This window comes from Eikenella sp. HMSC061C02, from assembly GCF_001809035.1.
GTDB classification, from domain to species: Bacteria; Pseudomonadota; Gammaproteobacteria; order Burkholderiales; family Neisseriaceae; genus Eikenella; species Eikenella corrodens.
Genome location: NZ_KV795560.1, coordinates 41,222 through 91,301 on the forward strand (window position 1 = coordinate 41,222; position 50,080 = coordinate 91,301).

Here is a 50,080-nt window from a genome sequence, read left to right on the forward strand (position 1 = left end):
GCGCCACACACGGCTGCTGATGGATTTAACCCGTTCGCCTTTGCTATGCGTGAACACATAATCGCTGACACGCGGTCTATCCATTAGCACTTGCATGGCGGTGTGATTGAGCGGTACACCTATCGCTTTCCCGGCTTTGGCTTGGTCGGGATAAATCCAGGCCACCTGCCGCCGTAGGTCTATCTGCTCCCATTTGAGATTGAGCACGTTGGCTTGTCTCAATCCGGTAGCGAGCGAGAATATAACCAGATGCTGCATATAGGGTAGGTGCGCCAAGGCGTTTACCAGCCGCTGTGCTTCCTCGGGATACAGCCACCTGATACGTTTCTTCGGCTCTTTATGGAGTTTGAGCTTGGGGGCTTTGTCTAGCCAGTCCCATTCGTTCACGCATTTGTTCAGGATGGCGCGTATCAGGGCAAAGTATCTATTCTTGGTACTACCAGTCACTGGCCGCTTGTTCACTACACTATGAATGAGATCACGGGTTAGCATCTCAAGCGGCAGACCACGCAACTCGGTTAGCAACCTTATCTTTATCTTGTCGGCTGACAGGCTTTTCTTGCCTTGGTTTTCTTGTATCCAGCGGATGCAGGCTTCGTCCCACAGGTGTTTCGGTTTTTCATCGAGGTGTTCCTGCCTCCACATGTCATGCTTCAGTTTGTCGTGCAATTCCTGGGCAAGCTGTTTGTCTGTGGTCCCAGTAGTGCGTCTAAAGCGCTCACCGCTTGGTGTTCTAAAGGATATTTGATATATCCCGTACTTGTTCCGATAGATTGACATCGTTCTTTACTCCTTCTGCCAATCACCGCTTGCTGTTGGCTATTCTGCTTCGCGGCGATGTAGTTTTCAAGTGCTGCTTCAGTGATTACCCAGGCGCGACCGGCCTTAAACGCGAGTAACTCGCCTGTTTTACACATCTGGCGAATCGAATCCTGATGGCATTTCAAGATACCCGCAGCCTCCTGCACGTTATAGGTCTTCATGGCAAACCTCCAAAGAAAAACCCTGTACCAAACTGGTACAGGGTTTTGTTTATCTAAATTTATTCTGAAAACATCGATCTAATCTTCAGGTAGTTTTGTAAGTCCGTCAGAGTCAATCCGTGCTGGTAAGCCAGTCCCACGAACTCCCGCCACTCCGGCGGCAAACCCGCCACTTTATATAACAGGTCTTCCGGATCGGCGAGTTCCGCGAACTTTAGTCCAAGCGCATCGGCGACTTTCGCCATGACCTCCGGCGGACAAATACGGTTCGCACCCGGATTGCTCCAACTGTAGCCGGTGCTCTGAGATACGCCGAATAATCTCCAAAAAGGGATACCGCCCAAGCCGGTTGCTTCTCTTACGTCCTGAAGGAATCTCGGCCACTTCTTCCGGTCTGCCGGAACCTCCTGGTCAAACCCTTCTCTCTGTAGTTTGCTTTTCAGTTCTGCCAACTTGGCTTTACTTGCTTGGTCCATAATAAACCCCTTTTGGTTAAAAGCCGGCGGCCTTTATAAAGGTCCGCCGGTCATAGATTATACTTAAATCGTAATCAGATTGTCAGTCACGGCCTCCGTCGCATCTTCATGCGTGATGATGACTACCTGGTCGAAGCCGACCGATGAAATAAAACCCAATGCCTGCGCTGTACGTTCCGCGTCCGACGCTGCGAAAGGCTCGTCCAACAACAAGAACCGACAAGTCGGCATAAAGGTTTTGGTTAATGCAATGCGGATGGCGAGACCCAGGATGTCCAAGGTGCTGCCGGACAACGATTCGGTGTCATGCCCGTCCACGGCAAAGCCCGCCGCTTCTTTGCTGACTACCGACGGTTGGTTCCGCATCAAACTGAAGTAGTGCGACACGGTATTACACACGGTCTGCCAGACTTGGTTAGCCAGTTGAGGCTTGACCGTCCGCAATGCTTTCAACAGTGCGTTGGCTTGCCTGGCCGCATTCAGTTCCTCGGTATAGCGGGAAACTTCTGCCGCTGTTTGCTCCACCCGCCTCTGCAACGCGCGGTACGCATCCCGCACAGGTTGGTGTTGCTTATCGAAGTTCTCGATTGCGCTGTTGAGCTCCGCCAACTTCCGTTTCGCGTCCTGCCACTCACGTTGCTTGTCGTGCAACTCGAGACGCACTTCCTGCGACGAGCGTTCCAGAACCGGCAACGTTTGTCTTACTTCCTCCAACTGGGTCAGCAAGCCTTGCACTGCGACCTGCTGATCCTGCGCTGCTTGTCGCTTGTTGAGCAATTCGATATGGAGTTGCTGTTGTAGACGGGCTTCCGCCACTTCTTTTTCAGTAGCGCGGATGTCGGCGTCAGTTACTTTGGTTGGAATATTCTCCGACCATTGAAAAAGCGGCGGCCACATGCCGTCATCCACCACTTCCCACAAACTGTGCATCTTCGGGTACTTTAACGGCTGGTTCAACAACCCATCCACGCTGTTACGTTCGCTGACGATCCGGTTGATCGTATCACATAACTCTTGCTCTTCAATGTAGAGATTGTCGATGGCATCCATCTTCTCTTTGTTGGCAGCGCGTCGAGCATCCGCGTCGTCCCACTCGCGTTTGCAGGTTGGGCAGGTCAAGTCATGGCTGATTTGTGAAGACAGCAACTTCCGGCTGGCTTGGTTGGTGGCAAGTTGCCGTTCGACAGCCTGTCGCTCCTCTTCCAATCTCTCCAGATCAGCACACAACTGTTCTTCACTTCTGGTCGAACGAGCGACAGGTTGGTAATCCTTCATTGACAGCCAGTCTTGGTAGAGCGCCTGCTCTCTTCGAGCGTGCTCCAACCATTCCTCGGTTTGTGCCACGGCACGTTCGTCAAACTCCGGCACAGGGTCGCTCAACGTGCGCTGCACAGCCTCCAACTTGGTCTGTGCAACCAACGTCCTACGTTCTATTTCCTGCGACAGTTTCTCGACCTCCTCGGCTTCAGAGAGTTCGTTTTCCAGTCCGCCACAGATAATCATCAACCCGACGTCCAGTACACCAAACTCAAGTTGTTGCTGCTTCAACCCCTTCAACTTGTCCTGCAACGCTTGTTCCGGGTTCTCGGTTGCAGCCAACTCTTCTTTTGCTTCCGCGTGTTGCTGCTTGAAGGTCTCCAGACTGTGCTCAATCAGGTCGGTCTTGCCGGTGTGCCAGTGGGTTTGCAGTTTGGTGATGATTTCTTCGACTTGCCCGAGGTCAGCCAACTGCTCAATCATCGCTGTGGTTTTGGCACCGCCGTCGGATAAGGTGCCGCGCATTTCGTTCTGCGGTACCAGCATCAACTTGGTACCCATACCAGACTTCAGGTCAAGCAGTTGCTCGCAGAACCGCGCCGTGTCGGTCTGTCCGGTAACGCGCCCACCGTCGTAATTGAGTTCGGCGGATTTGGCGTTACGCTTAATGGTGTATTCAACCCCGTTGATTTCGAAGGTCAGTACCACTTGATGGCTGCCTTCCGGCTGCCCCCAGGTGGTCAGTTCGTTGTTACGGGTGGCACGGGCACCGAACAGCGCGTAGGCGATGGCCTCGAACACCGTGGACTTCCCTGCCTCATTCGCGCCGCGCAGCACCGTTACGCCTTGGTCGAAACTCAGGGCGAGGTCGGTGTGCTGGCGGAAGTTTTTGAGTTGTAGATTTCTAATCATTCGCCCATCCTTCAATGCGGTAGCCACCATACACGTCAGGGTGATGTACGGTAAAGCCGTCTTCTTTTAACAACTCAACCGCTTGCTTCAACAGGCGGTAACACTCCTGGTCGTAGACACGGGTGAGTTGAACGAACAGTCTGCCCTGACCCGCCGCACCCCAAATCTCTTGTACCGCATCGAGATACATCGGATTTGACTCTCTCGGCTTCTCCTTAGCCAACTGGTAATTCGCTTTAGCGATACGCAAAATTTCATTCATGATTTCTTACCTCCTCAGCGAACTCTCGTAGGTTTTCAGGTAGCTTCTCCAGCAACATCTGCCACACGTCGAAGGACGCGGATTGCACGTCCGGCAACGCGGTTTGCGTGTCCAACGTCCCGACTTTCACGGCGTTGGTGATAACGAAGGCGTCCGATGACTTACGCCATTCGGCAATGCGTTGTACCACTTCACTGGCTTGCTCGTAGGTCGCTTCGCCCGTAACGCGGATGAACTGTTTATCCGGCAGCGTGTCGGTTTGCCAATCCACTTCGGCGAAGACGTCTTCCACCGGCATGAAGTCGTGCAGCGTGAGCTCACGGCCTTCGAGCACTGCGTACTGTTTGACCTTATTCGGGTCGAGGCAGTCTGCAATGCTGGACGGGATTTGGTTGCCGATGATTCGAACGTTGCCGAGATGTCGTCCGTGGTGCTCATGCCCCAAGACCAGTTGTACCCCTTTTTCGGCGAATTGTTGTGCCCGTTCCGCCGACAGATTCAGGCTGTGGTCGGTTTGCGCGGCAAAGTGGTTGTCGAAATTGCAATGTAGGAACAAGGTATGAATGGGTAGTTGGAGGGCTTTATCCAATTCCGCTTCAAACAATTCCTGGTTCGGCATGTGAGGGATCACAGCGAAGGTCTCAAATTCGTACAAGCCAGAATCCACGAATGCCAGACCCGCTAAACGTTCGTCACCGTTTCGGGCAATGCTCAGGTATTTGCACAGATTAGTGAAGGACGACCGGCGGGAGGAATCTTTAGACAAGTCGTGGTTGCCTGCGGCGAGGATCAGTTGATTGTCCGCGTTTTCGCGCAACCACTTTAAGAGCATCCCGAAAACCAGGAACTCCACCTGCTTATCTACATCAAAGCGGTCGAAAAGGTCCCCGTTGATTAGGAGGTCTGTACCTTCGGCAGATTCCAGCAGGTCGTTGAAGTCAAACAGCATTGCTCTGGTCAGGCGCTCCTGGCTCTCTTTGGTCGTCCCGGCAGTGCGGGTAACACCCAGGTGGGTGTCATTGATGATGGTCAGTTTTGTCATTTCTCTTTTCCTTGCGAGAACGTCTCCACAAATCTAGCCACTCCCGTGGCACTTCGTAGCAGAGGTCTTTCCACATATATTTGGTATCCGCCCAGATGTAGCGCAGGCACTTTCTTCCACGCTGAAAGGTGTGCACGAGGGGCGTCAGCACGAATAGAAGAGGCCATGCCGGCAAATCGATAAGGAAGATGCGCCAGACAGAGGTGCCATACCAGTGGCTGAACTTTTCCCGAAATGTTTTCTTACGGCCCGGTGCGGCTGGTATCCGGGGAATTTCATACGGACTTCTCGGTTCACTCATACGGCACCTCATAGCGGTCACAATATTGAGATATAAACCCCCGACAAACCCCTAATGTATAACTGGCCGCAGTTATATCGTTAGCCCCAAGGGCCTTGAAGGCCACCTCTAATGCGGAGAAGATTTGTGTCAATAACTTGTCTGCCTCCTGCTGCCGTTGAGCGGGGAGGGGTTTAGGTGCGGGCGTTTTAAGTAGATGTCTGCGTAGAGGGACTCCACCCAGAAGTTCGTCAGTTGAGAAATTCTCTGGCATTGGTGGAATTGAATTATGGTTTGTCATTTAAGATTTCCTAGTCAAAGATTTGAGCCACTGGAATATGGCTACAGGGAGTTCAACATAAGACCTACCCCACAACTCCAGAATGTCATCCCAAGCATCTAACCAGTATTTGCGTAAGTAGCCTATCCCCACGAAAAGAGGGATGATAATTAACCAAAGCGGCCAGAATACGAAGTAGATGGTCAGGGGCCAAGGCGGTTGTAGGTACCAAGGTTCGCGCCTAACCTTCTGTGGCGAGCGAAACGGAATCTCGTAAGGACTTCTCGGCTTACTCATACAGCACCTCATACCGATCGCAGTAGGATGTGAACTTCCCAGCAAAATAGGCGGCTTCCAAGGCCATCTCTTCGGTTTTACCTTGGCCGTGTAAATCCAGCAGTTTTCTGATTAAATTAACAGATTCTTTCAGCAAACCCTCTGCTTCTATCCGTCTGTCCAACTCACCAGGCATTGGGGGTGCTCGGCGCATTTACCACCTCCTTCAATAGTTCTGCCACCACGGAGTATTCATTATCCGTGGTGAAAAATTTATCAGTCACAATACTTGCCTGCCCGTCCACGCTAAAGGCTTGGTGGCAGACACTAAATGGGATTAACTTCCATTGACCAACCGTGTAATGGTGCACAATCACAAACACCTGTCCGCCGGCCTGCATTCTGCGGTACAACTTGGCGCGTTGCAGGTCGCTGAATGCGCGGCGGGCTAACCGGTTTGGGTGCTGTGTACTCTTGACTTCGATTACCCCGTGCACTTTGGGCAGGAAAAATTCAAAGTCGCCAGTCTGGTTCATGAACGCACCGCGAGCCGAAGTAGCGTCATACATACGCTGCCAGTCAAACTGCGGCAGGTCGTCAAACTTCTTCAGCGCATCGTGGATGGCTTTTTCTGTAACCTTGCCGGTGTTAGTCTTGGCCATTCTCTGTCTCCTTGGGTCTCGACCACCATGCCGTGGCCATCGCTGTGCCCAACTTTACTGCCAACTCCTCTCGGACTTCTTCCGGGAAAAGTTCCCAAGGAATAGGTCGGTTGGCGAGTATGCGCGCCTGAAACAACTCCGCTTGCTCTCGGGGCTCCAACTTCAAATGTTCCAAAAATACTCTCAAATATTTAGTTGGAATTTTATTATTCCCAAGTAACATGGCAGAAAGGTACGCGTCTGAGATACCCAACTTATGGGCCAGTTGACGCTGAGTCATGCCAATATTTGGTAGATGACGTTTGATAATTTGTCCTGTAGTTCGCATAATGTTTCCTTTTCTTACTTTCCTGGATTGTCTTTTTGCCACTCGTCCCGGCACTCCGCGTCGCACCAACGTTGTCCTTCCGGTAAGGCTTCGCCGCAGTAGAGACAGTGGCCGGTGGCTTCTACTTTCTTTGCTTTCGCAGCCTTTATCTGTTGTCGAATTAAAGAGCTTGCCAAATCTAATGCCTCCAAATCCGAGGCTTGATCAAATACATCTGCCATCAATGAACCCTTATATCGCCGGCGAAGTAACCGAGTTTCGCCAAGTGGTATTTAATCTCGTCTGCTGCTTCCTGCATCTCACCCTGCCCCATCAATCGGAGTATCCAAGCGAGAAGGTCTTGTTGTTGCAACAGTAAGTCCTTGTAATCGGCGGCCAGTTGGTCATAGTTCGCCTCTAAGGTGTCATAATCCTCTTCCAAGGTTTCATGCTCTTTAACTAATCGGCTTAACCGATCCTCTAGCAGTATCACCTCAAGGTCGATTTCATTTCGCATTTTCTTCTCCTGTTTCCCGCGCCATCGTGGAAAGTGTGAATGGCGCGGGCATGACTAAGCGGCCTGAGCTTCAGGCATCAGTTCACTCTCTTGCGTAGATGCAGCGGAAAATAGCTCCTCCACTCCTAAGAATCGAAGTAACTTAAGTTTCACCTCCCAGGGGATCCCACAAACTTCCTCAAATGACAGCGCATGGTTTGGTTTGGCATCGAATAAGGCATTCTCGGCGTATCTTCTCGCTACCGTTGCTTCGGTTACGTCTCGATAAGTTCCAAGTTGTATCTTGACCCCGTCTCTCTGGATTTGCGCGATCCAGTGATAGTACGGGGAGGGGGATACCCCGAGAACCCCAGTGAATGAATCCTTTCTCGCTCGACGTAGGTTTTGAGTGTTTAGTGCTTGTGTACCGACCCTTAAGTTACACCATCGGTTATCGGTTTTAATTCCGTTGATGTGATCAACCACTTCATTGGACCCCAGTTGCCTATTCAAAACCATGGCAGCAATAACCCGGTGAGCTTTCAAGGTTCTCCCCAGTATCTGGAATTCAATGTACCCATTGGGTGACCTCGAAGTAATTACTTTCCCCGCATTCTCTCGATTCCACTTCTCCTGCAATCCAGTGGTTTTAAAGTACTTCGCATCTCTTGGTTTACGTCTCAACTCCCCGGTAGTTGGGTTATACGCAAGAGTTGCATGGAGAAATTCTAAACTGGGTAACTCTTTAGTATGTCTCATGTGCCTCTCCTATACACTGTTGTACAAACTGTTGTAAGACCTGTTCCACCAATTCTCGACTTCCGAATTCGTGTTGATCCCCTAGCGTTTTACCCATAGAGATACTACTTTCTACCGGTACGGACATATCCGCATATTTTGCGGTCATCGCAGCATGGATACTTGGTACTACCCTTGGTATGTCCTGCATAGAGATACTAAAGATCACCTCGTCATGAACACATGCTACAAACCGCATATCGAACTTCTGACGTATCCCACTCTGCCACATCCGACCCATCGCCAGTTTCGTCATCTCAGCGCCAGAACCCTGAATTTTAAAATTCACGGCCTGCCTTTCGGCTTTTGCGACCTCCCACTTATTACTGCTTTGCAGGTCGGGCAAATGGCGACGCACACCCAACATCGTGCGGACGAAACCTTGTTTGTGCGCGTCAGCGATGACTTCCTGCTTCCACTCTTCCGTGCGGGCGAACGCAGAGGACTTGGCATCCAGATAGCTCTGTGCTTCGTCTTCCGTTACCATCAGGGTTTGCGCCATCTTCGGAGCAGCAGCGCCATACGCACTGGCAAAGTTGGTGGTCTTCCCCTTGGCACGAATGGCTTTTGCCCACTTGTGCTGCGGGTGTTCTTCGTCATCGACTCTCGCCTTGAACTCTTCATATGGCAGTTTGGCAATCTCAGCACCGGTCAGGCTGTGCATATCCCTCCGGTTGTCACCCACATAGCAGGACAACATATTCGGGTCTTGCGACTGCTCGGCAATCAAACGCAGTTCCTGGGCTGAGAAGTCCAGCGACACAATCATGGCATCCTTGTGGTGCGGCACGAAGATGCGGCGGAAGTCGCCTGCACCCTTGCTAAGTTGTTGTAAATTAGGGTTATTTGAGGTAAATCGGCGTGTAACCGTAGCGCACTGGTTCAGCCCAGCATGAATCCGGTTATCCTTCCAGTGCGGCAACTGTGGGTAAGTTGTGTAGTACAACCCAAACCGCGTGTTCATGGTTTTGATACCCAACAGCGCTTTCAGCGGTGCCACCAATTCGCCGTCCGCCGGGACGTCATAGTGCAATGCACTTTGCACAGCCAACTCGTCAGTCTGTGGGTTGCCTTCCGTGATACCCGCCGCCCGCATGGTGTCGGTGGGTTTGTTACGCAAGCGGATGGGCAGACCCATCACTTCATACAGCAACTTCTGCATCTGCTTCGGGCTGCCCACGTTGAACTGCGGGCTACCTGAAAACTTGCTCTGAACAAACTGATTTACTTGTTGCAGGCTGCCGTGTTCGAGAATATCGGCCAGGGTTTCACCACCCTGCTCCCGCATCGCATCCAGCAAGCGTTCGAACTTACGGACACGGGTATCTAACGGCTTGCCATAGACCACCTCGAAAGCGTACTTCAACCAAGTTGGCTCGTAGCGGCTCTCTTCAGTTGCTTCCACCAAACGTGTGCCGTCCCAGCCCTGGGCAATCAGGTACTCGTCCAGTACGGCTTGGTGTTCGGCTTTCGCCTGCTTGTCGCGGGCAATCATGTCACGCAGTGTGACCTGATCGATTTTCACCCCGTCGATAAAGGCTTGGGCGACCCAGTAGGCGGCACCGATTTCCACGTCGCGGTAGGTTCGCCACACGGTTTCCAAGTACATGTGCAACTGATACCACTGATACAGCGCGGCGGTGCAAATCGTGTCGTCCGCACCGTAGGCCAGTACCTCTGCCAAGGTCAGTTCGTGCATCTTGCGCTTGCGCCCGTCGGCATCGGTAACTGTTTCGTCATAGGTCGCCTGCTCATACCCCAACCAGCGTTTGCTGTTCGGTTTCAGACCAAGTGAACTGTTCTCGTCCACATACGAAGCCATCAACTTGGTATCGTCGATGTCGCGCAAGAACCAACCGAAGGTATTATGTAGAACCACCAACTCGAAGTTCACGTTCTGGATCACGAAACGCTTGTCCTGATTCAAGAAACGCAGGACTTGCTCTACTTGTTCCAGACTCACGTTGTCGGTATCGGCGTGTCCGACCGAGAAGTAGAACGTGTGCTGGAAGTTACCGCCTAGGGTAATGCTCAAACCGGTCAGTTCCGAGCCGAACACGTCCACCTGCTTGCTCTCTTCCTGGCGGATTTCGAACAACCATTCGTCTGATTCGTCCGGCGTGGTGGTCTCAATGTCCAAAGACACCAAGGGGTTCTCGGCAGCTAAGTTCTGCACGTCCTGGAATACTTCGGCGAAGTTGGCGGCGGTGACCCCGACGATACGTTGGGCGAACTGTGCCAAATTCGGATGCACATCCGCGACCCCGGCACGGCACACCCCGTGGCGCCATTCCATTTTCTCGGGCTGTACATAGTTGGGGTACAACTTGGCGCACTTGAGCGACATTTCCACATCGGGGGCGTAGTCAATCAGTTTCTGTAACTGCGGCAGTGCGGGTACGTCTTCTTCCAACAATTTCAACTTACGTTCTTGGATTAGCTTACGCAACACAGCCAACCCGTTGTCACCAAAGCGTTGGTACATCGCCTCGAACGCTTTCGGCCCGAAACCTTTGGCGCCCGGAATATTGTCGGAAGGGTCGCCAACTGTAGCTTTGTACACATCGATGAACTGGAACGGGAAATTACCGAACAAGTAAGGGTTGCCCTGTTCCTGAATCCAAACGGTCACATTCGGGTATTTGGCACAAACCAGCATGTCTTTATCGTGAGAGACCACCAGCAGGCGGTCTTCTTTAATGGTTTCGCAGAGGTATCCGATGACGTCATCAGCTTCTACCCCGCGCTGGTAAACTACCTGTGCCCCTAAATTAACCAAGGTATCGCAGCACAGCCGTTCCAGTTTGTTGTACTGGTCGTACATGGCCTGCGATTTATCGCGCCCGGCTTTGTAGGCGGAATGGAACTGAGAACGCAATTGGCGTCCACCCGCTCCATCCAGCACCAAAATCATATCTTTCGGGGCGAATGCTAACCCTTCGCACAAGCGTTTCAGGTAGCCTGAAAGGCTGTCCCAACCATACGCAGCGCTGTTGATGTAGCGCTCTTTACCAGTGACCGGGTCCGTTTCATGGAAACCGTTCTCTTCATCCGTGCCGGACAAGAGGCAGCGCCACGCTAAACTGGAGACATCTAGAATTACTCGCATGAAACCTCCTTCGGTATGTCCATCCATACTGAGTCTTCCAAAGGCTCTTTCGATACCAACAATAGGTACAGTGCGGGTTCACCAGTACATTTTTGGTGCAACCAACTGTACGCATCGAACAGTTGGTTTGCCAGCCAGAACACTCCGGAAAGCCCATAACGGGGCACCACGGTCGGAATCTCGTCGTATGGGTCAGCTACCCATAATGGACAAAATAGGAACCAACCTTTGTGGGTAAACTCTTTCAATTCGAAGTCCATACTCTTTTCCTTACAATAAGGACACAATCTGTCCGTCGATATAATCAATGTCGTCTAACCAAAACCGCGCCTGGGTCAATAATTGTTTCAAGGCTGCCGGTACCGGTTGGTAGTATTCGTAATAGCGGTATAAGGCGTCCGCCCAACCGGTTTTAGTGCGGATAGTTTGTTCTTCCGCCTGTCTCAGTAATTTCAATGGCGACTTCGCGTATTGCGCGGTCGGCATCTCTTGTACTTTGTGTAGCGGTTTTCGCCACTCGCCCCATGCTTCACAACGAAAGCCGAAGGTTGTGTGATCCACTTCCACCAGTAGGGAGTAACGGTCGATAGCGAACTTGAATGCCCGTTCGCTCAACACATCGGTTCCCGGACTGAGGTCAGCAATCAACCACAGCAGATTGCGTAAACCTTTCTGGTCAAAAGTAAGGTGGTCGGATGTCGTGCCCAACCACTCAGCATTTTCACTCGGCAAGTTGTAATCAAAGGTAGGTAAGCGGAAACTTAAATCTGTCATTAGATTCCGTAGTACCTGGATGGGGTACTCCTCCGACACCCGGTTCAGGTGTTGTAACTGCCAGAGGTCAAACCCGCAGATGTTAATCGGTTGGGTAATGACCGCTGGCAGGCTCCATTGGACCGGTTTTTTCAGTTGTGCTGGGGGAACATCCGTCAGACGGTGGCTACACGCCCAATCTCTTAACCGGTCTAACGTATTCATAATCCGGCTTTCTTCCAAAAATCACGTTTGAACTGCTGATGCCGCTGTTCGATATGCTCACGCACGGTGTACACATCGCACAGTTCCTCCGACCGGATCGCCTGTAAGAAGTCGATACAGGACAATACATCTCCCAGCGCGTCGTGGGCATGGCGTTTCGGCAATCGCAGATTGGCTACCACACTCTGCAACTTGTGATTAGGCCACTGCGGATACAACGTGCGGGCCAGGGTCAAAGTGTCCAGGACCTGATGTGCACCGGCACGAATGTGGTCTCGACACATCCGAATATCGAACTGCACGTTATGCCCGCACAGAATATCCACTTCGTTAAACCAGCGGCTGAGATGTTGGTCGAACACCTCTTGCAGCAGTGGTTGCCCTTTGACGGCTTCGTTGGAGATGCCGTGAATGGCGAACGCACCTGCCGGTATCTCGCGTTGCGGGTCCACGAGGCTGGTAAAACTGTCTCGAACTTCGAAGGTATCGACATCCACCAATGCGGCAGCAATCTGACAAACCTTGTCCGCCGGAGTGACTCCGGTGGTTTCAGTATCAAATACGATAAACGATTTCATGTTTCGCTTTCTTAGGGTGCAAGAAACCCTGCACCTTGCGGCGCAGGGTTCTTTCAGATTAGGCCGCTTGACGTTGAGCCGCAGGCTGGCGTTCAAACTTGAAGTGAGTCCAAGTCACCGCTTTGGTGGACTCGGTAACTTTGCTCAGGCGGAGATACCCGAACGCAGGGTTCATCAAGTCGGATTTCACTAGGAACGCATCCAATGCCTTTTTGGAAGAAGGTGACAGGTAGATAGCCAGGATGTCGTCATCGGCTACCTCGTCTTTTACCTTTTCATGACGGTCGCTACCCAGGTATTTCGCATGGATAACGGCGCGTTTCTTCCAACTGGCTTTCGGATACTGTTTGCGGATATGAGCCATGTAGTCGTCGGCAGACATCACTTCTTCTTCAGTCGTCACAGTCTTACCGTCGTAGCAAGCCAGCATCAGTTTCTTCTGGTCCTCGTTCGGAGTGCCTACACCCAAATCCAACTTAACGTAGGGGGTGATATTCACCGGGGCGATGTCCACGAAGTCGCCGAAGTTGTGTTTCAGGTTCTCACCGAAACAAATGTTGCCGCTGTTGATGGTGCACGGAACGGTTGCGTCACGAGGCAGGATGCCGTTGTCACCGATTTCCATAGAAGCAAAGCGGCCAACAAGGCTGCGTAAGGTCTGGATAGCATCGGCAGGGGCAACGGCAGTCGAGCCTTGAGCAACCGCCGGAGCATTCTCAACGGCGGCAGCCGGAGCTTCATTCTCAATGGCGGTAGCAGTATCGATAGTGTCAAGTTTTTGGTCTAACATGATTAAATCTCCAAGTGTTAAGTGTTACAAGGGTAGTTAATTTGTTCACTGGTTACACGTTTAACAGTGAAACTCGTGAACGTTGGGGGAAAACAATTTCCGGCACGAGGCCGGTACTGCATTAAAGTTGATTATATTACACGCATTACTTAATTTAAAGTGTAATGCGTGTAATATTTACTGAATGATTGATTTCGTTATCTAAATTTTTCGACATTCTCCTTCTGCAAAACTTCTGGGTTCAGTTTGATACAGATACCGGTCAGTACCGGGTGGTTCAGGGTATCGACCGCCATCGGTGAGTTACGCAAAGCGAACTGCATTTCCTCCGCACTACCGAACGCCGGGTTCAACCCCATTGCTTTCATGCGTTCGCGATACAGGTAGAAGCAGCGCTCAACCTGGATAATCAGGTACTCTACGCGGCCAGACGAACTGTCCCCTGCTTCGACCGTGTAATGGTAGTCTTTGCGGCACACTGAACGGCTGTCGTCGGTTTCGTGTGATGCGTTCGACAGCAAACTGAGCAGGCGGACAATTTCGGAAGACACACGGGTCAACCAACGATCCGGGTTTCGCAATGCGTGACCCAGCGCTTCGATTTTCTCAGTGAAACGTTGTGGGAAGTACGCCTCGAGTACCTCGCCGAAGAATTTGAGACCCACAAACATCATGGCCGCATTCTCAATCACGCGGTAGTTGTTACCTTCGCTCAACAGTGCCTCGGACTCCGTGATGGCCGCATCGTGCATCTGCACCAATCGGGTCAGGTCGTAGCTCATCAAGTGTTGGACGATACCCCAACCCAGCATCCCGATATGGCGTTCGTGCTGCCCTAAGAATCGGGCGTGTTCCGCACGACCGAATACGGCATCTTTGTGGAAAGATGCCACTACGCTACGTTCCAACAACGATGCCTGGCTGGCTTCCAGTGCTTCAGCCAAGAAGCAAACCGGCGCCAGCATGGCTTCCTGCGAGATCGTTTTGTAGGAAGCGGTCGTTGAACCGTCACCGCCACCACGCTTGGCTTCTGAACCAATGGTGTAAATCGTCTGTAGGAAACCCCGGAAATCCGCCATGTATTGCGAACCCAAGTTCTGCGGCTTCACTTCGTCGATAACCACTGGAACGGTCGTGGACGCGGTGGACAGTGATGCCAGCGAAAAAGCCGTCAGATTCCGACCGGCAATGTTCACCCTGAAATCTCGAGCCCAGGTAAACAAGTGCAACAGGATATTAGCGGTCGTGGTCTTACCGCACCCTGCCTGCCCCACGATCTGAAGAATCGGAAAGTTCTTAATTCGTTTCAGAACGTACAACGGATGCTTCAAGGTGCAGGCTGTAAACCAAGCCAACATCATAGCCAGTGAGTAAGTGTCACCGTTCAAATCCAGCAAGTGTTGCACCAAGGTTTCGTTCTCGGACTGGTAATCCTGGATGGCGAACGCACCAGACAAATCCACCCCGAACTGGCCTTGCGGGTTATTGGTATCCAAGTAAGTCGGCTGAACAGGGTCGGTACTCTTATGTACAGGGCTCCGCACCGTAATATTCGGTTCCACCCAGTACATTTCACAGTGGTAGTCACCATCTTCCGGCACACCTAACGCCTTGACGTATAAGCCTTCGCATTTGGTAGAGGTGATTTCCCGCGCTGCGGAGTCACCACCTACATAGTTCAACAATGCTTTACGAACCGCCGCCAACTGCGGGGCGGAGGACAGCAAATGGGTACCGCCTAAGCCTGCTAAGTACGCGGTGAACTCTTTGGTACTGATCAAAGTAGAGACTGGGATCGTTTTCGGAGGCAACTCCTTCCCTTTTAAAACAGCCACGACTGAGTAGTGTGTAATCATTCCATCTGGACTGCGTATCACCTGCAAGGACTCAGGCTTCCATGAATAGTCCATTACAGCATCGGTACCATCTCTGGTCTGCTTATATACAGCCTTAGTATCCACGGCAAAACCTGCTTGCAAACTCAGTGCAAGCTCCGCCATCTCTGCCTCACCCTGTCCGGGTTTGATGCCTTGCAAATCCAGGTTGTCTCGCACTCCATGCTGCAAGATGCCGGCGAACAATTCCGGTGCGTACACATACGACGGGTTGTGCAGGCAGTAGTGGAAGGATTGGGTCAGGCGTTGTAGGATGCTCTGTCGGGTCGAGTGTGCGACACCGGCTTGACCGATACGCGCCTGAATAAACCCCTCACACATCTTCAAGAAATCGTCCGTTTTCTCAAACGAATCCAAACCCAAAGCAATGGCGGCGGTAGCGAACTGTAGCCCGACATCGTTCAACCCGCAGGACATATCGATGTTGTGACCATCGAAAGCAGCCTGAATGGTTGGCGGTACTTCTCCCTTCCAATCTTTGAAAATCTCGGGATTACTCCGGCGTTTCTTCGTCTCACGACTCGATTCCAGCAACTGAGAATGTAGGACTTGCAATTCGGTGGCCAGTTGTAGGTTGTACGTCGGTTCCGCCGGAGCGGTGACTTGTCGGGGCTGACTACACCATTGTCGGTATCCTTCCGCGTCCAATTCCCTCAGTTGTGCGGCGGTCACTGGAACTTTATAAGCGTCCTGCCCGTTCACTTGCCGTGGCAGGCAGGTGGTGCGCCACATGCGTCCCCGCCGGCCTGAGTACACACGCATATCCATGTAAGTGGTAGCGTGTTCCCAAGCGAACTTGCCGTACAGACGAAACAAATCTTTGATACCGGACTTGCACACTTTGGCGTCGAACAAGCATTCCATCGGGATGGTACAGTGCACTCCTTTCTTACCGCTCAAGTACCACGATGCTTGATTCAGGTCGAAATCCCAACCTTCCAGCATCCCCATAAAGCGGCGAACGTCGTCGAGAACCCCTTCCAGGTCGTCCTCGCCGTCCCAGTCAAAATACATCGGCCCACGATAGAACAAGTTGTCCGGTATTTCGCCATCAGTGCACGGATGATTGACATCCAACACCGTCATGTATTCCGGTTTGTCCTGTTTCAGCATTTCCTGCCGATGATCTGCCAGGCAAGTCTTCCATTTCGACTTGCCCGTCATCGTAAAACAATACCAAGTCATTTGTTATGCTCCGTATATCCAGTCTTGTAGGTCTTGCTTGGTCATCTTGGTTGGGTTCTGAATCCGGTTGGCTTGCACGTCTTTATCCAACAGCGTTCTCTGACGACGAACTTGTACCGTACCCTCTGCGACAGCGAGACGGACATGGCAGCGTTCCTTCTGACCGTTGCGGTCGATGCGGCCCACGGCTTGGATGAAATCTTTAGCCACCATCGGCAGTTCCAGAAATAACACGTCCGAGCACACATTCTTCAAGCCATCCAGGCCAGAGCCCATACTTAAAGGCTGCCCAATCAGCAGGCGGCAGGTAGGGTCAGTCATGAACCGCTCGATGTTGCGCTCGCGCTGTGTGGACGTCATCGCGCCATTCACGGCGACGGCCCCGTACTGCTGACCGTGCTCCGTTAAAGCCAGAATCGCTTTCTGGTAGTAGGCATACACAATCAGTTTGCGCTCACCTAAAGACTCCACCACCGTATCCAATAACTCGAAGGCGGCGACTTTGGCGCGGGCTTTTTTCCGTTCGGCTTCGGTCTCGAAGTATTGCTCGTAACCGATGATGACTTGCTGCAACGCATTGTTGAGCGCGGATTGTGTCAGGAAGTCCACGGACTCGCCGTCTTCAATCTCCAAGAACGCTTCCTGGGCCAACTGTTTGTATTTGGCGTAGTGTTCAGGATGCAGTTTGTAGTACATTGGCTCATAGGTAACTTCCGGCAGGTCTTGGTCGATTTCCCTGCGGAATGCGCGGGCACCGTTGTACAAGAAATTTGCTTGCAGTTTCTCTTCCTCAGCCCAGGCTGTCACGCCATCGAACATATCCCGACCGGCAACATGCACCGCCTCGAAAAACCCCTTGGTCGGATACGCGTCGGGGTTCAGCAAACGGCAATACCCATACGCATCCATCGGCGTGGTAATCGGGGTACCGGTCATCAAAATCAGGTTGCGGTGGCCACTCATTGCATCATCTCCAATATCTTGCGTTTGGCGGCGATAATGTCCTCAATGCCTTTGTTTTGCCCTGTGGACTTGCCTGCCTTCTTCAATTTGGTTTCTGCCTTACGTTTCACAGTGCTGTGGTAACGGGTCAGGTTCTTGTTGTGGAACGCCCAGACACATTTGTGATTCATGGTATCGGTGTTCTTGACTGACACCGCTTCATCCACGATCAGGGTCACGTCGCGTTCCAAGTAGAAGTCATACAGCCGTTCGAAATCATTTTTGAAAATATCCATCGACAACAGGATGACATCGGCATCCAAGTTCATCGCACGGCGCTCTGCCGGGGTTCCGCGATAAACCAGCACCCGATTTATTTCGGGAATGGAGCGGAAGAACCGCGCCCACTGGGTCAGCAGAATCGGCGGCATCACCACCATGATGTGTCCGGGATTGTCGATTCGGTGGTACAGAGCCATGATGGCACTCACCGCCGTCTTGCCTGCTCCGACTTCCAACCACAAACCGGCGGCGTCTTTATCTCCCAACGCATTGATTACAGCGGCTTGGTAGTCGTAGGGTTGGAATGGCAGGGTGTAATACTGATTGACCTTGCCGACGATATTGGCAAAGCAGCCGAGTTCGGCTGCTGGTTTTGGATTCAATTCGGGACGCTGCTGTAATAAGTCGTAAACAGCCGGCGGAACGAATTGTTGCGCCGGACTAAAATGGACTTTAGGTTGCGGCGCGGCCTGCCATTGTTGCAGGATATTGAGCGCCTGCTCCCCGGACATGGGTGTCTGCTGTACTGTCATCGTTATCCTCTTCTTGCTGCTCCGCTCGTGCGGCCAGCATCTTCTGTTCGAGTTCTTGGCGGATACGCTTCCGCTCCATTTCCCAGTGTACTTCCTTGCGCTGCTTGGCCAACTGACGGAACCATTCGGCGTCCTCCGGTTGGAACCACGGACAACGGCGGAACGGAACACGCACCATCTCTGCAATGTGTGTGTCGGCGGCAGCCTGAATCACAACCTGCACTTTCCGGGTGTACAACTCTGGATACTTAACATAGAACACCGGTTCTACGTCCCAACCATTGCGCTTCCAACTTGAGGCCATCTCATGTGCGTTAAACATGTTATGCCCCGTGATACTGCGTTCTTCGATTTCGTCTTCGGTCCCGGGTTTAATGCGTAGCAGTTCGATTGCAAACGCATCTTCGGCAGCGTATTTGATGTATTCCCATTTGGTCAGTCCCATTTGGTTTAGGAACAGACGGAACTTCTCTCGTTTGGTTAAAGGTTTATCGAGATAAATCGGGGTGTTGAACCCAGAGAACGCCAGCGCTTCTTCGTAGCTCATGTATTCAACCTCCACACTCGGTGCCAGCGGTCTAATTTGCTGCTCTAGCTCCTCGCGTTCTTGATCGCGCTTCACTTCTTCCAGAAAATCTTTCATGCAGCGCACCAGAAATTTTTGGAAGTGCTTAATCAATTCCGGTTGTGCATAGTAGTTGGGGTTGAGACCGAGCAACCATTTATCGATACTGTCCGGGGTCAAACACATGGTTGGATTACCTCGTGATTCCGCAAACGCAATCATCTCATGCGGGTAGGCTTGGAGTTTTTTGCGTACACGTTTCAAATTGGCACCAAAGGCAACCAAAATTGGGTTCACAGGGAACCAATCGTCTTGAAAAGGCAGCGTCAGTTCTTGCTGCTGCCCCTGACTTTGGTATTGAAAATAAAATAGTCTGCTCAGTCCCATGATTTATCCTCTCTCTGCGTAACGCTCCTGTAACAAAGCGGTGATGGTTTCGATACTCACCTGCTCGTCGTCGAGCGTTGCCAGAATTTCCGTCAGATGCTCGTTGTCCTCACGTCCGTTCCAGATTTTCTGGTAGCCTGAACCGTAACTATTCGCCCAGCGGAACCGGTTGAGTGCGGCTTTGCCGACGTAGTGTTTGTAGAGCCAGTCGAAGGTGATTCCCAAACTGGCACACAGCAGACCGAACCTCGACATCACAGTCATCAGGTTTCCACCTTGAGTCAGCAACGTGCTCACATGGGATCGAGCCAGAGTTCGTTGTGTAGTAGGTGCGCTGGTCGGTAGCGGTTGAATCACAACGAGTAACTGATCCAACCCAAAACCTGATAACATCCACTCAGACATCAGGAAGTGCCACATATCTACTGCTTCCATCCTGGCTTGGTCGAGGTCAGGCTCTTTTTGCGACCACCATTTGTAACCAAGGTGGTCAGCCAACTCCCCAGCCTCTACCAGAAAAGCCACCCGGAAATCAGTCGCGGTTAGTCGGTAACGCCAATCGGGAAATACTTTGCGGTTGGTTTCATCCTGCAACAGCAGCATTTCAACCAGTTTTTCTCTGACGTACATGTTTAAACTCCTTTATCAACCAGTTGGCGTTGCTGCTCCCAGCCGAAGAAGTTGCCGCTGCGCTCTTCAGGGCTGCGTAACGCTTTCGCCTGATGCTCAAACGGGCTCAAATGCCGTGCCGCCTCCAATTTATTGGCGAACGCCACATCGGTTTGAACATCTGATTTTTGCCCGTCGTGTTTCAAATAACTTACCCTGGCGCAGCGGGCGGCAGACATCGGCGCCAACAAGTCGTACCACTCGTACCCGTGACGAACACGGCGATCCGCCCAGTCTTTGTCATCCTGCGTGATGTACGGTAAGTGATATATCGTTTCCTCAGGTTTGCTCGCATTCATCGCATCGCGCATCGCGCAGGCTAGAACTTGCATTTCCGGTTGGCTGTCGTGGTGGCAGCGTAGCTGGAAGAAGTTGTCCCACTCCGTGGCGGTGACTACAGTCTGTGCGTGAAGGAACGGCTCCAGCAGGCGATTCGCCAACTGCTTGTGTACGCCGTATCTCAGCAGTTCTCGGGCATGGTCAGCGGCATCCTGCGAGGCTTGCTTCCAAATTTGCAAGGCGGCCTCAATTTCAGCCGGATCGATTTCAGATTCAGCTTGCATCCCTGCTTGGTTTTTACCCCAGAACTCAGGCAGCACAGGTTCGAGTTCGACCTGCTCCAATAATTTCAGAGTTGGGATAGCGCGGCTGCTGGCAGTGGAACGACTGAACACGCGATGCGTGTTGAGTTGTGCCAGTAGGAAGCGCGGATACTTCAACTGCATTGTGGTCAGGCGTTTCCCTGCCGGGGAAATACTGTCGGCAATAATTTTGACTTCAATCATTGTCCACCCTCCTCCGGCAGCAGAATGGCGGTCAGCCAAACCAGCAAACTGGAAAACAAATACACCAGGGCATAAAACAAGGCTGGAATCCAAACTGGCGCCAGCACCTTCAACCAAGCCGTATCGGTACGATCGAACAACTTGGCAATAATCCAACAACATTCAAGCAGGCTTAGACCAAACACGGTCGCCACCCCCAAATAATATGAACTGTCTTTTTTCATCATTCAGATGCCTCCATTTTTTGCTTGATTGATTCAGGAACTTTCATGCAGTAGTCCCAGCCGATGTGGAAGTCCGGCTGGAACGTACCGTAGGCAGCGATGCCGTATTTCGATAGCAGGTTGAGTTTGACCCCCTTCGGCGGCGGCTCGACATCCGGATCGCGCCACCAGCCGGTTGAGGCTTTAGTCGGTGGTTTCTTCATCAAACTTCCCACCCCTCATTTGTACTCATACTTCGGCCTCCTCTTCCTGCGCCGCAGCCAGCATCCCCATCAAACCTTGTTGAACGATCTTTGCTATCACTCCGGCAGGTAGAGTGGTAGGTTTCAACTCAGCCTTCGACTTATCTGCCCAGTACATGTCGTTTAGGTCACGACGGTAACGCTGCATCTCGTACAAGAACATCAACCCGCAACTAGCGTGTAGCAGGTGGCTCAAACCGGTTTCATCGTCGTACTCCCAGCCTTTGGCGAACGCATTCAGGTGGCGTTGGATAGCGGCATACAACCGACTCCATTCCATCCCTTTTCGCCAGTTGTGGGCGGCATACTTCTGCGCTCCAAATTGGAGCACCTGCGCCACCCCTTCCATCCACTCGGGGTCCAACAAATCCATCGGTAATTTCCCGTTATCGAACTTCAACGCTTCTTCAGTCATCTGCCACTCCTTTCTTCCAAAATTACATCAATCATACACTTTTTAGTGTAACTTGTGTAATTCATTCACATACAAAAAGCACCAGACAATCAATATTATCTAGTGCAATCAACTATCTAACTGCTATTTCGTCCATGCCAGCAGGTCTTCCACCGCGACAGGGGTACTACAAAGTTTGTCCCACCAGGTCACACCCTGCGCTTCGATCAACTCGCAATGAGCTCGTCGCATACAGGCTACAGCCCGTTTCCCGGTCTGAGCATTCTCGAATATGCGGGTTCGCATTCCGGCTCGGTGTGCCGCCATGAGGAAGGTGTGCAGTTTGAGCTTGTCGTTCTGAGACGTCAGCATCCGCAGCATTTCTACCTGCTCGTCGAACACCTGATTGATGTCGTCCTCCATCGCCGTGCACGAATCCCCTTTCGAGATATTGGCAAAGCAACGAAACGGGATGGGGCACATCTTCACAAAGTTAATCTGTTGCATCCCCTACCTCCAGTTCTGGGAAGAAGATTTTAGCAAAAGATATGGCGTCTGAGAAACTGGGAACGTGGGCGGAAGCAAACGGTTTGACAAGTGAGACTTGATAGAGTCGGTCTAGGATTTCGCGGTCTAGGATTTCGATACAACCGACGGTACGACCGTCGACCTGGATAATGTAGTATTTCATGATTCAGTCCACCTCCACAATGCCGGGTACATCCTGTTGGTGGCGATGACGGACCGACTGGCAGCACAACCAGGACAACAATTCCTGCGTTTGTTGTACCAACATCGTGAACTCGGATGGCAGCATCACGTCCTCCCCATTCAAGGTAGCCACCGGACGGAGAGATTGCAGCACTTCGTCTTGGTAGTCTTCCGGTAAGGCTACACCGAAAGTCAGAATCATTGGTTTATCGTCCGGGTGCAAATACGGTTCCAACCCAAGGAAGTAGCCTTGGTCTGGATAAGTTTCCACCACATCCGGGCAGTCTTGGCGCACCAGAACTTCCAACGGGAAGCCGATGGTGTATTCCAACATCGTTTTGAGCATGGTCACAGCGAACTCAAACCCCAACTGATAACTGGGGGTCAGAAAGTACAGGCTGCGTAATGTGCAAACGATTTGAAAGTCACCGTCTTCGCGGAACCAACCGATAGAAACCTGTTGGTCGCTCCCCTCATGAACATACGGTTCCGTAAAAATATTGTGAGTCATCGTCATCTCCTCAAACTAGGTGCAGGCGGCGGGATACGACCGGCTTCAACACCTGCTGGTACACCACCGGAAACTCTGACTTCAGTAATTTGCTGTCCACGCGGTTGGTCTCCACGGTTTTGTAAGTATAGACAGGCACACCTTGGAAGGTCACTTCCACGTCGTCGCCGGCAAAGTTTTTCAATTCGGTTTCCAATTCGTCGATATTGGCGTCCAATACTTTGCGGTCGAATTTCAGGGTGTTCAATTTAGCAATCAGATCCAGGATTTCAGTTGTCGCAATCTTCATTTTAGACTCCAGGCTGTACAGTTTGGGATGCGCGACGCAGCATGGCTTTGAAGTTTTCAAAGCCGGCGCGATCGCCGCGCGGGGAAAAAGGAACGGGGCAGCGTCGCCCGGTAACAGAATGTTCGAGGTAACTGTGTTTGCCTCGACCGTTCCGGTGGAAATGCCAACCACCGTCGGTTATTAGTTGGCGTACATACTTGTTGTATTCTTTGTTTCGGCTGTAAATCATTTCAATCTCCAAAAGAAGCCCCCTTCCGGGGGCGTGGTTTAAGGTTTAATGTGTTCCCAATCGCAGGATAAGCCACCGTGGGTGCCGTCTTTATAGGCTACACAGGTGACGGTACCGCCGTCAGGTAAGCGGGTTTGGAAGGTGTGGTGGTTCACAGGGTTGTCTTCGGCTTGCAGGGCGACCTGGGTGGCAGACAAGACGGCAAAACCAACCAACCCAACCAATACACCGACCACTAAACTGGCAATAATCGGTCTCAAATCCATGAATCCCTCCTCAAATAATAATTTTGATCAACGACGCCTCTCCATCGACCTTTTCCAGTCCGTCCAATTCGCGTAAACCCTGCATCGCAACCTCGTACAACATATTGCTCAGGTTGCGTTGCGATACACCCTCACCCACAATCTTGGCTTCGCGTATCTCGTATTCAGGTTTATCGGCCAATTTCAACCAGATTTCGAATCGGTATTTGCGGGGCTTACTGAATATCTTTTTCCGCTTCTCCGGGTCGGCGAAATCACCGAACATTTCCGACGTCTGCTGAAATTCTTCATAAGTGTCGGACCCGATTAAAGGGAATGTGCAGTACCCGCGATAAGGTTTGGAAGGTTTTTTCTTGCGCTTCATTTCTTCTTTTCCGCTTCAACCTCACGCATTATGCGCCGAGCTTTCTCGATCATCCCCTCGTTATACTTCTCGATCGTGAATCTGAAGTTTCTGGAAGGGTACTCTGCATTCCCTCTGTCGCATGTGAATCCCAGTGGGACCCCTGCTTCTCGGAATTTTTTGCAGTATTTTTCTATTCGATTAGCATCCGTACACCATCCCCAGCGAACGGTTTTATACTCGATATCATCTCGTGAGAAGATGAAGCTCTTTATCTCTTCGATCAGTTTCTCTTTAATCATTTTTCTCTCCAAAATTAAAGCCGCCCGAAGGCGGCTGTGTTATTCCAAAGTACCTTGTTGTTCCTCGTACCTGCTGATACAGTCCTGAATCATGCAGGTTATCAGACCGGTTCGTGTCAGGTTCGGCGCTTCCCGGCGAAGGATTTTGTCCAGCTTGGCGACCTCCTTACCGCTCAATCGCACCGTCGTGGTTTTGGTGACGGTGTTCGAAGCACTGGGTTGATGATTTTTGAATCGGGTAATAAATGATAATTCACTCATTCGATGTCTCCTTATTACTTAAACAAGAGGTACAAAGTAGATTTACTTGGAATAAATACCACTCCCAACAGGGCGATACCGAAAATCAAATTCCAGTACCAGGCCAAAACAGGGAACGCCCCGTGCCTAAAGGCGTACACCACATAAAACAGGAACCAGAAATAGAAGATTAGGTTGCAGACAACATCTGCCGCCCGAAGGATGTCAATAATCCATTGAGTCATTCGATGACTCCTCTACAGATTGCATTTAAGGTGTCGGCATGAGCTTGGGCGGCTGCTCTGGTTAGGTGCGACAGACCGGCTCGGACGTACCACTTATGAAATGGATTCGAAGGGTCAAACTTTTCTTCGGCTACTTGAAACGCATGTGGAACAGTGTGGTCAAAATGCTCCTGAACGTTGTACACAGTCGCCCCTACCAAAGGGGCTTCTGTAATCGGCTTCGGAAACTCCCATTTGCCGACTTTGATTACCTGCGGCTTGCGGCGATATTCCCAGTAGTCAAACCATTTAGGGTTGCTGTTTAATTCACGCCATTCGCCATTAACCTTAACCTCCCACCGCTCCCACGGACTATCCGTTTCGGCGGCATCTTGTGCGTATTGCAGCATCAAGGCTGCGTGTTTGTGTGCTGTCATTTTCATACTCCTTGTTCAATACTTTCGATTTCTACGGGAACATTCATCAATGTTGCCATTTCAATAGCCGAAATAACGTTGGTTTGCTCCATCGTTGTAATGTGCAAGTTTTCGGTAGCTGTCGTGTGACGCAGCATGACACGCACTTCACTGTGTCTCAGTGAGATATGAACATAAGTTCCTATGTATTCGCTGAAATCAACAGGAGTTGTCCCAAAATGAAATAATGCCATTTTTTACACAGCCTCCGTATGAGCCATTAAGGTTCGGAGCAGGTAGTTAAACCAGTGTTCAAATTCGGCTCTTTCATTCATCATCGTCGTCTCCCTCCGGACTCCGCAAGTCAATACATATCAGGTCGCCTTGAGCCTGATTTAATATACGTCTCACCTGTCTAAAGTGAGCGTCATACGCCACAATCATGTCGTGCGCCATCTCCAAAATCCTCAATCGGTCCGGGGAGAGCGTAGATTTCAGCATCTCTTCCAAACCGTCCAATACTTCCTGGTGTAAATCGTCCATTTCAATCTCCTTAAACTAAACCCGACAACACACCATGTGCATTGCCGGGTCCACGTCGTAAGCCTAACAGTTCGGATTCCAGAACCAGCGTATCGCCGTCCAGAACACAGCGTCCGTCCTGCGGAGGATTCCGCACATCGTGTTTGTAACTGTGAACTTTCTTGATGCCCCATCCGTCGGGATAGTGATGGGGCCGGAACATCGGCGGTGCCGATTCCTCCGGCGAGCGTTCCTCCGTATAGGCGACATAAACGCCTGCCAAAATAGGTGAAGGTCGCAACTCGGAACGCTCTTTCAGAAAATCGGCAGCCTCGGTAAACGATTCGAATACCAATTTCATGTAGACTCCTTCCAGGAACCCAAAATATCCAAGGACGGCACGACATGGCAGTGCCACGCTTCTGGCCACGAGGCATCATCAGTCAGAAATTCGTCCAAGAGAATTTCCAACGAGATTTGAATCAACCAGCCACGGTCTGCCCAGAGCTCTTCCTCGGTGTAGAACGGGATGTAACCGTCTCGTCGGGTCGTCATCTCACGAATCCGGTCATTCAATTCCTGCCTACGGTCTTCATCCTCACGAATCAACGCCGCGATCTTCTCCGCGTTCGCAGCACCAATCGGGTGCAGAATTGCTAGGTCTGGACGCTGGAAGTTGTCCTTGGTCGGCTCGACATTGAGCACATCCAGTTCCAAACCGTATTCCGCCGCCATGTAGTTGAACAACTCTTCGGCGTAGAATACTTTGGCCATGTCGTAGTCGAACGCCCAATCGCGCTGCCACACTTCCTGCGCCGTCTCCGGCAGGTCGGTGTAATCAAATACGCCGTAATCCATAATCTGCTGCACCCCTTCCGGATCGATGTCCTGATATTTCTCGCAGTACACGTCGGCAAACTGGGAAATATCCAATTCCTCCAGACGACGCCCGTGCCATGTTTCATAAAACGGAAGCTCGACATACAGAATGTCGAGCTCTGGGTTGTAAGGTGTATTCAACTTCATTTTTGTCTCCTATCAATAAGACTCCAGATACGCTAGAGCGTAGATGTATTCCGACACTAGGAAGTCCGACGAAGCCTCATTTAAGCCTTCGATTAACCGTCTAATAGAGAACCGATCCCACCCTACATCCTGCAATCTTTTCTCAGGGCCGGGGAAACAATCAGCGATTTCCGCCCACAATTCAACTTCGGTGGGGAAAGTCTGCCCGCTGAGGGCCTCCCATTGCTCTGTATCAACGAAACGTCGAGGCACCCATAAGAATATCGGGACGCAATCACAATCACTCATTTTTGTCTCCTATCAATAGGCTTCGGCATCGCCCCGCACTTTCTCGGCATCAGGCATCGCATGGTACGGGTCGGGTTGCCGGACTTGGTTCTCAAAATCGAAATACGAGACGAACAGATAGAGAACCAGTATTAGCAACGCGAGAATCACGCCGCGCAATTTGGTTAGCATACGCAGTCCTCCAGACACTCTTGATGGGCTTCCCGTTCGTCGGCTTCGCGCTCACGCGCATCACTCTCAAACTCCTCAAGTAAAACGCGACGCGCTTCATCTTCAAGTACGTCGCGGATTTTGTGACAGAGTTGAAAAGGTAGCATCTCTAAAAGCTCGTCGCCGGTCATGCGTTCAAGCCATTCTTGGGCACGGTCTGCCGCCATCTCAGCCAAACTCTCGTCGGCTTCCCTCTGCAACATGGCGCTGAATGCGCCGGGGGGTAAGTTACTCATCTGTTAAATCTCCTCTGAGAAATGCGTTCATGGCTTGGACTTGCTCTTCAGCGTCAATTCTCCGTAGCTGAATCAAACCGGATTTCAGTCGTGCGAATTCGGGGAAAAGGCCCTCCCATACACCCTCGCTGACCTCGAACCCGTTTTCGGTCATCTCGGCAAAATAATAAGGTTCTCCGTAATCCAACTCTTTCTTCTCTGGCACGGCGAACTCGTAGGCCCCAGCCTTGATGAAAAGCGGTTTGCGGCGGTAACGCACCGTGGGTGAAAAATCGGCTGGCCCATCGAGAGTCTCCCATCTCCCGTCTGCCGCATTTCGGATTTGAAATTGGTCCCACGGGGTCTCAGAATGCTGGGCAATCTCAGCGTATTGTTTTAATAAATCGGCATAGATATATTTAGTCATTTCTCAATTCCTTGGGTTTTAGGTACACAGTGATGAGGTCCCGGCTATATACGCGGGACACTAAACCTTGCTGTTTTGCCTGCGATACCAACTTCCGTAGCTCGTGATCTCGGTAGCGATACCGGTGGACTTGGATTGAGCCACTATTACTACGCAGGACATTAAGCAAGCGCTCCAGGGTCCACCTACGATGCCGGGGTCGGCTCATCTTTGTCCCCTAGCAATAACAATCGTGTAGAAACAATACTCAAACACACATCCAAAAAGGTCTGGTTGAGCACTTTCCACAACTCGTCGTATAAATCGGTCCCATAAACACCCAGGAGTTCGTCCCAGTTCGGGCCCGCCTCAAACAGTACGTCCTCCGGTCGTTGTCTCAGGTCTTCCCACGCGGCGCCGTAGTGGCCGTCGTAATGCCCCAGCCACTCGTTGACGGCATCACGTATTACTTGCGGTAGATTCAGTTTCATATTCATATCTCCATAGAAAAGCCCGACCATCTAGGCCGGGCTTGGGTTTCAGATTTAGTCGCGGAAGACAAGCTCTTCCAATTCGCAGGCTTCAGCCCGTAATCGGGCGGTCAAGTACAATACATCAGCGGAATGGACCGGTTTTGTACCGTCACGGTGAATGGAACACCGTGTACCATCAGTATTGGCGCCGGCCACTCCGACAAACAACATCGACCCGTAAGGTCCATGTTCACGAATGGTGCGAATCACATCTTCCAAAGACTTAATTTGACGCTCGGCGTCTTGATTCAGGTTTTGCTTAGTCATTTTTCTCTCCAAAAATTTCAGATTCAGCTTCGGCGAAGGTTAAGTGTTGCCAGTGGTCGGTGTCATCGACATCAACCCACGAATCTGCCCAACGCTCGTAGGGTGTATTCCCCTTGGCTTTTACACAAACACCTGTTTCAACGGACGTAAACAGAATAATCGCACCATTGGTTCTAGATTTCGCAAACAGCGGGTAAGTCAGTTTAGTTTCAGATTTACTCTTAGTTTCAACTTGAGTTTCCGGTTTCGCTTCCTTCGGATAGCGTTCCCGCCACCGACGTTTAAATTCCTTGCGGTCGGATTCGAGTTCAAAGTGGCGAACATCCTCCGGGCGACTCACTACCCCCTCAAAAGTCAGTCGTCTGGTAAACCAGCCGGCATCGGAAATAAAGTATGGTTGGAAGTCTCTAGGGTTGCCGCTCAAATCCTTCTCGAATTCGGCGGGAATAACACCAATGCCGAAGGTTTTTAGGCCGCCTATGACTACACCTTCTTTAATCATCTCAATGACAATAGCTGCCGCCTCTTTCGTCAGCCGTCCAGTTTTAGTACGTTTCTTCGGTCTGCTCATTTCAGTCTCCAAAATTAAAGCCGCCCTATTCGGCGGCTTGGGTTAAAAATTCGATTACAGCTTCGCGCATCTTGGGTCGTCGTTTCACGACGTCGAGCACGGTGTACACTATGTCATTTGTTACGGTCACAGCGTGTGCTTGAGGTTGCCCAGCCAAGTCCTCGAACAGCCTGGCGTACACCCCGGGACGTGTGAATAAGGTATCGACTTCATCGTCGTACAATGCCTGACGCATTTCCTGGAAGGTAGAATACCCGTTGCAGGACGGAGGAACTTCATCGATGAATGCAAGGAGAAAGCCCAGTTCTGCGATAACTTCAGTTAGCGGATTCATTTCCGTACACCTCGATCAAAAGTTGCAAATTGTTTTTCGCCCACCATTTCGCCAAGAGGGCTTCAGTGTCGTAGACTTGTTTCAATACCCTCCAATCATCCCAGCCATACGTGTACGGGTCAGCATGAAACCCAGTGAGATAAATATAAGGGGTCTGTGAGATAAATGGGATTAAGTTGGATGAGGATGGATGATGGGGGATGGGAAATTTGTAACAACGTTGCACTGGGTGCAACAAAACGGAGCGGGCGGATTTGCCCGCTTTTTTATTTTCGGACACCCCGTGCCAAAGCATCGAGGGCGACATCCAACAGGCGGGATTCGGCGCCGGCCTGAAGTGTACCGCCTTTGCTCATCGGCAGGTAGGGGCGTGCCGGGATGTTGACTTGTTTGACCCTGCGAAAACCGTCGCCGACTTTGAACACCAGATAGGGTTTGTTTTTGGCTTTGACCGTGCCGCCGAACTGGTGGATGGCGGCGTAGGGTTTGTTGGTGCCGATGCGGGCGAAGTTGCTGCCGGAGGCGGTGTGGATGCTGGCGGCCAACTGCCCGCTTTTTTGCAGGATTTTGCCGCCGCGCGCATTGGCCGGCCATTTTTTGCCGCCCCAGCTTTCGTGGGCGAAGTTGTCTTCGGTGATGCTGAGCAGCTCGGCGGCAATGGCTCGCATCATCGGGCGCGGGTGGCGGGCATTGTGCAGCAGCTGCCCGAGGCCGCGTTGCAGGTCGCTGTCGTCCAAGCTGATTTCAAGCATCGTCTTCCTTCCCGGGTGCGCGTTCCAGCAGTTCGTAGTTCAACACCTCGGCCAGCCCCTGCATGATGACGAATGCCTGATGTCCGTCCAGACGGACGGTCAGGCCGTTATAGCTCAATAAAATGGAACTCAAATCGTATGCACGGTCGACTTGCACATCGCCGCTATGCTCGTCATCGGGATTCCAGTCTAGATACACCATAGCCATCACCCCCTCAATAATTGCAGCACCCAAGCCAATTGGGCGGCATTGAGCGAGGATTTGAAACGCTCGTTGCCCATCATCTGCCGCAGTGCCACACGGGCAATATCAGGATGGGCGGCCTGCGCCTTATCCACCGCCACCGAAGCCATGCGCGAGAGCATGGCCTTGCCTTGGTTGGCATTGAAACCGGCATTTGGGGCGACGAATTTGCCGTTGATGCGGATGCCGGTGCGCCGGGCATGGCGTTCTTCGCCGGTATATTGGTTGACACCGATGTCCACGGTTTGGGTTTCCAGCTGCGGGTTGGGTTTTACCCGGTCTGCCCCACGGCTGCGTGATAAGGGTCGAACCCGGCAGCGGCAGCGGTAGTCCAAGGGCGGATACAGGCTGTCCCACACCGGGTCGTCGGCGGCATAAACGCTGCCGTGCAGCAGGCGGTGGGTCTCGCGGGTGCGCTCGTCGTTGACTGCCACGTATTCCCAGTAAGGGTGAGTATCCACGGCATCCATCATCTCGGCATAACGCCCGGCCATATAGGCCGACTGCATATTGGTCAGATAGATGGTTTTCAGGCGGTGCGGGCTGCCCAGGCGCACGGTTTGGATTTCGCCGGTGTCCGGGTGCGGCACGTCCTGCCTGCCCCACCAGCCTTTGGCCTGCAATATCGGCGTCAGCTGCTCGCTGAACTGCTCCAAGGTCTGCCCGCTTTCGGCGGCTTTGACCACGGCGGCATAGATATCGCCGACCACATCCATGCGGGCGGTTTTGGCTACGGTGAAGGCGGTGGCGTGCGCATCATCCAGCATGTCCTGCCAGTCCCACGATACGTTGATGCCTTTTTGCCGCAGGTAGGCCACGGCGGCTTCGGGCTGCATGCCGAAGATGGCTTTGATGTCTTCGGGATTCATGCTTTAAGCTCCTGTGCGGCTTCGACCCTGCCGACCAGTTCGGCCAGGAAGATTAAGCGTGCCAACTCCTCTTGAAGCGCGGCATCATCCATATTCGGATAAGCGGCAGTCAGCCTGTCCAGCACTGCTTCAGGCGTGGCTTGTCCCTGTTTCAGGCTGCCAATCAAGATATCGGTTAATACCTGCCCCTGTGCATTGAGGCTACCTGAAAGCGGGGCGGGGGTGTCGATGACCAAGCCGGCATCGGCAGCCGGCCGGTGTTCGGCGAAGTCGGCCAAAGGTGACGCCGGCGTCGCATTTGGCGGAGAGGCTACCTGAACAATATCGTCGTCGCTCAGGTTGTAGGCGCGTTTCCAGTAGCTTTCGGATAATCGGACACCGCAGCCGGTCAGGATTTGGTCGCGTTCGGCCAAGGTCTTGTCGCCTGCTTCTTCGGTATATAGCACGAACTGCGGGCGCGGTGTGTCGGCGGCAAAGTTGAAACCGCAGATCCAGTCAATGAGCCGGTTCAGGCAGCCTTCGACGATGCGGCAGTCGTTGTCCCGAATATCCTTGGTTACCTCCAAACCTGCGGTGGCGCTGGCGTGGGTGCTGTCTTTCTCGGTGGTCTGGTCTTGGCCGAGCAGCGCGATGGCAATCTCGGAGCGGCAGTAGCGGATAAATCGGTCGTACACATCGGCACTGCCCTGTTTACCCGCCGCCTCTTTGATTTCGACGCTGGAGTCGTCGGGAATGGTGGCCACCGAGTTGCCGATTAGCTGTTCCAGCGCATCCAGCAGGCGGTCGGTGTCTTGGTCGGTATTGCTGCGCGGCTCGCGGCCGATGATCCACGGTGCGCCGAATTTTTCGCTGAACTCCGCCCAGAATTTCAGGCCGCCGCGTTTGAAGATGGTCGGCCAGTAGATGCAGGACAAATCGCCGATGCCGTATGGGTTGATGTAGCTGGCATTGTGGGTCGGGCACAGGAATTTGAAGGCCGGTACCGGTTCGTCGTTCAGGCTGCCTGAAAGGCGGAAGCGCAGTTGCCCGTCTTGGTCGAACTGAAACCACTCCTGCGGCTTGGCCACGATTTCGGACGGCAGCCACAGACTGCCCCGCTGCCAGATGATTTCCAAGGGCTGATAGCCGTACAGGGTAGCATCTAGGATTTGGTTGATCAGGCGGTACAGGTCAAAACCGGAGAACAGCTCGGCAATGGTGTCGCAGACCGTGTCAGGCGCACCGTTGGCTTCGATGCGCCATTCCATGCCGGCCACCGCCGACTTCCGGCGGCGCACATGGCCGGCGACAATCGGGTCGGACAGCAGCTCGCGGTAAACCGAGATGTCACGCCCGAGCTTTTTCAATACGGGGTCGGGATTGGGCAGATAGCCGCCGAAGCCGCCGATGCCCCAAAAGCGTTGGGCAACGGCGAGGTGGGCGGTCAGGTCGGCGGGTTTGAGGGTAACCGCGCCGTTGGCGGTTTTGAGTTTGAAGTGGGGTTTGGCCATATCAGTATCCTCGGGTTAAGGGGCTGCGGCGGCGGATTTTACGGCTGGCCACACGTACCGGGCCGGTCTCGCCGTCGGCGGCATTGAGGGCAAGAAAGCACGCCCAAGTTCGGTCGGCGTGACCGTTGGCATCGGATTCGGCCACAAAGCGCGGTGCGCCGGTGGCGGAGGTGGTTTTTTGCAGCTTGTGCAGGTCGCTGCGCAGGTGTTGGTCGATAGGGATACGGATTTTCTTATCTTCGAACGCCTCTTTGCCGATAGTGGCCAGCGCCAGTTTGGAGGCGGTATTGAACAGCACGCCTTCTACCCGGCTCTCGCCGTGGCGGCGTTGCGCGTCTTCCACCGGCTTTTCGCCCATGCCGGTTTTATCCATGCAGCAGCGCAAGACGCGGTAGCGTTCGAGCACCTCGTCCAGCAGGACGTCCTGCTCGGCGAAGCTGGCACGGCGGCGGGTAATCAGTTCGCGCGTCCACATCACGTCGCCCACCTGCTCCAACACCCAAATCACAAACAGGTCGTTGCGGATGCCGATATCGACGCCGACATAACAAGGATTGCCGGTGTAGTTTTCAGGTAGCCCGGCCTGCTCGTCTTCCACTCCGTGAATCAGATCGTAGGACAGCCAGGCACTGGCTTCGTCCAACCATTGCAGCTCGAACTCCTGCGCCCAGGCATCATCATCGTTCAGGCCGGCCTTCAGCTGTTCGATATCGCGCGGCAAACCGTCGGCCACTGCCTGATGGATATCGACGATGTGGCGGCTCCATTCCTTATTCTTTTCGTCGGTAACCAGCTCGTAGAATTTGTTGCCCTTGCCGTTCGGCGTGGAAACCACGCGCAGCTTCCAGCCGGCAGAGATGACCGGGAACAGCGCCTTCCAAATTTCGCGGCTGTCCTTATGGAAGGCGAACTCGTCGAGAAACACATTGGCCGAGAAACCGCGGGCGGTGTCGGGATTGGCGGGTAGCGCGGTAATCTTGCTGCCGCCGGGCAGCACCACTTCTAGGGCGTTGGTGGTGGCGTCGAACGGTACCTGCATCACTTCGCAGGCCACGCCGGCCGCTTCCAGATGGCGTTTCACGCCTTCGTTCATTGCTTCTTTCGCCTGCCGCTCACCGCGTGACAGGATGACCCAGCGCGTGCGTTTGCCTTGCGATTCCGCATCTAAGCAGTCCAACACGATTTCTAGCGTGGTGGTAAAGGTTTTGCCCGTCTGGCGGGCAAACATACCGACTTTGAAGCGGCTGTGGTCGGCCAGCCAGCGCTGCTGGTAGGGATAGAGGGTTAAGGCCGGCTGTGTCATGAAAACACCCCGTATACTTCCTGTCTGATGCGTTTGAGCGTTTCCGGGTCGAGGCCGCTGTCCTGCTTGGCCGATTCGGCTTCGAGCGCAGCAAACTTGGCATCCATCTTCTCTTTCAGGTTGCTCTGCCATTGCTTCAGACGGGTGCTGGCCGAAGTGAGTGCCGAAATCTTTTTGGCTGCCTCCGACATCATGCCGAAGCGGTCAACCACATTCAGTTCGGTATCCGGTATCTCGCCAATGGCGACCAAAGCATCGAACAGCTCAGTCTGCAACATCGCCATCAGGGCTTCGGAACGGGTGTCGCCTTCGTCGGATGCGCCCTCGGCAATCAGACGGGCGGCTTCGGTGCTGGCCTTGATGCTGGCAAATCGGCGCTCGACCTTTTGGCCGTAGCGGTGTACGGCCGCACGGCTGATTTCGTAACCCTGCGCATTCAACCATTCGGTTAGCTCGGTATAGTTGCCGAACGCATTGGCCGCCAGCCGGCGTTCGAACTCGTGGCGGACATCGTCCGGCAACAGGGCAATGGTGCTGCGGCGTGCCATAATCAACCCTCCCAGTATTTGGGCGGACGGGCGATGCCGGGCTGGCAGTCGATGGTGTATTCGGCGATGTCCACACCCAATCGGGTCAGGTCGGCCAGCCACATGCCGATGGGCTGCTTGACCAGATCCACCAACTTGCGGTCGGCCAAATAGTCCAGTTCGCGCCTAAGTTCGGTGACGGTGGTATCGGCATAGATTGCCCGCAGGATGTCCAGCAACATGACTTCGGATGACGTGTGCGGGCGGGCTTTGTTGAGAATGCTGATAATCTGCCAGCGCAGGCCGGCAGTACGGGCTTGTTGCATCATTTTTTCCCACTTTCCAATTTATAAAGGTCACTAATGGTTTTATGGAGTGCGTCCATTTTGGCTTCCAACACCGCCTGTCCGCGGATGTAGTCTTCTCGCAGGACGTAGTTCAGCGGCAGGGTTTCTTTCAGGCTGTTGACGGTTTTTTCCAACTCTTCGCTTTTGTTATAAACCTGAGCCAACCGGCTTTCGTAATGGGTGAGTAGCATCTTGCCGAACATCCAGCACACGCCCAAAAAGCCCATTAGGAAAGAGACGATTTGCCAAAATTCGATACTGATAAAGGTTCTGTTATCCATGATTCAGGGGTATCCGATTTCTTGGTATGCCTGACAGCCCACGCATCTTGTACAGCCGGGGACGGCCAGGCGGCGACGTTTGGGGATGCGGGCACCGCAATCCACGCAGTGCGTGTATGAGGCGGCGGGTTTTTCAGGTAGCCTGATTTGGCGTAATGCCTCCTCGCGCGCCAGCTCCTCCTGCTGGGTGGCTCTGTCTGAAATATCCATTACTGCTTGCTCCGATACCATTCCTGCCACCCGCGCACTTGGGTGTCGCGTTTGCCGCACCATGCGCCGTAGTCGGCGGCGTGATTGAGCAAATCGGTGGGGCTGCCTGAAACCGGCGGTGCCGGGCGCGGATGCTCGGCCAGCAGTTCGGCAGCGGCGGGTGGCAGCACCGGGCGCTCCACCACCTTAATTGGTGTAGCCAAGGGCTTGTTTGTAGAGCTGCAGGCTGCCAGTGCCAAGGCCGCTGTAACAACGGCCGCTGCTTTGATCGTTTTTGACTGCATTTGCTATCTCCTGTTTGATGCGTGTGGTTTGGGTGTCCAATTGACGGGTGGTTTCAGCCAGCTTTGCCGATTGCTGCTGCGCGAAGTCGTGCCACTTCTGTTTTTCCGCGCTGACTTCGGCCAGCTTGGCGCTGTAGGCTTGTTCGGCGGCCAGCGCCTGCTCGGTATGGCGCTGCTGCAGCTGTGCGATTTCGCCGCGATAGATACGGCGGGCGTGGGTGTAGCCCGCACCGTATACGCTGGCCAATGTCAGGCCGATGCCGAGTGCGTACAGCAAAGATTTATTCGTCGGTAGCATCCACATTTTGATCTCCCTGTTGTTTGATCTGTTCCAGCTGCGGGATGATGGATAGGCCGCGCTTGATGAGGGCGTAGCCGCCCACAATGCAGCCGTAGCTCCACCACATCCACTCCACCGGTTCGGGTGCCATGACAAATTTATAAGTCATCACGGCGTAGGCCACGTTGGCCCATACCTTGGTGTGGCTGGCTTGGCCGCTGGACGGGTTGGTAAACGCGCCGGCCAGCCAGTTTTTAAGGCTATTCATCTTCCAGCCTTTCTACGCCGTTTGGCGGCGCGTCTGGCGGCAGCCACACCGCTGCGGCGGCCGCTAAGCGGGTAGCTCCCCGCGCCGACCGAATATTCCAGCCGGGGTGCGGAATGGGTCAGGCTCGGCAATACGGCAGACAGCGCCAGCGCCACCAATGTTTTTTTCTCTTTCATGCTTTGACCTCTTCAGCAATAGCGTTAGCGATGGCGCGGCAGATGCTCCATTTGGTTTGCTTCCATTGGGCTAAGTCCGCGTCGTTGGAAATAAAAAACGGCTCGAAGATGATGCCGCCGGCTTGGGCGTAGGCCAGGCGGCTGTGCTGGCCGGCGTTGTCTGGTTTGTAACCGTCTTCGCCGCGCAGCTTCCAGCCTGTGACCTGTTCCACAGCACGGCACAGGCGCTGGCAGGCGGCTTTGTTTTTTGGGATAGATAAGGCTTCAATGCCGGTGGCGGTTTTATTGAGTGCCGCGTTGGTGTGGAACTCGACAGCCAGACGGCTGCCTTTAATGAGCTTGACTGCCTCGCGCAAAGGCAGATTGCCCTTGCCCTCACCGTCGGTTTTAACCTCCAATCCGTGGTCGGTGCGGAGGATGGAGGCGACGATGTTGCGCATGTCTTGCGCGATGTCGGCCTCGCGGTCGCTGCCGTTGACGGCGCCGGGGTCGGTGTTACTGTGTCCTGCGGTAATGGTGATATACATAAGAAAATCCCTGCATCGGTGTTGATGCAGGGATTGTGGCTGATGGGGGTGGCGGGGGTCTTTTAAACGGGTTTAAAAAAACTTACCAGCATTGTTAGCTACTAATCGGGCAGCTACGTTACATCTGCTCTAAGGCGGCTTCGTACTCTTTGGCTTGTGTCGGAGTCATTTCTTGCGGCAGCCGCATAAGAAGATTTTCATGTTTGAATTGGTATACGAGGTAAGGAGTCCCTTTGGTAACCGAAGCAACATAGTCATACCTTTCCTCCAACTCCTCTCTTGTTTTGAAGACTTCTATCGTACCGAAATTTTCAGGCTCTGATTTGTAGCGGGTATCAGTAAAATTTAATTTGGCGAAATATTGCCCAGGGCGGCCAAGCCGATGATTTGGGTCGGTCTCTTCGGTGTAGATAACAACTTTACCCAAAGTTGGGATAGTTTTCAGTTTATCTGTGATGTACTGCATATCTTCGATCAGCTTTAATTCTGGCGCAGTAGGCTCAGGCCGTGCTACTTCAACAGATGCAGAGCTGGATTTTGGCTCCTCTACCTTAGTTTCTTGAGAAGAGGTGCTTTGATTACAAGCTGCCAACGCCAAAATGGATAGTAGACATAATGTTGCTTTTTTCATACTCATCTCCTTTTCATTCAGTTCAATTAAACGGACAATTAAAACTAAGCTACTTGATCAGCCGCAGATGCGGCTTCTTTTTTCTCTGCGCCCCGGGCGGCGCTCATGATGACGGCGCGGCCAAGCTCGCTAGACTGGCGGAACAAGGCCAGCAGCTCCTGCTCTTCCTCGCTCAGGCTGGGTGTAGATTTTTCAGGTAGCCTCTTGTCTGTATAACTCGGGGATGGGACTCTCACTATTTCCGTTTGGCTAGATCGAGTGCCAGTCAAAATATAGTCAACATCAATCTTCATATCAGGATGTGCAATTGCGGCTAGACGCAACTTATCTTCAGGCACCGAATTCCTTGCTTTTCTTGCTGAAAATGCTTTTATCTCTAATCCTAAAAAATTAGCCACATCCTTATCTTGTTTTAAATCAAGCTCTTGCTTTATTCTGTACAAAAAATCTACAAAATTCACAATTCTCCCCTTGCTAAAACTACAAATGTAGATTATTCTACACGCAACACCACAGTTAAAACCAATCCGACACAGAAAAGGACGAAAAATGACCGAACAAGAATTGCGTCGAATCATACGTCAGGAAATCCAAGCGGCCTTGAGCCGGAAGAGAAAGGCTTTTATCCGGCTGGCTTCCCGGCAGCGGCAACTTCGGATTGAACATTTTCGGCACTCTCTCGAACAAGCTTGGCTGTCGCTAAGAAGCGTTCCAAAGCGTAGACCTTATTAGGATCAATCGGAGAATCCGCCTCCGCCGCCTCTTTTGTTTTCTGTCGATGGACAGTTTCTATTCCGGACGTGATTTCATCAAAGAAAAGGAGGGACTGCAAACGGATGGCGAGGCAAATGGGATAGAACACCAAGTCGAGACTCTCAATACGGTCACTTAACCCATCTATCCGGCGGTACAGCTCGGCAATATGTTCTTCGGCAGTAGAAAACCCAGGGGCGTTGTCGATATGCATGGCACGGGACTCCTTGGAATAAACGATTAGCACAGATTAACACAGGTAGGCACTAAATGAGTAAGCAACATGACAAATTTCTGCCGCTGCCCTATCCGCAGACAACACAGTCGGCACAGCGGTACTTTGTGCGGCACGGCATCAACCGCAGCGCGTGGGCAAGGTATTTCGGCTTTGAGCGCACGGTGGTGGAGCACCTGCTGCGCGGCCAGCTGAAAGGCCGGCGCGGTATGGCGCACGAGGCGGCGATTAAATTGGGACTGAAAGAGCAACCGGAGGATTGATATGGCGAGCGGAAAAGGACAGCGGCTGCTGAGTGTCTTCAAGGCATTGGAAGCGCACCCGCTAATCGGCATCAGCAACAAGGAAATCGCCGACGGCCTAGACCTTAACCCGTCTTACGTTACCCGCGAACTGGAGGATTTGATTGAGGCGGGGCTGGTGGTGAAGCTGGATAACGGCAATTTCGCCTACAGCGTGAAGACGCTTCAGATTGCCGAACGGTTCAGACGGCAACAGGAAGGCATGATGGCCAGATTGGAAGAACTGAACCAACGTACCACTACATTTTGATAAGTTGCGACGTCGCAACTTTTGGAGACTAGAACATGAGCAACAAAATGGAAATTATTGAACACAGCAACCAGACAGCTATGCACAGTCTGATGGTAATGGAGCAATGGGGCAACGGTGAGGCTTATAACGAAGATCGTTGGATTGAACGTGGCCGCCAAGCAATGAGGCAGACCGTTGAAGGTATGTTTGAGCTTGGTCGTGTCCTAATTGTGTTGAAAGAACACATGACTTGGGAAAAGTTCGCAGACGTCTGCGGAACATTTGGGATGTCAGTACGCGCCGCACAACAGCTCACGCAGGCCACGCGCCGTTTTGCTACACCGCAAATGCAGAAGGCTCAGTCTAAGTTGATGGAGCTGGGTAAATCCAAACTGCTAGAGCTGCTGGTGGAGGAGGATGAGACCCTTACTGAGTTGGCCGATGGCGGCGAAGTGAACGGTATGACCTTGGACGATGTGGACAGGATGACGGTACGCGAACTCCGCGCCGCCCTGCGCGAGAGCCGCGAAACCGCCGAGGCCAAAGACAAAATCATCGCCGACAAAAACAAGAAGGTGGACGAGCTGGCTGAGAAACTGGCCAAGAAGCAGACGGGCAAAGAGCCGAGCCCCGAAGACGTGGGCAGCGAGCTGACCATGCAGCTTTCCGGTTTGGAAGTGGCCGCCCGCAGCGACTTGAGCCGCTTTGCCGAGGTATTCGAACAGATGCTGGCACACGGCGAAGCCAACGGCTACGACCACCGCCCGCAGATGGTGGCGGCCATCAACCAAATCATCCGCGATGCCGAAACCCTGCGCGAACGCTTTACCCTGCCGCAAGAAGCACCGACCAACGCCAAGCCGGAATGGCTGGACGGGGAGTAAACCATGAATCCTGCATTGACCGAGAAACTGGCTGCCGTGGCCGCTCATGCAGCCACCCTCGGCCACGGCGAGAAGGCAGGCTACCTGAAAAGTCAGGCGGCCGAGCTGGGCATCAGCGTGGCCACGCTGTACCGCAAACTGGAAGCGGTCAGTGTGAAGCCCTGCCGCAAACGGCGCAGCGATGCCGGCCGCTCGGAATTAAGCCTGCACGAGGCGCAGCTGATTTCGGCCGTGCTGATGGAGGCGATGCGGCGAAACGGCAAACGGCTGATGTCGGTCGCCCGTGCGGTGGAGATGCTGCGCGCCAACGGCAAAATCGACGCCGCCCGCGTGGATGAGGAAACGGGCGAGGTGCTGCCCTTGTCCGAGAGCACGGTTACCCGCGCCCTGCGCGAATACAAGCTGCACCCAGACCAACTGCTGCAGCCCGCGCCGGTAAACCGCATGAAATCGGAACACCCGAACCACTGCTGGCAGATCGACCCCAGTCTGTGCGTGCTCTACTACCTACCGCGCAGCGGCGAGGACAGCGGCTTGCGGGTAATGAAGCAGGAAGAGTTCTACAAAAACAAACCGAAAAACGTGGTCAAAATCGAAAACGACCGCGTGTGGCGCTACACCGGCACCGACCACGCCAGCGGCACCATCCTTGCCCGCTACTATTTCGGCGGCGAGACCAGCGCCAACCTGTGCGACTTCTTTATCTTCATGATGCAGGAGAAGCAAGATGTTTTGAAAGACCCGTTCCGCGGCGTGCCGCGCATGGTGATGCTCGACCCGGGCAGTGCGAATACCTCGGCAGCGTTTAAAAACCTGTGCAAGTCGCTGGACGTGCATGTGCAGATCAACAAGCCGGGTAACCCGCGCGCCAAAGGACAGGTGGAAAAAGGCAACGACATTGTGGAGACGGCGTTTGAAAGCAGCCTGCGCTTTACCGAGGTGCACGACATCGGGCAGCTGAACCGCCTGGCCGAACGCTGGATGCGTTACTACAACGGCACGCAGATTCACAGCCGACACGGCCTGACCCGCTATCAGGCATGGAACAAAATCAAGGCCGAGCAGCTGATTCTGCCGCCGCCTGCCGACTACTGCCGCGAGCTGGCCGTTTCCGCGCCGAAAGAAGCCAAAGTGTCGCCCGATCTGGAAATCCGCTTCGGCGGCCGGGTGTACAGCGTGAAAGACATCAAGAGCGTGCTGGTGGGGCAGAAACTGCTGGTGGCCAAGAACCCGTGGGAGCCGACTGGCGCACGTATCGCCACTTACGACAGCGAAGGCAACGAAATCTGGCAGGCGGTGCCGGAGGTGGTGTTTGACGAGATGGGTTTCAGAGCCGATGCCGCCGTCATCGGTGCGGAATACAAAGGGCAGGCCGACACCATCGCCCAAAGCCACGCCAAGGAACTGGACAAGCTGGCGATGCAGGCCGACACGCTGGAAGCGGCAGCGGGCAAACGCAAAGGTAAGGCGGTGCCCTTCGGCGGCGAAATCGACCCGTTCAAACATCAGGAAGACACGCTGGCCGCCGCCAACACCCTGTATATGCCCAAACAAGGGCAACAGATGGCCTACAACACGATGGAAGTGCGCGAGCAGGTGTTGAGCAAGGTCGAGCTGGCCAAGCTGCTCAAACCGCGCATCGAAGCGGCCGGCGGCAACTGGGGCGAGGCGGTGAAAACCCTGCAACGGCTGTACCCGGACGGGGTGGCCGCCAGCCAGATCGAAGAAGTATTCGGCCGCCTGAAAACCGCAGGCAGCCTGCGGATTGTGAAAGGGGCATGAGATGAAGGAAGCATTTAGAAAAATCGGCAAATCGTACGCCGTGGCCGCCGCCGAAATCGGCTGCAGCAAGCCCAGGTTGGTAGCGGTAATCAACCACGGCGAATGGCCAAAAAAAGGCGCAGCTGAGCTGCGCGGGAAACTGAGAGACTTTTTTAAACTGAATGGTGCGGACATCCCAGCGAGCCTGAGAAACGAGCCGGAAACCGCACCTGCCCACCCTAATGAAAGCGAGGACGACGATATGTTACTACGAAAAGCCACTTTGACCCAAGCCACCCGCCGTTATTTCGGCCTGGTACGCGATCCGTTCAACGATGAAATCAGGTCGGCAGAGGATGTGTATATGACCCCTGATGTGCGCTATGTGCGCGAAGCGATGTTCCAAACGGCCTGCCACGGCGGCTTTGTGGCGGTGGTCGGCGAAAGCGGCGCGGGCAAGTCCACCCTGCGCGAAGACCTGCAAGACCGCATCAACCGTGATGGCAGGCAGGTTATCACCATCGAACCGTATGTGCTGGCGATGGAAGACAACGATGTGAAGGGCAAAACCCTGAAAGCCGCGCATATTGCCGCCGCCATCTTGGAGGCAGTATCACCCGGCACCCGCCCCTACCGCGATTCGGAAGCACGTTTCCGCCAAATCCACCGCGCCCTGCAGGAGAGCGCGAAGGCGGGCAACAAACATGTGCTGATTATCGAAGAGGCACACGGCCTGCCGATTCCCACCCTGAAGCACCTGAAACGCTTCTTCGAACTCAAAAACGGTTTTGACCGCCTGCTCGGCATCGTACTGGTCGGCCAGACCGAACTGGCGCAGAAGCTCAGCGAAAACAACCCGGCGGTGCGCGAAGTGGTACAGCGCTGCGAGGTGGTGACGCTCTTGCCGCTGACCGACGGACGGCTGGCAGGCTACCTGAAACACAAAATCGAACGCGCCGGCGGCGACATCACCAAAATTATGGACGAGAGCGCGATTGACGCGGTGGCCGAACGGCTGACGGTGCGCGGCCGCAGCGGGCGCGGGGTGGAAGAGCACAGCCTGCTCTACCCGCTGGCAGTGAACAACTTGGTATCGGCGGCCATGAATCAGGCGGCCGAGCTGCAGATGCCGGTAGACGGCGACATGGTAAGGGGGGTGTGAGATGAGTGCATTTTGGAACTGGTTTGTACAGGCAAGCTGCTGGCAGGTGCTCGGCAACGCGCTGACCTTGGCGCTGGCGCTGGTCATCATCGGCATCGGTATCGGCGAAGCGGTGCGTTATATCCGCATCAGTTGGAAAGGATAACAACCATGTGGCCGGAATTAAAAAACGTTGCCCGCCGCGAAGCTCGGAACTGGTTGATTGCCGCCATCGTGGCAGTGGCCTATGCCGCCATGGCCGGCAGCTGTACCCCGCAGCCGGCCGCCCATCGGCAGCTGGTGGGACAACCGGATACGGCAGCGGCACGGCTGGCAGCCAAAGAGCGGCAGGCTGAGAGTGAGGCCGCCGAAGCGGCAGCAGTGTACGAGCGCATGAGTGATCAAGAGCGGATGCGCGGGATTGTGTATGACCCGGTTGGGAAATAAGTGAGGACAAATGAAATGAAAACCTGTTTTAAATTTGGCGACCATGTTCGTTTCAAAGATGTAGAAAATCCGGTATTCGGTGTGGTGTTGGAAGAGGCAAACACACGCGATGAGGTTACTGTGCAATTTATCTCCGAAGAGAAGACAGAGCTTGTCTATAGCGATGATTTGGAGCTTGTTATACATCCCGACACTGCCCGGCTGGATTGGATGATCCTGTGCGACTACCCGGAAGATATGGACACCGAAGACAGGAATTTCGCCCTGCAAGCCGAACGCGAAAATATCGATACCTTTATGCGGCTGGACGCCAAGCAGCAAGGAACGGCAGCATGAAAACCCGTTGCCCCTGCTGCGGCGCCAGCGCCAGCCTTGAGGTGCTGATTACCCACGACGAGGCGCGCAATTTGATGGTGGCGCTGGCCGGTATCTCCGACGAGCTGGCCAAAGCCGCGCTGCGCTATCTCGGCCTGTTCCGCCCGGGCGAGCGCGACCTGAGCTGGGCGCGGGCGGCCAAACTGCTGGGCGAGCTGGTGCCGCTGATTCAGGCGGGCGAGATTACCCGCAAGCGGCAGAGTTACCCCGCGCCGCGCGAGGCATGGATTTGGGCGTTTAACCGGGTGCTGGATGCGCGCGACAACGGCCGTTTGAGTACACCGCTTAAATCTCATGGCTACCTGTACGAGATTATCGCTGGCTGGGCGGGCAATGCGGTGCCGGTGCCGATAGACGGTGGAGCAGTCGTGCCAGTTACCGGCACCAGCAATCCGCGCCAAGCCAGTAAAACCTTAGATGCAGTGGCACAACTGGAGGAAATGAAACATGGATAAGACTCTGCCGAAATTCGCCCGCGACGAAATTCTGACTGGGCTGCAAAAACTGATGATGTTGCGCCCGGACGGCGCACCTCCCAATAGCGGTATCAAGCTGACGGCCAGCGTATGGATGGAAGCGATGGCCTCACTCCCCATCAAATGGGACGAGCAACAGGATGCCGGGCGTATTACCCAGGGTTTTGCCCGACTGCTGGCCGAAATTGAACGCTGGCCGACTCCAAAAATGCTAATTAAAAACCTGCCGCCGAGGAAGGAACTGCCACAGTTGGAACATAAAAGGCAGCTGACACCGGAAGAGGAAAAGAGGGGGCGGGAAAATTTGAAAAAGATGTATCAAAAAATCGCAAACGTTTTAAAAGGAAAGACTTGGTAAAGGAAGGAATGAAAATGAGCCAAATTGATATGAGCCAATACAAGAAGGACGCACGCGGCAATCTGGTGCCGATTGACAACATCCGCGAAATCGACCTCTTGCGCGATGAACTGGTGATGGAGATTGTCGGCAAAGCGCAGGCGGTGGCCGAGCAGCTGGCCGACTACAAACGTGGGGCGATGGACGACATCAATGCCTTTGTGCAACTGTCCGCCGAACGCTTCGGCGTGGAGCTGGGCGGCAAGAAAAAAGGCAACCTGACCCTACACAGCTTCGACGGCCGCTACCGCGTGCAATACGCCGTACAGGATACCCTGAGCTTCGACGAAGGCTTGCAGGCGGCCAAGGCGCTGATTGACGAGGCGCTGCACGACATGCTGGCCGGAGTGACCGATGCCGACGTGTGGACGATTGTGCAGGCCGCGTTTGCAACCGACAAGGAAGGCAACATCAGCACCGGCAAAGTACTGGGGCTGCGCCGCCTGAAAATCAGTCACCCGAAATGGCAGCAGGCGATGGATGCGGTGGCCGATAGCCTGCAAATCCTGACCAGCAAGGCCTATGTGAGGGTGTACCGCCGCGATGACGAAGGTGATTACAAGCTGATGAATTTGGATATTGCAAAGGTGTAATTATGTGGTTTAGTCAATGTACCGTGTTCAGGCTGCCTGAAACCCCGAATGCCGCCCTGCTGGCCGACAAATTGGCCGACGCACCCTTTGCTCCGTGCGGTGGGTTGGATTGGTTTACCGAGGGTTTTGCCGCACCGCAGAGCTTTACCCCCGAGCTGGTCTTTAAGGTCGAACAAACGATGGGGATTGCGTTAAGGCGGGAGGAGAAGGTATTGCCGGGTAGTGTCATCCAGCGGGCGGTAGACGAGCGGGTGGCACGTATTGAACAGCAGGAAGGCCGTTCGGTTGGTCGCAAAGAACGGCAGGAATTGAAGGAGCAGGTAACCGATGAGTTGCTGCCACGTGCCTTTGTCCGCGCCACCCATACCCGTGCACTCTTTGCCGACGGCATGTTGCTGGTGGACAGCGCTGCCGCCTCCAAAGCGGAAAACCTGCTCGCTAAACTGCGCGAAGCCTTGGGCGGCTTGAAAGTCCAGCTGGCCCACACCCGCCAAACGCCATCGGCGCTGATGACTGAATGGCTGCTGCGCGGTCATGCCGCCGGACGCTTTGAGCTGGACGACATTGCCTCATTGCGAGGCGCGGGTGATGTGCCACCGGAGATATGCATCAAACGGCAAGACCTGACAGCCGAGGAAGTGGCCAGCCATGTGCGCTGCGGCAAGACAGTGAGCGAACTGGGCTTGGTTTGGGACGAGCGGGTTGCCTTTGTGCTAACCAGCGAGTTCACGCTCAAACGTATCCAGTATTTGGACGTGCTGCAGGAAGCAGCGGAAAACCACGGCGACGATGCCGCCGACTTGGCCGCTGCTTCGCAGCTCATCGTGTCCGCCAATCTGAGCGCCTTAATCGGCGAGCTGGTTGAGTTGATGGGCGGTTGGCAGGAGTAACGATATGGCCACCGTAACCATCATGATTGCCGACACCCCGCGCGGGGTCATGCTGAAAATAACGTCAGACGAACGGCTGCCCGACCCGGGAGAAGACAGCGGTAGCATCGCGCAAAATCTCAGCCTGATTGCGATGGAGCTGATTAAGCAGGAGTTTAAGGCGGTAACCGGCAAGGAGTTCCGGGCGTGTACCGTCCAGTAAGTAATACCGAGCGGCACGGCCTGCCGCAATTTAAACAGGAGTTAAACCATGACTAAATCAGAGTTAATCAAAGCCATTGCCGAACACGGCGAATTGAGCCGGGCCGATGCCGAAATCGCGCTGCTGGCCGTGCAACACAGTATCACGGAGGCTTTGGCCAAAGGCGACCGGATAACCCTGCCCGGCTTCGGGACGTTCAAGGTGGTCGAGACAGCCGCACGTACCGGCCGCAATCCGCAAACCGGCGAGCCGGTCGACATCCCGGCCAAACGCAAAGTGAAGTTCGCGCCAAGCGAGAAGCTCAAAGACTTGGTTAAAGCGTGATGTTCAACCCATGCCGCTGCCACAGTGCGGCGGCATCAGTGGAACATTAGGAGAGTCCAAATGCGTGAACCCAAAGCCCACAAGAAAGCCCGCCTGATTAAGCTCTTACACGTGGCCAAAAACCAGCTGATGCTGGACGATGCCGCCTACCGCAGGCTGCTGGCCAACGTATCGGGCGGCAAGACCAGCAGCAAGCAGATGAGCGTGGCCGAGCTGGAGTTGGCCTTGCGCGGTATGAAGGCGCAGGGCTTCGTTGTGACCACCAAGGCGCAGGCCGAGAGCGGCCGGCAGGATATCCCGGTGCGCGAGGCAGCGGACGGAGTGGACGCGCAGATTAAAAAAATACGCGCCCTGTGGCTGGAGCTGCACCGCTTGGGCGCGGTACGCAGTCCTTCGGAACTGAGCCTAGCCCGTTTCGTATCCCGCATGACCGGCGTGGATTACCAAGGCTGGCTGAGTGTGGACGATGCCTCACGGGTGATTGAGCATTTGAAAAAATGGAAACAGCGGGTAACGCGGGAAGGAGCGGGAACATGACACAGGCAAGGGTGGCCGAGCTGCTGTCCGATTTGGCGGCTAAGGTGGGAGAGGAAGTGCAATCTGCCGGGGTGGCGGACAAAAAGCAGGCTAAAAATATCGGCAATCATGTAGCCAAACGCATGGCGCGGGAATGGGGCGGCCAACTGTTCTACATCCCGCACGGTGTATTGTGGGATATCGATGAACGTGATGTGGAGATTTTTGAAAAATTCAACGGCAGCAATCAGAACGAACTGGCCAAAGAATACGGTTTCTCCGTTCAGTGGGTTTACCGCATCATCGAACGGGTACGACAGGCTAAAATCGACGCCGCACAGCAGGATTTGTTCGATGAAGGGAAAGGCAAAGGGAGTAAAACAGATTAAAACGCGCACAAGGTCGGTCAGGAACGTTCCTGACCGATGTCTTTTTACGGTTTGGTACGTTTGCTTATCCCGCCGCCCGAATGCGCTTAAAACGCAAATTTGGCGACACTGGCTTCGGCGGTATTTTTTTAAACCCGTTTAAAAGACTTTCAGGTAGCCCATGCCCCATCATTCGCTTAACACGAATGACGGGGATTTTTTATGTTTGAGATTTTTCGAAGCGGCAAACGCACCAGTGCCGACGGCAGCCAATGGAACATCACGGATGCCGACGTACAGCGCGCCGCCGAGGTGTACGACCCGAAGCTGCACGAAGCGCCGATTGTCATCGGCCATCCGGCCATGAACGCCCCGGCCTACGGCTGGGTGCCGAAGCTGGCAGCCGACGGCGGCAGCCTGACTGCCGAGTTCGCCCAGATGGATGATGGCTTTGCCGAGGCCGTCCGCGCCGGACGTTACAAGAAGGTATCCGCCTCCTTTTGGCCGCCCGGCCATCCGAACAACCCGGTGCCGGACAGCTACTACCTGCGCCATGTCGGCTTCCTCGGCGCACACGCCCCGGCGGTCAAGGGGCTGCGGGCGATTGAGTTCGGCGCGGCAGAGGAAGGCGTGATTGAGTTTTCCGAAGCGGCACACGGTATCGCCGCCCGGCTGTGGCGCAATATGCGCGAATGGCTGATTGCCCAGTTTGGCCAAGACGCCGCCGACAAGGTGGTGCCGGACTGGGAAATCGAAGGCATCAAGGAAATGGCCGCCCGGCCTGACCTGCCGCCCGACCCGGTGTTGTTTGCCGATCCCCCTCCCACCCCCAACCCAACCGACCATAAGGAGTCTCCTATGTCTGAACAAGACCAAGCCGCCGCACTGGCTGCCGAAAAGGCCGCACGTGAGAAGGCGGAGGCCGACGCCGCCCAGGCCAAGGCCGAATTGAAAAAACTGAAAGACGAAAAGGCAAAAAATTTGCGCGACGCGTCGCACCAGCAAAACGCCGACTTTGCCGAAGGACTGGTGAAAGAAGGCCGCCTGAAACCTGCCGACAAAGCCTTGGTGGTGCAGGTGCTGGATTTTGCCGAGCACCCTGAGCACACCACCGCCGACTTCGGCGAGGGTGAGGCGGCGAAGCCGCTGGGCACTGCGCTGCGCGAGTTTTTGGCGGCGGTGCTGCCGCAGCAGCTGCCGACCGGGCAGATGGCCAAAGGTAGCCTGAACTTCGCCGAGGGCATGAGCCACCACGAGCGGGCTTTGGCTTTGCAGAAAGCCGAGGGCATCACCTACGAAGAAGCCGCGCGCCGCACGGCAGATTGATTAACCGTTTATCCAGTAAAGGAAGATAAAACATGAGCAACACGTATTTAGGCAACCTGCGCCAAGTGGACGAAGTATTGACCAAGCTGGCGCTGGGCTACAGACAGGGCGGTTTCATCGGCGAACGCATCATGCCGGTGGTACTGACCGAGAAGGAAGGCATCAAAGTGCCGAAGTTCGGTAAAGGCTCGCTGATCGAGTATGAAACCGAGCGTGCCGTGGGTGCCGCCAGCAATGTGATTACGCTGGACTTCCCGGGCAAGATGTCGGTGGTGCTGGAAGAGCACGATCTGGCCGCCGGCGTGGATTACCGCGCACAGCACGAATCGGTGTTTGATGAGAAGGCCAAGGCCACCCGCCGCGTGACCGCCGGTATCCAGCTGCGACAGGAGTTGGAGATTGCCGCGCTGATTCAGGCCAAGCCCACCTACGAGAGCGGCCACAGCAAAGACCTGTCGGCCACCAAGCAGTGGAGCGACGATACCTCCGATGTACAGGCCGATATTGCCAATGCAAGGGAAGTAGTGCGTGCCGCCTGCGGCGTGCGCCCGAACGTGCTGGTATTGGGGGCATCGGTGTACAGCAAGCTGATCCTACATAAAGGCTTGCGCGGGCAATTGTCGGCCAACAGCGACCGCGGGATTCTTACGCTCGAGCAGCTGACCCGCCTCTTGGATGTGGAAGAAATCATCGTCGGCGAGGCCATCTCCACACCCGACGGCAAGAAAGCCACCAAGGATGTGTGGGGCAATTTCGCCAGCCTGATCGTACGCCCGAAACCGGTCGAAGCCGGCAACGACGAAGGTATGCCCGCCTTCGGCTATACCTTCCGCCGCCGCGGCATGCCGGTGGTAGACCGCTACGAAGGCGTGGGCGGCAAGGTGGAGTATGTGCGCTACACCGACATCCGTAAAGCTGCCGCCATCGGTGGTGCCTGCGGCTATCTCTTCGAGAAAGCCATCGCTTAAACCTAGAAACAGGCTGCCTGAGATTTTCAGGCAGCCTGAAGGAGAACAGTATGAATTTGTCCGTTACCTTGGAAGACTTGACCGACAAAATCCACAAAGCCGATTACCACCGTATTGGCGAAACGACAGCTACAGTTTGCTCGCTGACCCTGAAATCGGGCTTTGTGGTAATTGGCCAGTCAGCTTGTATCAACCCGGACATGTTTGAT

General features: G+C 54.0%; 82 protein-coding genes (1 of these 82 only partly in view). 19 read left to right on the top strand and 63 right to left on the bottom strand.

What is annotated here, in order from left to right; genetic code table 11:
• The 63 genes from HMPREF2541_RS12205 to HMPREF2541_RS07805 form a co-directional block, all read right to left on the bottom strand.
• Positions 1–447, bottom strand: a 447-nt coding sequence (locus HMPREF2541_RS12205) for a tyrosine-type recombinase/integrase (protein WP_168161103.1), incomplete at its 3' end; no start/stop codon positions are given.
• A gap of 206 nt (positions 448–653) precedes the next feature.
• On the bottom strand, positions 654–983 hold the full coding sequence (locus HMPREF2541_RS07485; protein WP_070542700.1) for a helix-turn-helix domain-containing protein: 330 nt from the start codon (positions 981–983) through the stop codon (positions 654–656).
• Positions 984–1,042: 59 nt separating this feature from the next.
• Complete coding sequence (locus HMPREF2541_RS07490; RefSeq protein WP_070542702.1) at positions 1,043–1,459, bottom strand: hypothetical protein; 417 nt, start codon at positions 1,457–1,459, stop codon at positions 1,043–1,045.
• A 63-nt stretch (positions 1,460–1,522) separates the two neighbouring features.
• On the bottom strand, positions 1,523–3,628 hold the full coding sequence (locus HMPREF2541_RS07495; RefSeq protein WP_070542705.1) for an AAA family ATPase: 2,106 nt from the start codon (positions 3,626–3,628) through the stop codon (positions 1,523–1,525).
• Entirely contained in the window at positions 3,621–3,890 is a 270-nt protein-coding gene (locus HMPREF2541_RS07500) for a hypothetical protein (protein WP_070542708.1), read from the bottom strand. The genes HMPREF2541_RS07495 and HMPREF2541_RS07500 overlap by 8 nt, the downstream gene beginning before the upstream one ends.
• A complete protein-coding gene (locus tag HMPREF2541_RS07505; protein ID WP_070542711.1) occupies positions 3,883–4,932 on the bottom strand; it encodes a metallophosphoesterase in 1,050 nt (349 codons plus the stop codon). Before HMPREF2541_RS07505 ends, HMPREF2541_RS07500 begins: the two co-directional genes overlap by 8 nt.
• 849 nt (positions 4,933–5,781) lie before the next feature.
• Positions 5,782–5,982: a hypothetical protein gene (locus HMPREF2541_RS07520; RefSeq protein ID WP_141744216.1), complete on the bottom strand. Its 201-nt coding sequence runs from the start codon at positions 5,980–5,982 to the stop codon at positions 5,782–5,784.
• A complete protein-coding gene (locus HMPREF2541_RS07525) occupies positions 5,954–6,430 on the bottom strand; it encodes a hypothetical protein (RefSeq protein WP_070542722.1) in 477 nt (158 codons plus the stop codon). The genes HMPREF2541_RS07520 and HMPREF2541_RS07525 overlap by 29 nt, the downstream gene beginning before the upstream one ends.
• Positions 6,417–6,758: a helix-turn-helix domain-containing protein gene (locus tag HMPREF2541_RS07530; RefSeq protein WP_070542725.1), complete on the bottom strand. Its 342-nt coding sequence runs from the start codon at positions 6,756–6,758 to the stop codon at positions 6,417–6,419. Before HMPREF2541_RS07530 ends, HMPREF2541_RS07525 begins: the two co-directional genes overlap by 14 nt.
• A gap of 14 nt (positions 6,759–6,772) precedes the next feature.
• A complete protein-coding gene (locus tag HMPREF2541_RS07535) occupies positions 6,773–6,979 on the bottom strand; it encodes a DUF2116 family Zn-ribbon domain-containing protein (protein ID WP_070542728.1) in 207 nt (68 codons plus the stop codon).
• Positions 6,979–7,254, bottom strand: coding sequence for a hypothetical protein (locus HMPREF2541_RS07540; protein ID WP_070542730.1), 276 nt, complete (start codon positions 7,252–7,254; stop codon positions 6,979–6,981). Before HMPREF2541_RS07540 ends, HMPREF2541_RS07535 begins: the two co-directional genes overlap by 1 nt.
• A 54-nt stretch (positions 7,255–7,308) precedes the next feature.
• A complete protein-coding gene (locus tag HMPREF2541_RS07545) occupies positions 7,309–7,992 on the bottom strand; it encodes an HNH endonuclease signature motif containing protein (protein WP_070542733.1) in 684 nt (227 codons plus the stop codon).
• Positions 7,979–11,140: a DNA polymerase gene (locus tag HMPREF2541_RS07550; protein ID WP_070542736.1), complete on the bottom strand. Its 3,162-nt coding sequence runs from the start codon at positions 11,138–11,140 to the stop codon at positions 7,979–7,981. Before HMPREF2541_RS07550 ends, HMPREF2541_RS07545 begins: the two co-directional genes overlap by 14 nt.
• On the bottom strand, positions 11,131–11,400 hold the full coding sequence (locus tag HMPREF2541_RS07555; RefSeq protein WP_070542739.1) for a hypothetical protein: 270 nt from the start codon (positions 11,398–11,400) through the stop codon (positions 11,131–11,133). Before HMPREF2541_RS07555 ends, HMPREF2541_RS07550 begins: the two co-directional genes overlap by 10 nt.
• A 10-nt stretch (positions 11,401–11,410) precedes the next feature.
• Positions 11,411–12,118, bottom strand: coding sequence for a hypothetical protein (locus tag HMPREF2541_RS07560; RefSeq protein ID WP_070542741.1), 708 nt, complete (start codon positions 12,116–12,118; stop codon positions 11,411–11,413).
• Positions 12,115–12,696, bottom strand: coding sequence for a 3'-5' exonuclease (locus tag HMPREF2541_RS07565; protein ID WP_070542744.1), 582 nt, complete (start codon positions 12,694–12,696; stop codon positions 12,115–12,117). The genes HMPREF2541_RS07560 and HMPREF2541_RS07565 overlap by 4 nt, the downstream gene beginning before the upstream one ends.
• A 58-nt stretch (positions 12,697–12,754) precedes the next feature.
• Complete coding sequence (locus HMPREF2541_RS07570) at positions 12,755–13,486, bottom strand: hypothetical protein (RefSeq protein WP_070542747.1); 732 nt, start codon at positions 13,484–13,486, stop codon at positions 12,755–12,757.
• Between the two features lie 197 nt (positions 13,487–13,683).
• Positions 13,684–16,566 carry a hypothetical protein gene (locus HMPREF2541_RS07575; RefSeq protein ID WP_070542750.1) on the bottom strand — a complete coding sequence of 961 codons (2,883 nt, stop codon included), beginning with the start codon at positions 16,564–16,566 and terminating at the stop codon, positions 13,684–13,686.
• A 3-nt stretch (positions 16,567–16,569) separates the two neighbouring features.
• Entirely contained in the window at positions 16,570–17,529 is a 960-nt protein-coding gene (locus HMPREF2541_RS07580) for a helicase-related protein (protein WP_070542753.1), read from the bottom strand.
• Positions 17,526–18,302, bottom strand: a complete 777-nt coding sequence (locus HMPREF2541_RS07585; RefSeq protein WP_070542756.1) for an SNF2-related protein — start codon at positions 18,300–18,302, stop codon at positions 17,526–17,528. The genes HMPREF2541_RS07580 and HMPREF2541_RS07585 overlap by 4 nt, the downstream gene beginning before the upstream one ends.
• Positions 18,244–19,275: a hypothetical protein gene (locus HMPREF2541_RS07590; protein WP_070542758.1), complete on the bottom strand. Its 1,032-nt coding sequence runs from the start codon at positions 19,273–19,275 to the stop codon at positions 18,244–18,246. Before HMPREF2541_RS07590 ends, HMPREF2541_RS07585 begins: the two co-directional genes overlap by 59 nt.
• Before the next feature lie 3 nt (positions 19,276–19,278).
• A complete protein-coding gene (locus HMPREF2541_RS07595) occupies positions 19,279–19,905 on the bottom strand; it encodes a dUTP diphosphatase (protein ID WP_070542761.1) in 627 nt (208 codons plus the stop codon).
• A gap of 2 nt (positions 19,906–19,907) precedes the next feature.
• On the bottom strand, positions 19,908–20,729 hold the full coding sequence (locus HMPREF2541_RS07600; protein ID WP_083296794.1) for an FAD-dependent thymidylate synthase: 822 nt from the start codon (positions 20,727–20,729) through the stop codon (positions 19,908–19,910).
• Positions 20,726–20,956, bottom strand: a complete 231-nt coding sequence (locus HMPREF2541_RS07605; RefSeq protein ID WP_070542764.1) for a hypothetical protein — start codon at positions 20,954–20,956, stop codon at positions 20,726–20,728. Before HMPREF2541_RS07605 ends, HMPREF2541_RS07600 begins: the two co-directional genes overlap by 4 nt.
• Positions 20,953–21,156 (bottom strand): hypothetical protein, encoded by a 204-nt coding sequence (locus HMPREF2541_RS07610; RefSeq protein WP_070542767.1) that lies wholly within the window; start codon positions 21,154–21,156, stop codon positions 20,953–20,955. Before HMPREF2541_RS07610 ends, HMPREF2541_RS07605 begins: the two co-directional genes overlap by 4 nt.
• A gap of 25 nt (positions 21,157–21,181) precedes the next feature.
• On the bottom strand, positions 21,182–21,610 hold the full coding sequence (locus HMPREF2541_RS12415) for a dATP/dGTP diphosphohydrolase domain-containing protein (protein ID WP_070542770.1): 429 nt from the start codon (positions 21,608–21,610) through the stop codon (positions 21,182–21,184).
• 123 nt (positions 21,611–21,733) lie between these two features.
• Positions 21,734–22,096, bottom strand: a complete 363-nt coding sequence (locus tag HMPREF2541_RS07620; RefSeq protein ID WP_070542773.1) for a hypothetical protein — start codon at positions 22,094–22,096, stop codon at positions 21,734–21,736.
• Positions 22,083–22,280, bottom strand: a complete 198-nt coding sequence (locus HMPREF2541_RS12420; protein ID WP_070542776.1) for a hypothetical protein — start codon at positions 22,278–22,280, stop codon at positions 22,083–22,085. The genes HMPREF2541_RS07620 and HMPREF2541_RS12420 overlap by 14 nt, the downstream gene beginning before the upstream one ends.
• 3 nt (positions 22,281–22,283) lie before the next feature.
• Positions 22,284–22,652 (bottom strand): hypothetical protein, encoded by a 369-nt coding sequence (locus HMPREF2541_RS07630; protein ID WP_168161104.1) that lies wholly within the window; start codon positions 22,650–22,652, stop codon positions 22,284–22,286.
• Between the two features lie 169 nt (positions 22,653–22,821).
• Entirely contained in the window at positions 22,822–23,100 is a 279-nt protein-coding gene (locus HMPREF2541_RS07635) for a hypothetical protein (RefSeq protein ID WP_070542783.1), read from the bottom strand.
• A gap of 267 nt (positions 23,101–23,367) precedes the next feature.
• On the bottom strand, positions 23,368–23,595 hold the full coding sequence (locus tag HMPREF2541_RS07640; protein ID WP_070542786.1) for a hypothetical protein: 228 nt from the start codon (positions 23,593–23,595) through the stop codon (positions 23,368–23,370).
• A 10-nt stretch (positions 23,596–23,605) separates the two neighbouring features.
• Entirely contained in the window at positions 23,606–23,959 is a 354-nt protein-coding gene (locus tag HMPREF2541_RS07645) for a hypothetical protein (RefSeq protein ID WP_070542788.1), read from the bottom strand.
• Entirely contained in the window at positions 23,956–24,240 is a 285-nt protein-coding gene (locus HMPREF2541_RS07650) for a hypothetical protein (protein ID WP_070542790.1), read from the bottom strand. The genes HMPREF2541_RS07645 and HMPREF2541_RS07650 overlap by 4 nt, the downstream gene beginning before the upstream one ends.
• A 39-nt stretch (positions 24,241–24,279) precedes the next feature.
• A complete protein-coding gene (locus HMPREF2541_RS07655) occupies positions 24,280–24,501 on the bottom strand; it encodes a hypothetical protein (protein ID WP_070542792.1) in 222 nt (73 codons plus the stop codon).
• A 14-nt stretch (positions 24,502–24,515) separates the two neighbouring features.
• Positions 24,516–24,725: a hypothetical protein gene (locus HMPREF2541_RS07660; RefSeq protein WP_070542794.1), complete on the bottom strand. Its 210-nt coding sequence runs from the start codon at positions 24,723–24,725 to the stop codon at positions 24,516–24,518.
• Positions 24,722–25,141, bottom strand: coding sequence for a hypothetical protein (locus HMPREF2541_RS07665; protein ID WP_070542797.1), 420 nt, complete (start codon positions 25,139–25,141; stop codon positions 24,722–24,724). Before HMPREF2541_RS07665 ends, HMPREF2541_RS07660 begins: the two co-directional genes overlap by 4 nt.
• A 2-nt stretch (positions 25,142–25,143) precedes the next feature.
• Entirely contained in the window at positions 25,144–25,374 is a 231-nt protein-coding gene (locus tag HMPREF2541_RS07670) for a hypothetical protein (protein ID WP_070542800.1), read from the bottom strand.
• A gap of 73 nt (positions 25,375–25,447) precedes the next feature.
• Positions 25,448–25,663 carry a hypothetical protein gene (locus tag HMPREF2541_RS07675; RefSeq protein ID WP_070542803.1) on the bottom strand — a complete coding sequence of 72 codons (216 nt, stop codon included), beginning with the start codon at positions 25,661–25,663 and terminating at the stop codon, positions 25,448–25,450.
• A 10-nt stretch (positions 25,664–25,673) separates the two neighbouring features.
• Entirely contained in the window at positions 25,674–26,003 is a 330-nt protein-coding gene (locus HMPREF2541_RS07680; protein WP_070542805.1) for a hypothetical protein, read from the bottom strand.
• Complete coding sequence (locus HMPREF2541_RS07685) at positions 26,000–26,668, bottom strand: hypothetical protein (RefSeq protein ID WP_070542807.1); 669 nt, start codon at positions 26,666–26,668, stop codon at positions 26,000–26,002. The genes HMPREF2541_RS07680 and HMPREF2541_RS07685 overlap by 4 nt, the downstream gene beginning before the upstream one ends.
• A 300-nt stretch (positions 26,669–26,968) precedes the next feature.
• The gene (locus HMPREF2541_RS12210; protein WP_168161105.1) at positions 26,969–27,127 is read right to left on the bottom strand and encodes a hypothetical protein; all 159 of its coding nucleotides are present in this window, start codon (positions 27,125–27,127) and stop codon (positions 26,969–26,971) included.
• A complete protein-coding gene (locus HMPREF2541_RS07695; protein WP_070542813.1) occupies positions 27,121–27,402 on the bottom strand; it encodes a hypothetical protein in 282 nt (93 codons plus the stop codon). Before HMPREF2541_RS07695 ends, HMPREF2541_RS12210 begins: the two co-directional genes overlap by 7 nt.
• The gene (locus HMPREF2541_RS07700) at positions 27,395–27,808 is read right to left on the bottom strand and encodes a hypothetical protein (protein ID WP_070542816.1); all 414 of its coding nucleotides are present in this window, start codon (positions 27,806–27,808) and stop codon (positions 27,395–27,397) included. Before HMPREF2541_RS07700 ends, HMPREF2541_RS07695 begins: the two co-directional genes overlap by 8 nt.
• Positions 27,809–27,993: 185 nt before the next feature.
• Entirely contained in the window at positions 27,994–28,278 is a 285-nt protein-coding gene (locus HMPREF2541_RS07705; RefSeq protein ID WP_070542819.1) for a hypothetical protein, read from the bottom strand.
• Between the two features lie 54 nt (positions 28,279–28,332).
• The gene (locus tag HMPREF2541_RS07710; protein ID WP_070542821.1) at positions 28,333–28,587 is read right to left on the bottom strand and encodes a hypothetical protein; all 255 of its coding nucleotides are present in this window, start codon (positions 28,585–28,587) and stop codon (positions 28,333–28,335) included.
• Complete coding sequence (locus tag HMPREF2541_RS07715) at positions 28,580–29,158, bottom strand: hypothetical protein (RefSeq protein ID WP_070542824.1); 579 nt, start codon at positions 29,156–29,158, stop codon at positions 28,580–28,582. The genes HMPREF2541_RS07710 and HMPREF2541_RS07715 overlap by 8 nt, the downstream gene beginning before the upstream one ends.
• A 600-nt stretch (positions 29,159–29,758) precedes the next feature.
• Entirely contained in the window at positions 29,759–30,244 is a 486-nt protein-coding gene (locus HMPREF2541_RS07725) for a phage virion morphogenesis protein (protein ID WP_070542829.1), read from the bottom strand.
• Positions 30,237–30,446 (bottom strand): hypothetical protein, encoded by a 210-nt coding sequence (locus HMPREF2541_RS07730; protein ID WP_168161106.1) that lies wholly within the window; start codon positions 30,444–30,446, stop codon positions 30,237–30,239. The genes HMPREF2541_RS07725 and HMPREF2541_RS07730 overlap by 8 nt, the downstream gene beginning before the upstream one ends.
• 5 nt (positions 30,447–30,451) lie before the next feature.
• Positions 30,452–31,357, bottom strand: coding sequence for a phage head morphogenesis protein (locus HMPREF2541_RS07735; RefSeq protein WP_070542833.1), 906 nt, complete (start codon positions 31,355–31,357; stop codon positions 30,452–30,454).
• Positions 31,354–32,847 carry a DUF935 domain-containing protein gene (locus HMPREF2541_RS07740; protein WP_070542836.1) on the bottom strand — a complete coding sequence of 498 codons (1,494 nt, stop codon included), beginning with the start codon at positions 32,845–32,847 and terminating at the stop codon, positions 31,354–31,356. Before HMPREF2541_RS07740 ends, HMPREF2541_RS07735 begins: the two co-directional genes overlap by 4 nt.
• A 1-nt stretch (position 32,848) precedes the next feature.
• The gene (locus HMPREF2541_RS07745) at positions 32,849–34,150 is read right to left on the bottom strand and encodes a terminase large subunit domain-containing protein (RefSeq protein ID WP_070542839.1); all 1,302 of its coding nucleotides are present in this window, start codon (positions 34,148–34,150) and stop codon (positions 32,849–32,851) included.
• Positions 34,147–34,698 (bottom strand): DUF3486 family protein, encoded by a 552-nt coding sequence (locus tag HMPREF2541_RS07750; RefSeq protein WP_035574110.1) that lies wholly within the window; start codon positions 34,696–34,698, stop codon positions 34,147–34,149. Before HMPREF2541_RS07750 ends, HMPREF2541_RS07745 begins: the two co-directional genes overlap by 4 nt.
• 2 nt (positions 34,699–34,700) lie before the next feature.
• Positions 34,701–35,006, bottom strand: a complete 306-nt coding sequence (locus HMPREF2541_RS07755; protein ID WP_035574103.1) for a hypothetical protein — start codon at positions 35,004–35,006, stop codon at positions 34,701–34,703.
• Positions 35,003–35,305, bottom strand: coding sequence for a hypothetical protein (locus HMPREF2541_RS07760; RefSeq protein ID WP_023887990.1), 303 nt, complete (start codon positions 35,303–35,305; stop codon positions 35,003–35,005). Before HMPREF2541_RS07760 ends, HMPREF2541_RS07755 begins: the two co-directional genes overlap by 4 nt.
• 3 nt (positions 35,306–35,308) lie before the next feature.
• On the bottom strand, positions 35,309–35,515 hold the full coding sequence (locus HMPREF2541_RS07765) for a TraR/DksA C4-type zinc finger protein (RefSeq protein ID WP_070542842.1): 207 nt from the start codon (positions 35,513–35,515) through the stop codon (positions 35,309–35,311).
• Entirely contained in the window at positions 35,515–35,718 is a 204-nt protein-coding gene (locus HMPREF2541_RS07770; RefSeq protein ID WP_064087582.1) for a hypothetical protein, read from the bottom strand. Before HMPREF2541_RS07770 ends, HMPREF2541_RS07765 begins: the two co-directional genes overlap by 1 nt.
• Positions 35,702–36,103: a hypothetical protein gene (locus HMPREF2541_RS07775; RefSeq protein ID WP_070542844.1), complete on the bottom strand. Its 402-nt coding sequence runs from the start codon at positions 36,101–36,103 to the stop codon at positions 35,702–35,704. Before HMPREF2541_RS07775 ends, HMPREF2541_RS07770 begins: the two co-directional genes overlap by 17 nt.
• Positions 36,081–36,347, bottom strand: coding sequence for a hypothetical protein (locus HMPREF2541_RS07780; protein ID WP_064087584.1), 267 nt, complete (start codon positions 36,345–36,347; stop codon positions 36,081–36,083). The genes HMPREF2541_RS07775 and HMPREF2541_RS07780 overlap by 23 nt, the downstream gene beginning before the upstream one ends.
• On the bottom strand, positions 36,344–36,523 hold the full coding sequence (locus HMPREF2541_RS07785) for a hypothetical protein (protein WP_023887994.1): 180 nt from the start codon (positions 36,521–36,523) through the stop codon (positions 36,344–36,346). Before HMPREF2541_RS07785 ends, HMPREF2541_RS07780 begins: the two co-directional genes overlap by 4 nt.
• The gene (locus HMPREF2541_RS07790; RefSeq protein ID WP_070542847.1) at positions 36,520–37,050 is read right to left on the bottom strand and encodes an N-acetylmuramoyl-L-alanine amidase; all 531 of its coding nucleotides are present in this window, start codon (positions 37,048–37,050) and stop codon (positions 36,520–36,522) included. Before HMPREF2541_RS07790 ends, HMPREF2541_RS07785 begins: the two co-directional genes overlap by 4 nt.
• Positions 37,051–37,168: 118 nt before the next feature.
• Positions 37,169–37,681, bottom strand: a complete 513-nt coding sequence (locus tag HMPREF2541_RS07795) for a hypothetical protein (protein ID WP_023887996.1) — start codon at positions 37,679–37,681, stop codon at positions 37,169–37,171.
• Between the two features lie 44 nt (positions 37,682–37,725).
• The gene (locus tag HMPREF2541_RS07800; protein ID WP_070542850.1) at positions 37,726–38,142 is read right to left on the bottom strand and encodes a helix-turn-helix domain-containing protein; all 417 of its coding nucleotides are present in this window, start codon (positions 38,140–38,142) and stop codon (positions 37,726–37,728) included.
• Positions 38,143–38,303: 161 nt separating this feature from the next.
• Positions 38,304–38,648 (bottom strand): hypothetical protein, encoded by a 345-nt coding sequence (locus HMPREF2541_RS07805; protein WP_070542853.1) that lies wholly within the window; start codon positions 38,646–38,648, stop codon positions 38,304–38,306.
• A gap of 56 nt (positions 38,649–38,704) precedes the next feature.
• Here HMPREF2541_RS07805 and HMPREF2541_RS07810 point away from each other — a divergent pair, with 56 nt between their 5' ends.
• The 19 genes from HMPREF2541_RS07810 to HMPREF2541_RS07895 form a co-directional block, all read left to right on the top strand.
• Positions 38,705–38,932 (top strand): DNA-binding protein, encoded by a 228-nt coding sequence (locus tag HMPREF2541_RS07810; RefSeq protein ID WP_009425435.1) that lies wholly within the window; start codon positions 38,705–38,707, stop codon positions 38,930–38,932.
• Position 38,933: 1 nt separating this feature from the next.
• Positions 38,934–39,221, top strand: coding sequence for a helix-turn-helix domain-containing protein (locus tag HMPREF2541_RS07815; protein WP_067524721.1), 288 nt, complete (start codon positions 38,934–38,936; stop codon positions 39,219–39,221).
• Between the two features lie 35 nt (positions 39,222–39,256).
• Positions 39,257–40,087 carry a hypothetical protein gene (locus tag HMPREF2541_RS07820; protein WP_070542856.1) on the top strand — a complete coding sequence of 277 codons (831 nt, stop codon included), beginning with the start codon at positions 39,257–39,259 and terminating at the stop codon, positions 40,085–40,087.
• Positions 40,088–40,090: 3 nt separating this feature from the next.
• Positions 40,091–41,869, top strand: a complete 1,779-nt coding sequence (locus HMPREF2541_RS07825) for a DDE-type integrase/transposase/recombinase (protein ID WP_141744218.1) — start codon at positions 40,091–40,093, stop codon at positions 41,867–41,869.
• 1 nt (position 41,870) lies between these two features.
• A complete protein-coding gene (locus HMPREF2541_RS07830) occupies positions 41,871–43,010 on the top strand; it encodes an ExeA family protein (protein WP_064087591.1) in 1,140 nt (379 codons plus the stop codon).
• Position 43,011: 1 nt separating this feature from the next.
• The gene (locus tag HMPREF2541_RS12215; RefSeq protein WP_023888069.1) at positions 43,012–43,155 is read left to right on the top strand and encodes a hypothetical protein; all 144 of its coding nucleotides are present in this window, start codon (positions 43,012–43,014) and stop codon (positions 43,153–43,155) included.
• A gap of 5 nt (positions 43,156–43,160) precedes the next feature.
• Positions 43,161–43,436 carry a hypothetical protein gene (locus HMPREF2541_RS07835; protein WP_070542859.1) on the top strand — a complete coding sequence of 92 codons (276 nt, stop codon included), beginning with the start codon at positions 43,161–43,163 and terminating at the stop codon, positions 43,434–43,436.
• A gap of 15 nt (positions 43,437–43,451) precedes the next feature.
• Positions 43,452–43,772, top strand: a complete 321-nt coding sequence (locus HMPREF2541_RS07840) for a hypothetical protein (protein WP_064090631.1) — start codon at positions 43,452–43,454, stop codon at positions 43,770–43,772.
• Entirely contained in the window at positions 43,769–44,266 is a 498-nt protein-coding gene (locus HMPREF2541_RS07845) for a hypothetical protein (protein WP_070542862.1), read from the top strand. Before HMPREF2541_RS07840 ends, HMPREF2541_RS07845 begins: the two co-directional genes overlap by 4 nt.
• Positions 44,259–44,645 (top strand): hypothetical protein, encoded by a 387-nt coding sequence (locus HMPREF2541_RS07850; protein ID WP_070542865.1) that lies wholly within the window; start codon positions 44,259–44,261, stop codon positions 44,643–44,645. Before HMPREF2541_RS07845 ends, HMPREF2541_RS07850 begins: the two co-directional genes overlap by 8 nt.
• A 14-nt stretch (positions 44,646–44,659) precedes the next feature.
• Positions 44,660–45,277, top strand: coding sequence for a DUF3164 family protein (locus HMPREF2541_RS07855; RefSeq protein ID WP_023888057.1), 618 nt, complete (start codon positions 44,660–44,662; stop codon positions 45,275–45,277).
• Between the two features lie 2 nt (positions 45,278–45,279).
• Positions 45,280–46,167 carry a recombination-associated protein RdgC gene (locus HMPREF2541_RS07860; RefSeq protein WP_070542867.1) on the top strand — a complete coding sequence of 296 codons (888 nt, stop codon included), beginning with the start codon at positions 45,280–45,282 and terminating at the stop codon, positions 46,165–46,167.
• Positions 46,168–46,171: 4 nt separating this feature from the next.
• Positions 46,172–46,369 carry a hypothetical protein gene (locus tag HMPREF2541_RS07865; protein WP_070542870.1) on the top strand — a complete coding sequence of 66 codons (198 nt, stop codon included), beginning with the start codon at positions 46,172–46,174 and terminating at the stop codon, positions 46,367–46,369.
• Positions 46,370–46,417: 48 nt separating this feature from the next.
• Positions 46,418–46,693 carry an HU family DNA-binding protein gene (locus HMPREF2541_RS07870; RefSeq protein WP_070542873.1) on the top strand — a complete coding sequence of 92 codons (276 nt, stop codon included), beginning with the start codon at positions 46,418–46,420 and terminating at the stop codon, positions 46,691–46,693.
• A gap of 60 nt (positions 46,694–46,753) precedes the next feature.
• A complete protein-coding gene (locus HMPREF2541_RS07875; RefSeq protein ID WP_070542875.1) occupies positions 46,754–47,230 on the top strand; it encodes a gp16 family protein in 477 nt (158 codons plus the stop codon).
• Entirely contained in the window at positions 47,227–47,598 is a 372-nt protein-coding gene (locus tag HMPREF2541_RS07880; protein ID WP_070542878.1) for a Mor transcription activator family protein, read from the top strand. Before HMPREF2541_RS07875 ends, HMPREF2541_RS07880 begins: the two co-directional genes overlap by 4 nt.
• A 201-nt stretch (positions 47,599–47,799) precedes the next feature.
• On the top strand, positions 47,800–48,903 hold the full coding sequence (locus HMPREF2541_RS07885; RefSeq protein WP_070542881.1) for a 2-oxoacid:acceptor oxidoreductase: 1,104 nt from the start codon (positions 47,800–47,802) through the stop codon (positions 48,901–48,903).
• A gap of 32 nt (positions 48,904–48,935) precedes the next feature.
• Positions 48,936–49,871, top strand: a complete 936-nt coding sequence (locus HMPREF2541_RS07890; RefSeq protein WP_064087602.1) for a major capsid protein — start codon at positions 48,936–48,938, stop codon at positions 49,869–49,871.
• Between the two features lie 50 nt (positions 49,872–49,921).
• A protein-coding gene (locus HMPREF2541_RS07895; RefSeq protein ID WP_064087603.1) for a Gp49 family protein crosses the window boundary here: on the top strand, positions 49,922–50,080 show its 5' portion. Its footprint extends 117 nt past the window's final position; the window shows 159 of its 276 coding nt (coding positions 1–159); the start codon lies at positions 49,922–49,924; its stop codon lies beyond the right edge, outside the window.

Coding starts and splice junctions, on each gene's coding strand:
- HMPREF2541_RS07485 (WP_070542700.1), bottom strand. CDS start 983: ATGAAGACCTATAACGTGCAGGAGGCTGCGGGTATCTTGAAATGCCAT.
- HMPREF2541_RS07490 (WP_070542702.1), bottom strand. CDS start 1,459: ATGGACCAAGCAAGTAAAGCCAAGTTGGCAGAACTGAAAAGCAAACTA.
- HMPREF2541_RS07495 (WP_070542705.1), bottom strand. CDS start 3,628: ATGATTAGAAATCTACAACTCAAAAACTTCCGCCAGCACACCGACCTC.
- HMPREF2541_RS07500 (WP_070542708.1), bottom strand. CDS start 3,890: ATGAATGAAATTTTGCGTATCGCTAAAGCGAATTACCAGTTGGCTAAG.
- HMPREF2541_RS07505 (WP_070542711.1), bottom strand. CDS start 4,932: ATGACAAAACTGACCATCATCAATGACACCCACCTGGGTGTTACCCGC.
- HMPREF2541_RS07520 (WP_141744216.1), bottom strand. CDS start 5,982: ATGCGCCGAGCACCCCCAATGCCTGGTGAGTTGGACAGACGGATAGAA.
- HMPREF2541_RS07525 (WP_070542722.1), bottom strand. CDS start 6,430: ATGGCCAAGACTAACACCGGCAAGGTTACAGAAAAAGCCATCCACGAT.
- HMPREF2541_RS07530 (WP_070542725.1), bottom strand. CDS start 6,758: ATGCGAACTACAGGACAAATTATCAAACGTCATCTACCAAATATTGGC.
- HMPREF2541_RS07535 (WP_070542728.1), bottom strand. CDS start 6,979: ATGGCAGATGTATTTGATCAAGCCTCGGATTTGGAGGCATTAGATTTG.
- HMPREF2541_RS07540 (WP_070542730.1), bottom strand. CDS start 7,254: ATGCGAAATGAAATCGACCTTGAGGTGATACTGCTAGAGGATCGGTTA.
- HMPREF2541_RS07545 (WP_070542733.1), bottom strand. CDS start 7,992: ATGAGACATACTAAAGAGTTACCCAGTTTAGAATTTCTCCATGCAACT.
- HMPREF2541_RS07550 (WP_070542736.1), bottom strand. CDS start 11,140: ATGCGAGTAATTCTAGATGTCTCCAGTTTAGCGTGGCGCTGCCTCTTG.
- HMPREF2541_RS07555 (WP_070542739.1), bottom strand. CDS start 11,400: ATGGACTTCGAATTGAAAGAGTTTACCCACAAAGGTTGGTTCCTATTT.
- HMPREF2541_RS07560 (WP_070542741.1), bottom strand. CDS start 12,118: ATGAATACGTTAGACCGGTTAAGAGATTGGGCGTGTAGCCACCGTCTG.
- HMPREF2541_RS07565 (WP_070542744.1), bottom strand. CDS start 12,696: ATGAAATCGTTTATCGTATTTGATACTGAAACCACCGGAGTCACTCCG.
- HMPREF2541_RS07570 (WP_070542747.1), bottom strand. CDS start 13,486: ATGTTAGACCAAAAACTTGACACTATCGATACTGCTACCGCCATTGAG.
- HMPREF2541_RS07575 (WP_070542750.1), bottom strand. CDS start 16,566: ATGACTTGGTATTGTTTTACGATGACGGGCAAGTCGAAATGGAAGACT.
- HMPREF2541_RS07580 (WP_070542753.1), bottom strand. CDS start 17,529: ATGAGTGGCCACCGCAACCTGATTTTGATGACCGGTACCCCGATTACC.
- HMPREF2541_RS07585 (WP_070542756.1), bottom strand. CDS start 18,302: ATGTCCGGGGAGCAGGCGCTCAATATCCTGCAACAATGGCAGGCCGCG.
- HMPREF2541_RS07590 (WP_070542758.1), bottom strand. CDS start 19,275: ATGGGACTGAGCAGACTATTTTATTTTCAATACCAAAGTCAGGGGCAG.
- HMPREF2541_RS07595 (WP_070542761.1), bottom strand. CDS start 19,905: ATGTACGTCAGAGAAAAACTGGTTGAAATGCTGCTGTTGCAGGATGAA.
- HMPREF2541_RS07600 (WP_083296794.1), bottom strand. CDS start 20,729: ATGATTGAAGTCAAAATTATTGCCGACAGTATTTCCCCGGCAGGGAAA.
- HMPREF2541_RS07605 (WP_070542764.1), bottom strand. CDS start 20,956: ATGATGAAAAAAGACAGTTCATATTATTTGGGGGTGGCGACCGTGTTT.
- HMPREF2541_RS07610 (WP_070542767.1), bottom strand. CDS start 21,156: ATGAAGAAACCACCGACTAAAGCCTCAACCGGCTGGTGGCGCGATCCG.
- HMPREF2541_RS12415 (WP_070542770.1), bottom strand. CDS start 21,610: ATGACTGAAGAAGCGTTGAAGTTCGATAACGGGAAATTACCGATGGAT.
- HMPREF2541_RS07620 (WP_070542773.1), bottom strand. CDS start 22,096: ATGCAACAGATTAACTTTGTGAAGATGTGCCCCATCCCGTTTCGTTGC.
- HMPREF2541_RS12420 (WP_070542776.1), bottom strand. CDS start 22,280: ATGAAATACTACATTATCCAGGTCGACGGTCGTACCGTCGGTTGTATC.
- HMPREF2541_RS07635 (WP_070542783.1), bottom strand. CDS start 23,100: ATGAAGATTGCGACAACTGAAATCCTGGATCTGATTGCTAAATTGAAC.
- HMPREF2541_RS07640 (WP_070542786.1), bottom strand. CDS start 23,595: ATGGATTTGAGACCGATTATTGCCAGTTTAGTGGTCGGTGTATTGGTT.
- HMPREF2541_RS07645 (WP_070542788.1), bottom strand. CDS start 23,959: ATGAAGCGCAAGAAAAAACCTTCCAAACCTTATCGCGGGTACTGCACA.
- HMPREF2541_RS07650 (WP_070542790.1), bottom strand. CDS start 24,240: ATGATTAAAGAGAAACTGATCGAAGAGATAAAGAGCTTCATCTTCTCA.
- HMPREF2541_RS07655 (WP_070542792.1), bottom strand. CDS start 24,501: ATGAGTGAATTATCATTTATTACCCGATTCAAAAATCATCAACCCAGT.
- HMPREF2541_RS07660 (WP_070542794.1), bottom strand. CDS start 24,725: ATGACTCAATGGATTATTGACATCCTTCGGGCGGCAGATGTTGTCTGC.
- HMPREF2541_RS07665 (WP_070542797.1), bottom strand. CDS start 25,141: ATGACAGCACACAAACACGCAGCCTTGATGCTGCAATACGCACAAGAT.
- HMPREF2541_RS07670 (WP_070542800.1), bottom strand. CDS start 25,374: ATGGCATTATTTCATTTTGGGACAACTCCTGTTGATTTCAGCGAATAC.
- HMPREF2541_RS07675 (WP_070542803.1), bottom strand. CDS start 25,663: ATGGACGATTTACACCAGGAAGTATTGGACGGTTTGGAAGAGATGCTG.
- HMPREF2541_RS07680 (WP_070542805.1), bottom strand. CDS start 26,003: ATGAAATTGGTATTCGAATCGTTTACCGAGGCTGCCGATTTTCTGAAA.
- HMPREF2541_RS07685 (WP_070542807.1), bottom strand. CDS start 26,668: ATGAAGTTGAATACACCTTACAACCCAGAGCTCGACATTCTGTATGTC.
- HMPREF2541_RS12210 (WP_168161105.1), bottom strand. CDS start 27,127: ATGCTAACCAAATTGCGCGGCGTGATTCTCGCGTTGCTAATACTGGTT.
- HMPREF2541_RS07695 (WP_070542813.1), bottom strand. CDS start 27,402: ATGAGTAACTTACCCCCCGGCGCATTCAGCGCCATGTTGCAGAGGGAA.
- HMPREF2541_RS07700 (WP_070542816.1), bottom strand. CDS start 27,808: ATGACTAAATATATCTATGCCGATTTATTAAAACAATACGCTGAGATT.
- HMPREF2541_RS07705 (WP_070542819.1), bottom strand. CDS start 28,278: ATGAAACTGAATCTACCGCAAGTAATACGTGATGCCGTCAACGAGTGG.
- HMPREF2541_RS07710 (WP_070542821.1), bottom strand. CDS start 28,587: ATGACTAAGCAAAACCTGAATCAAGACGCCGAGCGTCAAATTAAGTCT.
- HMPREF2541_RS07715 (WP_070542824.1), bottom strand. CDS start 29,158: ATGAGCAGACCGAAGAAACGTACTAAAACTGGACGGCTGACGAAAGAG.
- HMPREF2541_RS07725 (WP_070542829.1), bottom strand. CDS start 30,244: ATGCTTGAAATCAGCTTGGACGACAGCGACCTGCAACGCGGCCTCGGG.
- HMPREF2541_RS07730 (WP_168161106.1), bottom strand. CDS start 30,446: ATGGTGTATCTAGACTGGAATCCCGATGACGAGCATAGCGGCGATGTG.
- HMPREF2541_RS07735 (WP_070542833.1), bottom strand. CDS start 31,357: ATGAATCCCGAAGACATCAAAGCCATCTTCGGCATGCAGCCCGAAGCC.
- HMPREF2541_RS07740 (WP_070542836.1), bottom strand. CDS start 32,847: ATGGCCAAACCCCACTTCAAACTCAAAACCGCCAACGGCGCGGTTACC.
- HMPREF2541_RS07745 (WP_070542839.1), bottom strand. CDS start 34,150: ATGACACAGCCGGCCTTAACCCTCTATCCCTACCAGCAGCGCTGGCTG.
- HMPREF2541_RS07750 (WP_035574110.1), bottom strand. CDS start 34,698: ATGGCACGCCGCAGCACCATTGCCCTGTTGCCGGACGATGTCCGCCAC.
- HMPREF2541_RS07755 (WP_035574103.1), bottom strand. CDS start 35,006: ATGATGCAACAAGCCCGTACTGCCGGCCTGCGCTGGCAGATTATCAGC.
- HMPREF2541_RS07760 (WP_023887990.1), bottom strand. CDS start 35,305: ATGGATAACAGAACCTTTATCAGTATCGAATTTTGGCAAATCGTCTCT.
- HMPREF2541_RS07765 (WP_070542842.1), bottom strand. CDS start 35,515: ATGGATATTTCAGACAGAGCCACCCAGCAGGAGGAGCTGGCGCGCGAG.
- HMPREF2541_RS07775 (WP_070542844.1), bottom strand. CDS start 36,103: ATGTGGATGCTACCGACGAATAAATCTTTGCTGTACGCACTCGGCATC.
- HMPREF2541_RS07780 (WP_064087584.1), bottom strand. CDS start 36,347: ATGAATAGCCTTAAAAACTGGCTGGCCGGCGCGTTTACCAACCCGTCC.
- HMPREF2541_RS07785 (WP_023887994.1), bottom strand. CDS start 36,523: ATGAAAGAGAAAAAAACATTGGTGGCGCTGGCGCTGTCTGCCGTATTG.
- HMPREF2541_RS07790 (WP_070542847.1), bottom strand. CDS start 37,050: ATGTATATCACCATTACCGCAGGACACAGTAACACCGACCCCGGCGCC.
- HMPREF2541_RS07795 (WP_023887996.1), bottom strand. CDS start 37,681: ATGAAAAAAGCAACATTATGTCTACTATCCATTTTGGCGTTGGCAGCT.
- HMPREF2541_RS07805 (WP_070542853.1), bottom strand. CDS start 38,648: ATGCATATCGACAACGCCCCTGGGTTTTCTACTGCCGAAGAACATATT.
- HMPREF2541_RS07810 (WP_009425435.1), top strand. CDS start 38,705: ATGAGTAAGCAACATGACAAATTTCTGCCGCTGCCCTATCCGCAGACA.
- HMPREF2541_RS07815 (WP_067524721.1), top strand. CDS start 38,934: ATGGCGAGCGGAAAAGGACAGCGGCTGCTGAGTGTCTTCAAGGCATTG.
- HMPREF2541_RS07820 (WP_070542856.1), top strand. CDS start 39,257: ATGAGCAACAAAATGGAAATTATTGAACACAGCAACCAGACAGCTATG.
- HMPREF2541_RS07825 (WP_141744218.1), top strand. CDS start 40,091: ATGAATCCTGCATTGACCGAGAAACTGGCTGCCGTGGCCGCTCATGCA.
- HMPREF2541_RS07830 (WP_064087591.1), top strand. CDS start 41,871: ATGAAGGAAGCATTTAGAAAAATCGGCAAATCGTACGCCGTGGCCGCC.
- HMPREF2541_RS12215 (WP_023888069.1), top strand. CDS start 43,012: ATGAGTGCATTTTGGAACTGGTTTGTACAGGCAAGCTGCTGGCAGGTG.
- HMPREF2541_RS07835 (WP_070542859.1), top strand. CDS start 43,161: ATGTGGCCGGAATTAAAAAACGTTGCCCGCCGCGAAGCTCGGAACTGG.
- HMPREF2541_RS07840 (WP_064090631.1), top strand. CDS start 43,452: ATGAAAACCTGTTTTAAATTTGGCGACCATGTTCGTTTCAAAGATGTA.
- HMPREF2541_RS07845 (WP_070542862.1), top strand. CDS start 43,769: ATGAAAACCCGTTGCCCCTGCTGCGGCGCCAGCGCCAGCCTTGAGGTG.
- HMPREF2541_RS07850 (WP_070542865.1), top strand. CDS start 44,259: ATGGATAAGACTCTGCCGAAATTCGCCCGCGACGAAATTCTGACTGGG.
- HMPREF2541_RS07855 (WP_023888057.1), top strand. CDS start 44,660: ATGAGCCAAATTGATATGAGCCAATACAAGAAGGACGCACGCGGCAAT.
- HMPREF2541_RS07860 (WP_070542867.1), top strand. CDS start 45,280: ATGTGGTTTAGTCAATGTACCGTGTTCAGGCTGCCTGAAACCCCGAAT.
- HMPREF2541_RS07865 (WP_070542870.1), top strand. CDS start 46,172: ATGGCCACCGTAACCATCATGATTGCCGACACCCCGCGCGGGGTCATG.
- HMPREF2541_RS07870 (WP_070542873.1), top strand. CDS start 46,418: ATGACTAAATCAGAGTTAATCAAAGCCATTGCCGAACACGGCGAATTG.
- HMPREF2541_RS07875 (WP_070542875.1), top strand. CDS start 46,754: ATGCGTGAACCCAAAGCCCACAAGAAAGCCCGCCTGATTAAGCTCTTA.
- HMPREF2541_RS07880 (WP_070542878.1), top strand. CDS start 47,227: ATGACACAGGCAAGGGTGGCCGAGCTGCTGTCCGATTTGGCGGCTAAG.
- HMPREF2541_RS07885 (WP_070542881.1), top strand. CDS start 47,800: ATGTTTGAGATTTTTCGAAGCGGCAAACGCACCAGTGCCGACGGCAGC.
- HMPREF2541_RS07890 (WP_064087602.1), top strand. CDS start 48,936: ATGAGCAACACGTATTTAGGCAACCTGCGCCAAGTGGACGAAGTATTG.